Raw genomic sequence first — 57671 nt, forward strand, 5'->3', positions numbered from 1 at the left:
CGGGCCGCCTACGACCGCGGTTCGGCGCGCAAGCCGGGTCAGCTCAGCTGGGGCACCGGCTCGACGCCCACCTACTTCGGCCCTCGCACCGGCGAGGAATACCTCGCGCTGGTCGACAATGCCGACGAGCAGGTGAGCCTGATCATCCTGCGCTCCGGTTCGGGCGAGCGGGTGTGCTCGGTGCCGGTCCTCACCGAGGGCGGACCGGGCAGCGAGAACTCGCCCATCGGCATCGGGAACTCCGTCTTCGTGGCCAGCACCTACGGCTATCCCTATCCGGCCGTCCCCGACGGTGCCGGTCCCGCCGTGCCCGCCACCGCGCCGTTCCGTGGCGGCCTGACGCGCGTCGACATCACCCCGACCGGTTGTGCACAGGTATGGGACAGCCCGATCCGCAGCGCCGCCGTCCCCAAGCTCTCCCTCGCCGACGGCGGTATCCACACCCTGCGCCGCGTCGGCCCCGAGACCGCGACCCCGCTCGACGGCTACGAGTACGTGGTCATCGATCCCGCCACGGGCGCCGTGCGCGCGACGACGCCACTGCCAGGGACGGTGGCCCAGGACCCGCTGCAGATGGCGGCACTCACCACGCACGGCGGTGCTCTGCTACAGGGCACTGTCACCGGAGTCGTCCGGATCGGCTGAGCACCGCTCTGAACAGGCATTTTCGCCGCGACGGCGAGTTCGTCGCCGTGCCATGTCCCGAGCATGATCATGGGTATGCCCGGGCTGGTGAGGCGAAGATCACAGGGCCGTGATAACGCGGTTTCCGGGGGGTTTCCCCGGCCGTTTTCGAGCCCGTCGGCGCTCGATTCGCAACCGGTCATTCGACCGGTAATAGGTCTCTGTACATGCTCTTCGGCTTGATTGCTGAGTGCTGATCTTGTTTGCAGCCCTGTAAACAAACTTGAAGTCTCTTTTAATACATCCGACGTTCGGCAAACCGAAATTCCCTTGTCGAATCCGCAGGTGACCGGCTATGTGGACAGCCGGGGTCGGGCTCGAGCAACTTCGGCGATCGATCGCGCGGCGCGACGGCCGGGGGTCCGTGGCTCGTTGTCGGAGGTTTGCCGTAAGTGAATTCTTGGTGCCGGGCGATGCCCGCTCGGGGTGGCGCCGGAAGTTAGCTGGGGCTGTGAAAAACACGGTCTCCACAGCTGTTTGCTGGATCGTGATTCTTACGCCGGACCTGCGCGTCGGGGGTTGCGTGGGCATAACGATTGTGTACAGTTAACGGCAACGCTGGCCGCAGCTCGAGCCCGACTCGCTGCGGCCAGCGGAACTCAAATGGGGGAGTTCGACACCGTCTCGTAACCTCGCTTAGCTACCGATTGCCCAGTGCCGTCCAGGCCGGGTGTGCTCGGAGTTGCCTGCCGCTCAAATGCACGTGCAGATGCGTATTCATGCCCGGTCCAGCGCCTTTTCCGCGGGAGCCAGCCACTGTCGCGCCGGGTCGGGGAGCGCGAGGGGAGCGGCGGCCGCGGCGTCCTGTTCCGCGGCCACCCGGCTGCCGAGCCCGAAGACGTAGAACAGGAACGCCGCCTCGGCGGCGAAGCCGATCGCGATCCGCACCGCCGCGGGCAACGGGCTCGGTGTCACGAACCCCTCGATCAGCCCGGACACGAACAGCACCACCACCAGCCCGAGCGCCACCGTGGCGGTCACCTTGCCCTGCCGGGCCATCGCCGCGGCCCGGCTGCGCCGTCCCGGGTCGACCAGCGTCCAGCCCAGCTTCAGGCCACACCCACCCGCGACGAAGATGGCCGTGAGTTCGAGTGTGCCGTGCGGCAGGATGAAGCCGAAGAACGAGTCGAGCCGACCGGCGTCGGCCATCAATCCACCGGTTATCCCCAGATTCAGCGCATTCATGAACAGGACATACACAGCGGGCAGGATCAGCACGCCGGTGAACAGCGCGATGGCGGCGACCCAGGCGTTGTTCGTCCACACCTGTGCGGCGAAGGCGTCGTTGGGATGCTCGGAGTAGTAGGTCTCGAACTTGCCGCCGGGCGCGGTGATGTCGGAATGATCGCCGTCGGGGACCCCCAGCGCTCTGCGGGCACCCGGCGAATGATCGACAAGCGCGCCGAGCACGGTCGACACCGCGAGGAACAGCGCCGTCACGCTCACCCACCACGGCCACGCGCGATACACCGCCGCCGGGAAGTGCCGGGTGAAGAAGCGTCCCACCTCCTGCCACGGCTGTGAGCGCGCCCCGAGCACCCGGCCGCGGGCGCGCGCCAGCAGCGCGCTCAGCCCGGCGATCAGCTCGGGATCGGGATGATGCCCCTGCAGTTTCGCCAGCTGCTGGGAGGCGTCGCGGTAGAGCCGGACGAGTTCGTCGGCCTCGGCACCGGAGAGCTTGCGCTGACGAATCAGCTGATCGAGCCGATACCACGACCGTTGATGCGCCCAGCTGTAGGCATCGGTGTCCATATCGGGAATGCTAGCCACATGGCCGAATTCACCACCGGCGAAGCGGTGGCGCTCGAACTCCCGATCGCGCGTATCCCCAGCCGTGCGGGCGCGTTCCTGCTCGACCTGTTGATCCAGCTCACCCTCGCCGCCACCCTGATCTTCCTCGCGACGGCCCTGTTGACGGCCCTCGACGCCGACGAGGCCTGGTGGGCGGTCGCCGGCATCGTCACGCTGGTGTCGGTGCTCGTCGCCTACCCGGTGTTCAGCGAGACCGTCTCGCGCGGCCGGTCCATCGGCAAGGTCGCCTTCGGCCTGCGGGTGGTGCGGTCCGACGCGGGCCCGATCGACTTCCGGCACGCGCTCACCCGCGGCCTCACCGGCGCGATTGTGGATTTCTGGATGCTCGGCGCGTTCGGCGCGGTCGCGGTGATCACCTCGCTGTGCTCGCGCGAGGGCAGGCGGGTGGGTGACGTCCTGGCTGGAACAGTGGTTGTCCACACCCGGCAGGCTCTGCCGGTCCCCGCGCTGGTGATGGCGCCGCCGTGGCTGAGCGGCTGGTCGGCGCAGCTGGACACGAGCGTGATCTCCGACGAGCTCGCCGCCTCGATTCGCCAGTATCTGACCAGGATGCGGACCCTGTCACCGGCCGCGCAGCAGCAGCTCGGCGGCAGACTCGTCGAGGCGGCGTGCACCGCCATGCGCTGCCAGGTACCCGCCGGATATCCGCCGTATCACGTGCTCGGCGCGGTACTGGCGCGACGGCAGCAGCTCGCCCGGGTGTGAGCCTGTGGATGAATCAGCCCTGTGCACAAACCTGTTGGTCAGCGGTGGATGAACTGTGAGTGGCGGTGGATAACTCCACTTGTCCACAATTCACAGGGAGCCGGACTGCTTCAATTCCAGGTACTCGTCGGCCAGCGCCTCGGGCAGCCGGTCGGGCGAGGTGGCGACCACCGCGACACCGCGCCGTCGCAGCGATTCCTGCACCAGCGCCCGCTCGGCCAGCACGGTCTCGGCGGCCGCCGCGGTGTAGACGGCACCGGCCGTGCCCCGGTCACGCGCGGCCGCGGCGATCTCGGGATCGGTGACCGAGACGATCAGCACCCGATGCCGCTGGGTCAATGTCGGCAGCGCGGGCAGCACGTGCTCGGTGACGGTCGGCCCGTCCAGACTGGTGAACCAGACGATCAGCGCCCGCCTGCGGACCCGTGAGATCACCGTGCGGACCAGCCCGGTGGTATCGGTGTCGACCAGCTGGGGAGTGACCCCGGCAAGGGTGTGCATGAGTTTGAGCGGCAGCTGACGGCCACCGGCGCCCGTCGCCTCGGCGCGGATCTCGCGGTCGTAGGCCAGCAGGTCGACGGTGTCGCCTGCGGCGGCGGCCAGCCCACCGAGCAGCAGCGCCGCCTCGATGGCGGAATCGAGCCGGGTGCCTTCGCCGACACGCCCAGCGCTGGCCCGCCCGGTGTCGAGCACCATCAGCACGTGCCGGTTGCGTTCGGGCCGCCAGGTGCGCACCAGCACGTCGGTGGCGCGGGCGGTGGCCCGCCAGTCGATGCTGCGCACGTCGTCGCCCGCCACGTACTCGCGGAACGAATCGAACTCCGAGCCCTGCCCGCGCGTGTTCGCCACATTGCGGCCCTCGAGATGATGCAGCCGCTTCACCTTCGAACGCAGCAGCCGCTCGCTGCGGAACGGGGGCAGCGCGCGCACCCGGCCCGGCACCTCGACCCGGCGCTGGCGACCGGCGAGCCCCAGCGGACCGAGCAGCCGCAGGGTGACCGGACCGGCGACCCGGTCCCCGCGATAGGTGGGAGTCAGGCTGGTACGCAACCGGATTCGGGTGCGCGCGGCCAGGTCGAGCCGGTGCGTGCGATGGTCGGCGCGCGCACTGTCGGGCCAGCTGTCCCACAGGAAACCGCGCACGGCGGCCGTGCCGGTGTTGGTCACCACCAGCTCGACCTCGGCCTCGCGCCCGAGCCGCACGACGGTCAGCGGATCGCGGGTCAGCGTGAGCGCGCCCGCCCGCGGGGTGAGCGCGAGATCGGTGAGCAGCAGCGCCAGCAGTGCCGCGCACGCGCCGAGCGCGCCGATCCACGACGGCACGCCGAACGTCACCACCACGGCCGCGAGCGTGGTGAGCAGGGTGAACCGGCCTGTGACGACCACGTCGCTAGACCGGAACCGGCACCGAGACCAGCAGCGACGAGAGCACGCCCTCGGTGCTGACCCCGTCCAGCTCGGCTTCCGGCCGCAACTGCAGCCGGTGCCGGAGCACCGCCACCGCAACGGTTTTCACGTCGTCGGGCGTCACATACGTGCGGCCGTTGAGCCAAGCGAAGGCGCGGGCGGCGGCCAGCAGCGCCGTCGCGCCGCGGGTGGACGCGCCGTGCGCGACGGCGGGGGAGCTGCGGGTGGCCCGGCACAGGTCGACGATGTAGGCCAGCATCTCCGGGCTCACCGTCACCTGCGCGACCGCGGCGCGGGCCGCCGCGATGTGCTCGGGCCCGGCGACCGGCCGCAGCCCGGCGCCGCCGAGATCGCGCGGGTCGAAGCCGCTCGCGTGGCGCTGCAGGATGCGGAACTCGTCGTCGCGGTCGGGCAGCAGGATGTCGACCTTGAACAGGAACCGGTCCAGCTGCGCCTCGGGCAGCGGATAGGTGCCCTCCTGCTCGATCGGGTTCTGCGTCGCGACGACGACGAACGGATCGGGCAGCGGCCGCGGCTGACCGTCCACCGAGACCTGGCGCTCCTCCATCGATTCCAGCAGCGAGGCCTGCGTCTTCGGCGGGGTGCGGTTGATCTCGTCGGCCAGCAGCAGGTTGGTGAACACCGGGCCGTGCCGGAAGGTGAACTCCGCCGAGTGCGGATCGTAGATCTGCGATCCGGTGACATCACCGGGCATCAGGTCGGGCGTGAACTGCACGCGCGCGTGGTCGAGATCCAGCGAGGTGGCCAGCGCGCGCACCAGCAGCGTCTTCGCCACGCCGGGAACGCCTTCCAACAGCACATGGCCGCGGCACAGCAGCGCGAGCACCAGATACAGCACGGCCTGGTCGTTGCCGACCACCGCCTTGCCGATCTCGGTGCGCAACGCGGCCAGCGCCGCACCGGCTTCCGCCGCGCTCGGCGTCTTCTGCAGGACTGTGTCTTTCGCGGTATCGGTCATCCGAGCTCCGTCTCGATCCATTCGAGGTGTGCGGCAACGTAATAGAGGGTGTTCTCGTCCGGCACCGGGCCGAACAGGACCGTGCCGATCTGCTCGGCCGGTACCCCGAGCCGAGCCGAGGCGGCGGTGACGAGCCGATCGTCGGTGAGCCCGCCGCCGCCGATGCGCGGCCGGATCCGGCGCAGGGTCGCGGTGCGCAGGATCCGCGCGACATGCGCGACGTCACCGGAGCGGCGGTACAGCCCGGCCTGCCCGGCGAGCAGCTCGTTCGCGGCGACCTCGACCGGGCGCGGTTCGCCGACCAGCGCCCCGCGCCTGCGCGCGCGCCACCACACCAGTGCGGCGAAGGCCAGCAGGAACATCAGCCCGCCGTAGGCCAGCCAGCCGGGCAGGCGGCTGAAGATCGAGTCCTTGCCCTCGCCGAATTCGGGATCGAAGTCGCTGTCGGGCGGGTCCGGGTTGTCGGGCAGCGGCGGCGGCTTGGGCGCGTCGGGTGCGGTCCGCGCGCCCAGGCCCTGTAGCGCGGCGTAGAGCAGCAGGGCGATGGCGATGCCGCCCGCGACGGCGGCCCAGAACTTGGGGCTGCGCAGCAGTTCCGGCAGCGGCGGGAGTTCCCTGCGCCGCCGCGGCGCGCGCTCGGTGATCTCGACTTCGGTCGGATCGGGCACCGGCGGCGGTGCCGACTGCGAGTACCGGTCGGCGTATTCGAGCCTGCGGTATTCGTCCTCGGTGGCCGCGCGACCGCCGTAGACGACCTCGTCGAAACTGCGTGCGGCCGGATGCAATTCGGTGGACTGTTCCAGCGGCAGCGCGGTGGTGGCGTCGTCGGCGGTCTCCTGCGCGGTGCGCGAGCGGCGCACCGGCAGGCTGCCGTCCTGTTCGAGGGCGCGCAGCACCGCGCGGAAGCGTTCGCGCAGCGCGCGGTCGTAATCGCGGTGGGCCGCGGCGTTCTCGGCCGCGGCCCGGTGCTCGGCCGCGGCACCGAGCCGGGGCGGCGGTGGGGTGCCGTTCGGCTGGTCGGGGAAGTCGTTGTCGCTCATCGGCTCGCACCCGGAACCCGGATGTCCATGCCCTCGCGGGCGCAGCGCCGGTCGACGTAGCACACGGCCCGGCTGGCGGCCTCGACGATCTCGCTGACCGTCACCACCAGCAGCAGCCCACTGACCAGCAGGGTGATCACCGCCCATCGGTGCGTGCCGGAGAAGTCCGACAGATAGAACGGAATCCCGAACAGCGGCACCGCGAGCACCGCGAAGATCAGCCGCTGGGTGAGCCACAGCCCGCCGATGGTCCAGTCCGCGCCGAACACGAGATGCTTGGAACGGGCAACGGCCGCACCGAATCCCGCGTGCTCGCCGATGATCACCGGCTCGGTGACGAACCGGCGCGCCCGCACATGCGCCAGCCAGATCAGCGCGAGCGGATAGGTGATGATCAGCAGGCTGCCGATCACCAGCACGCCGATCCCGGTGAGCGAGAACATGACCTGCGCGAGCAGCAGCGGCCCCGCGTGTTTCGCCGCCCGCCGCAGCGCGGCGCCCGCACCGTAGGTGACGCCGCCGAAGTCGGCCAGCGTCAGCGCGACCGTCGCGCCTCGCAGCACCAGCCGCGACGACCACAGGCACACCGCCGTCGCCAGGACCACCGCCCACGCGGTGCCCGCGTCGGAACCGTCGGTGAGATGGGAGACCACGCCGGTCACCGCGAGTACCACGGCCACGGCCAGGACGAGCACGCTCGCGCCGAGGGCGGCCAGGGCCCGGATATGGGCCTGGATCAGGGCGAACGGCTCGTCGAGCAATTCGCGGAAACGCAGGGGCCGGATCGGGACCGTCGGCGCTCGTGCCGGATCGACTCCCGCCCCGACGGCGCCGTCCGCTTCGACGGCGGGACGCACGCGGCCGAGTCTAACCAATGCCGTCCGAAGTGCCCGATTGATCGTCGACGCGGGGCTTGGCCAGCTGGGTCTGCTTCAATCGGCCGCGCAAGGTGACGGTCTCCCCGAGCACCCAGTGCGCGGTCTCGGTGTCGGCGGCGCCGGCCAGGGTGGTCGCCGAACTGAGCAGCCGCTCGTCGTGTGCCTTCGACAGCTCGCACAGCCGGGCCGCCTCGTTCACCGCGTCACCGATGACGGTGAACTCGTAGCGATTGTGCGTGCCGACATTGCCCGCGACGACCCGCCCCGCGGCCACACCGATGCCCGCGTCCAGGTCGGAGGCCCCGCGCAGCCTGCGCTGGATCGCCCGCCCGCACGACAGCGCCGAACCCGCCGCGTCGTCGAGCGGGGCCGGGGTGCCGAACACGGCCAGCGCCGCGTCGCCCTCGAACTTGTTGAGCAGGCCGCCGTGCCGCTCCACCTCGTCGACGACGATGTCGAAGAACCGGTTGAGGATGCCGACGATCTCGGGGGCGGGCAGCGTCGCCGCCATCGTGGTCGAGCCGATGATGTCGATGAACAGGGCGGCGGCCTCGGTCTCGGAGCCGCCGAGCACCGGCTGGGAGGCGATGGCCGCCATCGCCACATCGTGGCCGACGTGCTTGCCGAACAGGTCCTCGATCATGGCCCGCTCGCGCAGGCCGTGCACCATGCCGTTGAAGCCGCTCTGCAGTTCGCCGAGCTCGGTCCCGTCGTAGAGGGTGATCTCGGCGCTGAGGTCGCCGTTCTCGACCCGGCGCAGCGCCTGGCGCACGCCCTTGATCGGCGCCACCGTCGCCGCGGAGACCTGCGCCATCAGCAGCATCCCGAACAGCAAGGCCGCACCGCCGAGGCTGAGCACGCACACCGCGAGCCTGGCCTTGCTCACCGCGGGATCGGCCAGCGCCCACACCGCGACCGTCATCGCCAAGGCCACCGGCACGCCGACCCCGACCAGCCACGACAGCATGGTCCGGCCGAACACGCCGATCCCGCGGCGGCGCTGCGGGTTCGCCTGCAACACGCGCGCGGTCACCGGGCGCAGCGCGAATTCCACGATCAGGTAGCTGTTGGCGCACACGACGATCGCCGCGGCGCCGATCGAGAGGAAGATCTTGGGGATCAGCGCCGGCTCGACCACCCCGTAGACGATGGTGAGCACGCCCAGCGCCAGCGACCACAGTGCCGCCTGCTGCAACACCATCCAGCGCGGCGCCGAGGCGGTGACGCGCTGCTCGGCCGCGTTCGGGACATGGTCGGGATCGGTCGCCCAGCGCATCGTGCGCAGCCCGGCGACGGTTCCCCACACCGTGCCGACGGCCAGCGCGGCGAGCGCGCACAGCGGCGTGAAGACGGCGTTGATCAGCAGCAGGTCCCTGGTGAACACGGTGGGACCAGGCAGCACGAAACCGGCGAGGACGATGGTCATCGCGATGCCGATCAGGTTCGCGATGAGCAGCGGGAGGGTCAGCAGCAACTGCACCCGCACACGCCGGATCGTCGACTTCTCGTCGGCGGGTCCGAGGAGTGGGGAGCCCCACGGCGCTGATCCGGTCGAGCCGGTCCGTACGTCGCTGTGGATCACCCTCGAACTGTAAACCGATCCGGTGACCCAGCGGCAATCTATTGTCCAGGTCACAGACCGGCGGATTGTGCTATATCACCAGACCGTGACGCATTTTCGGGTGTGCGAAAGCGGTGTTGCCGGGCGGGTCGGCGCGGTGTGGGTTCGGAGTACGGATGTCCACTGAATCAGTGGGTCAGCGCTCGAGCAGCCGGTCGACGACCTCGCGATAGCGGTCGGGATCGAGCGGCGGCAGGCCGAGCAGCGCGCGCAGGTACACGCCGTCGCCGACCAGGCGGATCGTATCGGCGCGGACCGGGTCGTCGATCTCGAGGTCGAGATTGTCCGACCAGGAGGTGAGCACGTCGCCGAGGGCCTGCTGGATCTCGTCGGGGGAGTTGGCGGTCGAGGCGTCGATGGTGCGCATGGTGGCCAGCATGGAGCGGTAGAGCGTCAGTTCGATCGCGTCGGCCGGTTCGGTGGGGTCGGGGGTTTGCAGGTACCACTCGGCGGTCGAGGCGCCGTCGGCCTTCGCGGCCGCGAGATGGGTGCGGGCGCGTTCACCGAGACGGTGGACGAGGCCGGCGAGCATCGCGTCCTTGCTCTTGAAGTGATAGAGCAGTCCGCCCTTGGAGACGCCGGCCGCGGCCGCGACGTTCTCGAGCGTGAGCTGGGACGCGCCACGTTCGAGCAGCAGGGTCTCCATGGCGTCGAGGATGCGATCGCGAGTGTCAGCTGCCACAGCGAATCACTGTACCGTCCGGACGGTAGGTTTGCTACTGTACCGTCTGGACGGTTTACCAACTACCCGACGGAAGTCGAGAATTCCGATGAACACCCCAGTCATCACCCCCGACCATGGGGTCGCCCCACCGCGCGCCACCGCACGCGACTGGGCAGGCCTGGCCGTACTCGCCCTCGCCCTGCTGCTGCTCGCGGTCGACGCCACCGTGCTCGACCTCGCGGTGCCCGCGATCAGCGCCGATCTGGCGCCCACCACCCCGCAGCTGCTCTGGATCATCGACGTCTACTCGTTCGTGCTCGCCGGGCTGCTCGTGGTGATGGGCAATCTCGGCGACCGCATCGGCCGCCGGAAACTGCTGCTGATCGGCGCCGCGGGCTTCGGCCTCGCCTCGGCCGTGGCCGCGTGGGCCGTCTCGCCGGAGATGCTGATCGCCGCGCGCGTGCTCCAGGGCATCGCGGGCGCCACCCTGATGCCGGCCACCCTCGGCCTGATCCGCTCGATGTTCCAGGACGCGCGCCAGCGCACCGTGGCCATCGGCGTGTGGAGCGCGATGGCGGGCGGTGGCGCCGCCGCTGGTCCGCTGGTGGGCGGCTGGCTGCTCGAGCACTTCTGGTGGGGTTCGGTGTTCCTGGTGAACCTGCCCGTCATGGCGGGGCTGCTGGTGCTCGCACCGGTGCTCATCCCGGAATCGCGTGACCCGAATCCCGGCCGGTTCGACGCGTTCAGCGCCGTGCTCGCCATGCTGGCGCTGGTTCCGGTGGTCTATGCGATCAAGGAGACCGCCGCGCACGGCCTCGACCTCGGCGTGCTGGTGATCGGCCTGTTCGGCATCGGCGCCGGTGTGGCATTCGTGCGCAGGCAGCGGCGCCTCGCCGACCCGATGCTCGACCTGCGGTTGTTCGCGCTGCCGCGGTTCCGGGTGGCCGTGCTCACCAACATGCTCGCGGTGTTCGCCCTGGCCGGCGTGCTGTTCTTCGGCTCGCAGTACCTGCAATTGGTGCTCGGCCGCTCGCCGCTGGACGCGGGCCTGCTGATGGTGCCCGGCCTGGTGGCCAGCGTGGTCGGTTCACTGGCGGCGGCGCTGCTGGTGCGCCGCTGGCGGCCGGTCGTGGTGCTCGGCGGCGCGCTCGCCATCGCCGCCCTCGGCTCGGCGGCCTTCTTCGCCGTCGACGCGAGCACCGGTGCCGGGGCATTCGTGCTCGGCTTCACCGGGATCGGTTTGGGCGCGGGCGTGGCGATGACCGTATCGGCCGACCTGGTCGTCGGTTCGGCGCCCGAGGAACGCGCCGGTGCCGCCGCGGCCATCTCGGAAACCGCCTACGAGGTCGGCCTCGCCCTCGGCGTCGCCGTACTCGGCAGCACCGTGATGGCCGTGTTCCGCCGCGGGCTCGACCTGCCCGCCGGAATGACCGCGTCCGCCTCGGACTCGCTCAGCAGCGCGGTCGACGCCGCCGACGCACTACCTCCGTCAACGGCCGGCGACTTCCTGTCGTCCGTCCACGAGGCGTTCGTCTCCGGCATCCACCTGACCGTCCTCGGCATGGTCGCGGTCCTGCTCTTCGCCGCGATCACAGCGATCCGCACGAAGACACCGCGCGACTGAGAAGCCACGGGGCGCCCAGGTCTTTCGACCCGGGCGCCCCGTGCACACGATCAGGACAACGCTCCCAGCGGCCGAGAACCGGCGTGACGCGGACGGCGCGATCCACCTCGGCTCGATCGCGAGGTATGTGGATTCGCGCGTTCCCGGCTCAGCCCGGTCTCGGTGTGTCCGCATCTCGCAGCTGGCGGTGACTCAGCGGACGGCTCGCGAACTCGCGGGCGATCACGGTCGCCCGCGGGCTCAGCGCGAGGGCGGGAGTTCGCGGGGTCCGCGGTGGCCGGGGAGTTCGGAGGTGCCGCGGCCGGGCAGTTCGGAGTGCTGATCCGCCTGGGGGAGTGGGGCGTTCGAGCCCGCCGGGAGGGCGGTGTGGGACGGGTAGCCGTACTGGCGGGGGTCCGGGTGGTAGCGGGTGTTGGGGGCGTCGACGACCGTCGAGGCGATCTGCTGGGCGTACGGGTTGTACTGGGCCGCATAGGGATCGGTCTGGGGTGCGCCGGGGGGCAGCTGGTATCCGGCGGGGTAGCCGGGCGGGAGTTGATAGCCGCCGGGGACCTGTTGCGGGGCAGCGGAATCCTGGGTGTCGACGGTGACCTTGCGACTGCGGCGCAGGGTGAAGGTCACCTCCTCGACCTCTTCGAAGGCCTGGCGCGCGGTGCGCAGCGGGTGGGTCGCCGAATCGATCGCGTTGGCGACGAAGGAGGGGACCAGCGGGCGGATCCAGCGGGCCGCGGTGTCGGTGAACGGCACCGTGCCGATGATCGGCAGCTCCAGCCCACCGCCGGTGTTCGGCGCGGGCGCCGTGGGGGCGGCCACCTGCGGCGCGGGGACGAGGGCACCCGCCTGCGCTCCCTGCGGCAGCGCGTTGGGCAGGTAGCCCGCGGGCAGCTGCGGTGTCACGTTCGGCTCCAGAGCCACGGAGTCGTCCTTTCGATGGGGCTCGGTGACCCCGAGCTCGAAGCCGCCGATCGCGGCGATGATCCTGGTGCGCTGACGTTCTCGATCGATCACGGTATCGGCTTCGATGGCCAGTCGCGCGGCGGTGAGCTCGTGCTCGGCGCGCAGCGTGGCCGTCTCGGTCCGCACCTCGGCGCGCTTCACCGCGATCGCGGCGTCGGCCTCGCGCTGGGCCCGGTCGGCCAGCTCGGCCGCCTCGACCGTGCGATCGAGCGAGGTCTCCCCGCGCCACCACCGCAGCAGCAGCGGGAGCAGGGCCAGCACGATTCCGGCGGCGAGGATCAGCAGGCGCAGGGCCGCCGCGCCCGCGTGCGAGCCGGTGTAGCTGTTCATGGCCAGCCAGCGCGCGCCCAGGCCGCGGTCGCCCTCGGCGAAGGCGCTCGCGCGGGCGGTGGCGAGCTCGGCGGTCTCGGTGCGCACCCGCTGGTCGAGCTCGGCGGTGCGCGACTGCGCGGTGGCGAGCTGAGCGCGGGCGTCGTCGAGCATGTCGTTGGCGGTCTGGGATTCCGGACCGCGGCCCGGGACGCCGGTGATCCGGGTCTGCGGGCACTCCGGTGTCGGGTTGTACTCGCAGCGCGCGATCACCAGCGCGGTGTCGATGTCGCCCTGCGCTTTGGTGATGCTCGCGTCCAGGGCCGCGCGGTCGGCGACGGCCAGGTCGTATTCGGTGCGGGCCGCGACGACGCCGGGAGCGTTCTCGGCGCCCGCCTGTGCGCGCACATCGAGCTCCCGGTCCACGGTCCCGCCGAGCACGACGGTGGCGGCGAGTTCGGCCACGAACACCCCGGCCAGCACGCCGACCCCGATCTTGGCCGCCGCGCCGAGCCGATCGCGCCGGACCGCGGCCGGGTCGCTGTCGCGCCCACCCGCACCGGGCCGGGTGGTGGCCAGCGCCCGGCCGAGCGCGCCCGCGACCACCGCGACGAGCAGGGCGAGGACGACGACGACCACCGCGCCGATACCGTCGGCGGCCAGCAGCGCGGCCGCGGTGACGATGCCCGCGATGACGGCGAACAGCAGCACGGCGGCGCCGGTGACGGCGTATCCGGCGCGTTCCTGATGCTCGGCAGGCTCGGCGCCCGTGCCGGGATCCCGGTGCCAGGGTGCGGCGAGGCCGCCACCGAGCCAGGCGAGTGTGCCGGTCATAGGTTCTCCCCGGGTCTCGAGCTCCACTCGGCAGGCGAAACTGTCATGGATTCGTTGTGTCAGCGTGACAGGCCCGGCGCCGACACACCGAGTAGCGAGGTAGCACTTGTGGTCAGCCTCACAATCGATCGGCGCCGATATCGCGCGGGTGACGACGCCGAGGCCCGATCGCGCCGGAAACTCGGCGTGTCGTTCCCGGCGAGCCTTCCCTGAGCGACCGCGAAGGCGATTCTGTGGCCAAAACCACTGCCGAAAAGTTAACTACGCGTGTGCTGTAGCGCACAGAAAGCAGTACAGACCGTACGGTCGGCTGACTGCCATGGCTCGTCGGGGCCGCTGTCGGGAAAATCTCATCGTTCACATCCGCCGTTAGCGGGCTCAACAGGTTTGACCAGGGCTTTGCCGGGGAAACCTGCTGCGGTGCAGGTGAGTTCAACTTTCGGCCCGGTGCCGACGGTTGTTTCCGGCCTGCTCGTCCACCGTGTTACCGCAGGTCGGCGTGGGTTGTTCGGGATCGATCCGCGACCCGCTCTGCTTTACACTGGACGACGCGCGCGACGAAGTGAGCGGCCGCTACAAACCCCAGCTAGACAAGGTTATTAGCACAACCTTAGTTGGTTGGGCCAGCGGTCTGACTTATCGTTTGCTCTTACGCCGAGCACACCCCTGTTCGGCACAACCACCTGTTCGGGGTCCGGTGAAACCGGGCCAAGAGTAGCGGGTGAAACCCGCGCGGAGGTAAGGAACACGTAAGCGTTCCGTTACCTCCGAGCACCCCACTACGTCAACGAAGCGGGTGGACAACTGGAGACGTGACTGCACGCCGCAAACCACCATCGCAGCTGGTTTCGGATCGTACGGACGCAGTCTTGACGGAGGCGAAACGACGAAGGGCCCTCGCTCAGCACTGGGCGGTGAGATCTCATCGACAGCCGACTTTCTTGAAGGCAGAGGCATGACGCAACTTCCTGGCCACAGGTCACCCGGTGTCACCGGGCTCTACGATCCGGCATACGAGCACGACGCCTGCGGCGTCGCGTTCGTCGCCGACATGCACGGACGACGCAGTCGAGACATCGTCGACAAGGCCATCACGGCCCTGCTGAACCTGGAGCACCGTGGTGCCGCGGGTGCCGAGCCGAACTCCGGTGACGGCGCGGGCATCCTCATCCAGCTCCCCGACCGGTTCTTCCGTGCCGCGATCGCGGAGAGCGCTGCCCCCTTCGAGTTGCCCGCCGCGGGCGCCTACGCCACCGGTATCGCCTTCCTGCCGCAGGCCCGTCGTGAGGCCGCCCGCGCCGCCTACGGCGTCGAGAAGATCGTCACCGAAGAGGGCCTGGCCGTGCTCGGCTGGCGCGAGGTGCCGATCGACGAGTCCTCGCTCGGCGCGCTGGCCCGCGACGCCATGCCGACCTTCCGCCAGATCTTCATCGCCTCGCCGAAGAACGCCACCGAGCAGCTCTCGGGTATGGCGCTCGAGCGTCGCGCCTACGTGATCCGCAAGCGGATCGAGCACGAGCTCGGCAAGTCCGGTCCCGGCGAGGGCACCGTCGGCAAGGAATCGGTGTACTTCCCGAGCCTGTCCGGCGAGACCTTCATCTACAAGGGCATGTTCACCACGCCGCAGCTGCGCGCGTTCTACCTCGACCTGCAGGACGACCGCGTCGAGTCGGCGCTTGGCATCGTGCACTCGCGCTTCTCCACCAACACCTTCCCCTCGTGGCCGCTGGCGCACCCGTTCCGCCGGGTCGCCCACAACGGTGAGATCAACACCGTCACCGGCAACGAGAACTGGATGCGCGCGCGGGAGGCGCTGCTGCGCTCGGACGTGTTCGGCAAGGACGAGGCGGGCAAGAACCGGCTCGAGAAGATCTTCCCCGTCTGTACGCCGGGTGCAAGTGATACCGCGCGCTTCGACGAGGTACTCGAGCTCCTGCACCTCGGCGGCCGTGACTTGCACCACGCGATCCTGATGATGATTCCCGAGGCCTGGGAACGCAACGAGAGCATGGACCCGCAGCTGCGGGCGTTCTACGAGTACCACTCGATGCTGATGGAGCCCTGGGACGGACCCGCCGCGGTCTGCTTCACCGACGGCACCAAGATCGGCGCCGTGCTCGACCGCAACGGCCTGCGCCCCGGCCGGATCTGGGTCACCGAGGACGGCCTGGTCGTGCTCGCCTCCGAGGTCGGCGTGCTCGACATCGACCCGGCCACCGTGGTCCAGAAGATCCGCCTGCAGCCGGGCAAGATGTTCCTGGTCGACACCGAGCAGGGCCGCATCCTCACCGACTCCGAGATCAAGGGCGAGCTGGCCGCCGCGCAGCCGTACCAGCAGTGGCTCGACGCCGGCGTGAGCCGCATGGCCGACCTGCCCGACCGCCCGCACGTGCACATGTCGCACGACCGCGTGCTGATCCGGCAGCAGATCTTCGGCTACACCACCGAGGACCTGAACCTGCTCATCTCGCCGATGGCCAAGACCGGCGGCGAGGCACTGGGCTCGATGGGTACCGACACCCCGATCGCGGTGCTGTCGAACCGCTCGCGCCTGCTGTTCGACTACTTCTCCCAGCTGTTCGCGCAGGTCACCAACCCGCCGCTGGACGCCATCCGGGAGAAGGTCGTCACCAGCCTCAAGCGCAACCTCGGCCCCGAGGCCGACCTGCTGCACCCCGGCCCCGAGTCGTGCCAGCAGATCGCGCTCGAGCAGCCGATCCTGGACAACGACGAGCTGGCCAAGCTCGTGCACATCAACGACGACGGCAGCCAGCCGGGCCTGCGCTCGGTGGTCGTGCGCGGCCTGTACCCGGTGAAGAAGGGTGGCAAAGGCCTGCGCAAGGCGCTGGAGGCCATCAACATCCAGGTCTCGGCCGCGATCGACGGCGGCGCGCGCATCATCGTGCTGTCCGACCGCGAGTCCAACGAGAAGCTGGCGCCGATCCCGTCGCTGCTGCTGACCTCCTCGGTGCACCACCACCTGGTGCGCGAGCGCACCCGCACCATGGTCGGCCTGGTCGTGGAGGCCGGTGACGCCCGCGAGGTGCACCACATGGCGGCGCTGGTCGGCTTCGGCGCGGCCGCGATCAACCCGTACATGGCCTTCGAGTCGATCGAGGACATGCTCGAGCGCGGTTCGCTGCAGATCCCCGGTTCCACCGGTGACCTGGCCGCCGATTTCCGCAAGGCCGTCGCGAACTACTGCACCGCGGCCAGCAACGGCGTGCTCAAGGTGATGTCGAAGATGGGCATCTCCACCCTCGCCTCCTACAACGGCGCCCAGCTGTACCAGGTCATCGGCCTGGCCCAGGACCTCGTCGACGAGTACTTCACCGGCCTGCGCTCCCCGCTGGGCGGCATCGGCCTGGACGAGATCGCCGAAGAGGTGGCCATCCGCCACACCACCGCGTACCTGGAGAACCGCAACGAGCGCGCGCACCGCGAGCTCGAGGTCGGCGGTGAGTACCAGTGGCGTCGCGAGGGCGAGTACCACCTGTTCAACCCCGACACCGTGTTCAAGCTGCAGCACGCGACCCGCACCGGTCAGTACTCGATCTTCAAGGAGTACACCAAGCTGGTCGACGATCAGTCCGAGCGCCTGGCCGCGCTGCGTGGCCTGTTCAAGTTCAAGAAGGGCCAGCGCGCGCCCATCTCGATCGACCAGGTCGAGCCCGCGAGCGAGATCGTCAAGCGCTTCTCCACCGGCGCGATGAGCTACGGCTCCATCTCGGCCGAGGCGCACGAGACCCTCGCGGTCGCGATGAACCGTCTCGGCGCCCGCTCGAACTCCGGTGAGGGCGGCGAGAGCCCCGCTCGCTTCGAGGTCGAGGAGAACGGCGACTGGCGTCGTTCGGCGATCAAGCAGGTGGCCTCGGGTCGCTTCGGCGTCACCGCGCACTACCTGACCAACGCCACCGACATCCAGATCAAGATGGCCCAGGGCGCCAAGCCGGGCGAGGGCGGCCAGCTGCCCGCGCACAAGGTGTACCCGTGGGTCGCCGAGGTGCGGCACTCCACGCCGGGCGTCGGCCTGATCTCCCCGCCCCCGCACCACGACATCTACTCGATCGAGGATCTGGCCCAGCTGATCCACGACCTGAAGAACGCGAACCCGCAGGCTCGGATTCACGTGAAACTTGTCGCGGAGCCGGGTGTCGGCACGGTCGCCACCGGTGTCTCGAAGGCGCACGCCGACGTCGTGCTCATCTCGGGCCACGACGGCGGCACCGGCGCCTCGCCGCTGACCTCGCTCAAGCACGCGGGTGGCCCCTGGGAGCTCGGCCTGGCCGAGACCCAGCAGACCCTGCTGCTCAACGGCCTGCGCGACCGCATCGTCGTCCAGGTCGACGGTCAGATGAAGACCGGCCGCGACGTGATGATCGCCGCGCTGCTCGGTGCCGAGGAGTTCGGTTTCGCGACCGCTCCGCTGGTGGTCTCGGGCTGCATCATGATGCGCGTGTGCCACCTCGACACCTGTCCGGTCGGCATCGCCACCCAGAACCCGGTGCTGCGCGAGCGGTTCACCGGCAAGGCCGAGTTCGTCGAGAACTTCATGCTGTTCATCGCCGAGGAGGTGCGTGAGCTGCTCGCCGAACTGGGCTTCCGCACCCTCGACGAGGCCGTCGGCCGGGTCGACCTGCTCGACACCGCCAAGGCCAAGCAGCACTTCAAGGCCGCCAAGCTGGACCTGTCGCCGATCCTGGACATGCCGGAGACGGCGTTCATGAACCAGGACACCCGCTGCACCGGCACCCAGGACCACGGTCTGGACAAGGCGCTGGACAACGAGCTGATCGCCAAGAGCGCCGACGCGCTCGAGCGCGGTCAGGCGGTGAAGATCGAAACCAAGATCACCAACGTCAACCGCACGGTCGGCACCATGCTCGGCCACGAGGTGACCAAGCTCTACGGTGGCGCGGGCCTGCCCGACGACACCATCGACATCACCTTCACCGGTTCGGCGGGCAACAGCTTCGGCGCGTTCGTCCCGGCCGGTATCACGCTGCGCGTGCACGGTGATGCCAACGACTACGTCGGCAAGGGTCTGTCCGGTGGCCACATCGTGGTGCGCCCGGCGATCAACGCGCCGAAGGGATTCGTCGCCGAGAACAACATCATCGCGGGCAACGTGATCATGTTCGGCGCCACCAGCGGCCGCATCCTGATCAACGGTGTCGCGGGCGAGCGCTTCGGTGTGCGCAACTCCGGTGCCACCGCGGTCGTCGAGGGTGTGGGCGACCACGCGCTCGAGTACATGACCGGTGGCCGGGTGGTCATCCTCGGTGGCACCGGCCGCAACCTCGGCGCCGGTATGTCCGGTGGTGTGGCGTTCGTCTACGACCCGGAGGGCACGCTCGCGCAGCGGGTCAACCCGGATCAGGCCGACGCGATCGAGCAGCTCTCCGGTGACGACTTCACCTGGCTGCGCGACATCATCGCGACCCACCGCGACGAGACGGGTTCGGCTGTGGCCGAACGCATCCTGAGCGACTGGTCCCAGCAGGTGAACCACTTCGTGAAGGTCATGCCTCGCGAATACAAGAAGGTTTTGCTCGCCATCTCCGAAGCCGAGAAGAGCGGCAAGGATGTCGACGCAGCGATCATGGAGGCGGCTCGTGGCTGACCCACAAGGCTTTTTGAAGAACACCTCGCGGGAACTGCCGACCCGCCGCCCCGTCGAACTGCGCCTGCTGGACTGGAAAGAGGTCTACGAGGACAAGTTCTCGCACGAGACCTTGCAGAAGCAGGCCAGCCGCTGCATGGACTGCGGTATCCCCTTCTGTCACAACGGCTGTCCGCTGGGGAACCTGATTCCCGAGTGGAACGACCTGGTGTACAAGGGCGCGTGGCGCGAGGGCATCGACCGTCTGCACGCCACCAACAACTTCCCGGAGTTCACCGGCCGGCTGTGCCCCGCGCCGTGTGAGGCGTCCTGCGTGCTGGGCATCAACCAGCAGCCGGTCACCATCAAGCAGGTCGAGGTCGAGCTCGTCGAGAACGCCTTCGACGAGGGCTGGGTCACCCCGGTGTACCCCACCCGCCTGACCGGCAAGAAGATCGCCGTCGTGGGTTCGGGCCCGGCCGGTCTGGCCGCCGCCCAGCAGCTCACCCGGGCCGGTCACACCGTGACCGTGTTCGAGCGCGAGGACCGCATCGGCGGCCTGATGCGCTACGGCATCCCGGAATTCAAGATGGAGAAGTCGGTCATCGACCGTCGCCTGGCGCAGATGGAGGCCGAGGGCACCATCTTCAAGACCAGCGTGAACGTCGGCGTCGACATCACCGCCGAGCAGCTGCGCGAGCAGTACGACGCGGTGGTCCTCGCCGGTGGCGCGACCATCGCCCGCGACCTGCCGATCCCCGGCCGCGAGCTCGACGGCATCCACCAGGCGATGGAGTTCCTGCCCTGGGCCAACCGCGCCCAGCTCGGTGACGACGTCCTCGACGAGAACGGCCTGCCGCCGATCCACGCCAAGGGCAAGAAGGTCGTCATCATCGGCGGTGGCGACACCGGCGCCGACTGCCTGGGCACCTCGCACCGCCACGGCGCCGAGTCGGTCCACCAGTTCGAGATCATGCCCCGTCCCCCGGAGGAGCGCGCGGGCTCCACCCCGTGGCCGACCTACCCCCTCGTGTACCGGGTCTCCTCGGCGCACGAAGAGGGCGGCGAGCGCGTGTTCTCCGTGAACACCGAGCGTTTCGTCGGCAAGGACGGCAAGGTCACCGGTCTGGAGGCGCACGAGGTCAAGATGGCCAACGGCCGCTTCGAGAAGGTCGAAGGCACCGACTTCACCCTCGAAGCCGACCTGGTCCTGCTGGCCATGGGCTTCGTCGGCCCGCAGAAGCCCGGCCTGCTGACCGACCTCGGCGTCGGCTACGACGGCCGCGGCAACGTCCAGCGCGACAAGAACTGGTCGACCAACATCCCCGGCGTCTTCGTCGCCGGCGACATGGGCCGCGGCCAGTCCCTCATCGTCTGGGCCATCGCCGAAGGCCGCGCCGCCGCCGCCGCGGTCGACAAGTACCTGGAAGGCGAGACCGCGCTCCCCGCGCCCATCCCGCCAACCGCCGTCGCCCAGCGGTAAACCCGCTCACGAAAGCGCCCGTGGACCCACCGGTCCACGGGCGCTTTCGTATGCCTGCGCCTAACCCGGCGAACCGGCGGGTGCCGTTGTCCGGCCGTGGTCGAGGGTGAGCAGTACCGCGACGGTCAGGTAGGCCGCGACGATGACGAGGTTCAGTGCGCCCTGTGCCGGTTGGCCCAGGTCGAAGCGTTCCAGGGCGGCGATGGTGATGACGCCGGAGCCGAAGTAGAAGCCGGTGATCAGAGTGGGGACGGCGAGGTGGCGGGGGAGGAAGGCCGCGACCAGTAGGAGCAGGGAGAAGGCGAAGTCGGGGACGGCGAAGATGTTGTCCGCGCGGTAGTCGGGGTTGAACGTCAGTGCGGCGATCAGCCAGACGCTGACCGGGACGGCGGTGATTCTCGCGATGGTGATCAACGGCATGGCCGCTCCTTAGGGGTGCTGGTCGGCGTGGTCGAGGATCGAGGCGACCAGGCCGGGGAATCGGGTGTCGAGTTCGGTGAGCCGCAGGGTGTTCATGCGCTGTCGGCCGCTGTCGAACTGGCGGATCAGGCCCGCGTTGCGCAGGGCCTTGAAGTGGTGGCTGAGGGTGGACGGGGCGACGCCGAGTCCGAAAGTGCCTGGCGATGTTGTCCGCGACACATCGCGGGCTGATAGCTGTCAGGTTGAAACATCAAGGTGCTCAACCTCTCTCGAGCGCTCGAGAAGCTGGTGGCTGATGTCCCTTGCGCCACATAGACTTCAAGACGTAGAGCAGAATCGGTGATCCGAGGGGGAGCTGTGCCGTTGCCGCCGGGAACATTGGCGACCCTGCGCCGCGCCGCCGAGCGCGGTGACGGTACCGCCATGCACAATCTCGCCCACTTCTACCACAACCACAGCGATTTCGAGGCAGCCGAGCACTGGTTCCGGCGGGCCGCGGCGGCGGGGCACACCCGTTCGATGAACAACCTCGCCGTCCTGCTCGACCAGTTCGGCGAACTCGACGAGGCCGAGTCCTGGTACCGCCGGGCCGCGGCCGGTGGCAACAGCAACGCCATGTACAACCTGGCCACCATGCTCTACCAGTGCGGCGATCGTGCCGATGCCGAGACCTGGTACCACCACGCCGCCATGGCGGGCCACGTCGACGCGATGTTCAATCTCGCTCGCCTGCTGGAGGATCAGCGCCGCCTCGACGACGCCGAGGCGTGGTACCGCGAGGCCGCCGACTGTGGCGACATCGACGCGATCAACAACCTCGGCATGCTCCTGCGCCGCCGCGGCAGCGTCACCGAGGCACGCCGCTGCTTCCGTCGCGCCGCCGATCTCGGCCATCCGCGCGCCATGGCCAATCTCGCCGCGCTGCTCGAATCCGAGGGCGCGCACCGCGAAGCCGAGACCTGGTACCGCCGCGCCGCCGGCTGACAATTGACGGGTATATCGGCGTGCGAAGTCTGTGAAGACGGTCGAATCGAATATTCGCGCGGAGATCGCTGGCTACCGAATAAGCGGTTGATCACCGGTTTCGCATTGCGGTAGCGAATAGGCCCCGAAGTTACCCAAAAGTATTGATACCGAGCGGTTTTCCAGCAAACCCCAGCAAACATTTTGCCGCGCAGCAATTTTCCCGCATTCGACATGCGGAAGTTTGCGGGTGGGTATAGCGTCTCGTTTCGATAACCGATCGATGACAGGGCCGGGGCGTGTGAATTCTCTCGACGGCTGCCTCAAACGCATCATGGATATTCCCGGTGCGCGCAGCGTGACACTGGTGGACGGGGCAAGTGGATTGGCGATCGCCGCGGCGGGCGGGCACGGCGACATCGACGAACACGAGGACGCGGCGAGCACCACCGAGGTGGTGCGGGCGGCACTGGGCTGTTCGGCGTTGACGAACGACCGGACCGACGACGTCACCGAGATCGTCGTCTGCCGCACCGGCGGATTCCACCTGTTGCACCTGGTCGACGGTGATTTCGACGGCAGACTGTTCATGCACGTCGCCTTCGACGGCGACACCGGCAATCTCGGTATGGCGCGCTATCAGCTCAGGAACGCACTCGACGAACTGGCGGGTGCGGATCGATGAGCGTCGCGTTGGCCGAGGAATTGCACCGGCTGGAGGACCAGGAGTCGACCGGTGTGCTGCGGGCCGGCGACGGCGAATTCCACCTCGTGCGTGGCGCGATCGCCTCGGCCGGTTGCCGTCGCACCATCGGATTGGACCGGCTCGTGGTGGAGGCGGGTGTTGCCACCGCCGAGGATTGGCGACGCGCCGGCGCGGGTGATCCCGGCCCGCTCCTGCACCGCCCCCGACTGGAAACTCTGGCGTTGCTGTCGGTCTTCGACGCCGCCTACTTTCTGCTCGCCTCGCCGGGCGAACCGGAATTCCGTCCGGCGCCGGAACATTGGTTGTCGCCGGTGTGCCGGGTGGCGCCACGCGCGGTGGTGCACGAATGCGCGCGCCGCGGTGATCGGGAATGGGGTCCGTGGCCCGCCGATCTGGTCGCGGCCGTGCCGGTGGTGCCCGCGCGCCGGGTGCGTCGAAATCGTGTGGTGCTCACCGGTGCTCAGGCCGAGGTGCTCGCCGCCGCCGATACCCGGCGCAGTGTCGCCGAGATCGCCCGCGACCTCGGCCGCACCACCTACGGCTGCCTCGTCGCGGTCCGGGACCTGACCGCAGCCGGGCTGATCGAGGCGCCGGACCCGATCGAGGTGCCCGAGACTGCGGAGGTGGTCGAGGCGGCGCCCACGCAGCGCACCGGCCGGCATCTCGCACTCGCCCCTGATCCGGTCGAAAGACCTGCCCGACACCGGCACTCGGCGCCGGAGTCCACCACCGTCCCCGTGCTGCCGAGGCGGATCCCCGCCGCCGGCACGGGTGTGATCCGTCCCCCACAGATCGGGGGACCCGGTCGGCACGCGGTCGACGAGGAAGCGACCGCGTCCGCCCGGCCCCGCGGAAACCGCGCTGTCGCGGCACCGTACGAGCCGGAGCGCTGGCAGCAGGTCGACCGCGAAGTACTCATCCGGCTCAGGGCGGCGTTGGAGGAGCTCGAGTGACCGTGCGCAAGAAGCTGCTCGGTGAATGGAGGGGAAGGTTGACCAAAGTGGCGATGACGGTGCCCGAACGGAACGCGGCCGTGCTGGCCGAACTGAAGTCGTTGCGCGAGCGCGTACCCCGGCTCACCGGGTCCGTGGTCGCCTCCAGCGACGGGCTGCTCATCGAACACGACCTGCCGCCGCAGGTCGAACCGACCGGGATGGCGGCACTGGCCGCGGCGCAGCTGTCGCTGTCGTACCGGCTGGCCAGCACCGCGCACGGTGGCGGTTTCAACGAGGTCGTCGTGCACGGCACCGAGGGGCAGGTGGTGATCTACGCCGCCGGTTACACCTCGCTGACCGTGCTCGCCGGACCCGAGGTGAACGTCGGCCGGCTCCACCTGGAGTCGCGCCCGGTAGCTCGTGCCATCGCCGAACACCTGGCGGCGGCGCACTCCTCTGGAAACAGCCAGGGGAAGCACAACAAATGAAAGGCACGACATGTCGAATATGGATCTGGCACTGAAGGACATGATGGTGATCGACGGTGCGATAGGCGCCGCGGTCGTCGACTACAGCAGCGGGATGGCGCTGGGCATGCTCAGCAGCACCAAGGCACTGGACCTGCAGGTCGCCGCGGCGGGCAACACCGAGGTGGTGCGCGCGAAGATGCGCACCATCGAACAGCTCGGCCTCAACGAGGACATCGAGGACGTCCTCATCACCCTCGGCACCCAGTACCACGTCATCCGCCCGATGACCGGCCGCAAGTCCAAGGGCCTGTTCCTCTACCTCGCCCTCGACCGCGGCCGCTCCAACCTCGCGATGGCCCGCCACCGCCTCAAGGGCATCGAGGAAGATCTGGAGGTGTGAGTTCTCCGCTGCGCTGGACGGGTATGTCGGCGACCGGCCGTGGCCGCCGACATCCGGCTCCGCTCGGCCCGTGTGTCGGCGCCGAATTCGAGAGGTCATGTGGCACCGAGGCGCTGCTACGCCTATTGTGATTCGCGGCGAGGTCTGGGTTGCCACAAGTCATCGGGGTTTGCTCTGCATCGGTGAGAGCAAGGGTTGAACTGGAGCGGTATGCAGTTGAGAAAAGTTGTCGCGGCTGTGGGAGCGTCCGCGGCGATGATGTCCGGCATCATGATCGGCAGCACGAGTGCCAACGCGGCGCCCGGCTGCCCGAGTCTTTATGTGGTCGCCATTCCCGGAACCTGGGAAACCGGCGTCGACAAGCCCCCCGGCCCCGGCATGCTGTCCGGCGTCACCAACGGGCTGCCCCGCAACACCCAAGTCGATTACGTCACCTATGCCGCGACCGCGTTCCCGTGGGAGGGCGATGTCTACGGCAACTCCAAGAAGCAGGCCGTCAACGCGGCCCGCGGGCTGATCAGTGACAAGCTCGCCGCCTGCGGCAACACCAGGGCCGCGCTCGTCGGCTACAGCCAGGGTGCCGACGCGGCAGGTGATCTCGCCGCCGAGATCGGCACCGGAATCAGCAAGATTCCCGCCGATCGTGTCGCCGCCGTCGGCCTGATCTCCGATCCGCGGCGCTCGCCCACCGATGTCCAGGTGGGCCCGATCGCGCAGGGCGCGGGCGGCGGTGGCGCGCGGCCGGGCGGCTTCGGCTGGCTCAGCGATCGCACCCGCACGATCTGCGCGGTCGACGATCTCTACTGCGCGACGGCCACCGACGACTTCGTCACCCGCTTCGCCGGCTTCCTGGCGCAGAGCTCGGATGCCAACCCGGCCAACCTGTGGCGGTACCAGATCGAAGCGGGCCAGATCATGAACGATCTGATGGCGCACGGTGGCGTGCCGACGTTGCAGGCGCAGCTGTCGGAGGCGGCCAATCAGCAGCGGGCCAAGGACCTGGAGCGGTTCTACCGGTCGCAGGCGCATACGTTGTACGGGAGCTACCAGGTGGGTGGTGGGAAGACCGCCATCACGTGGATGCGTGACTGGATCGGCTCGCACGCCTGAGTTGTTCTGTCGGGTGCCCGGTGTCGCGGTTGGCGGCGCCGGGCACTCTTGTTTGTGGCTGGGGTTTGGGGTTGACCGACCCGGGCTGTGAACGCTGTGTTTGTTGGAGCGCTGGCGCGCTCGAGTCGCGGCCCCTGATGGGCCGCCGGTTAGCGCTCGAGACTCGCGCCTTCGGCGCATGCGCTTCGAGCGCTAACCGGCGACCCGGCCGCGACCGGCCGACTTCGTCGGCCGCCGCTCCTCGAGGTCGCGGGTGCGGGGCTGGGTGAGGCGGTCATGGCGGACTTAAGTGGTGAGGTGTGGCTGGGAGTTCGGTAGGTGGCGGACTTTGGGTCTTGGGGTGTGGCTGGTAGTGCGGCAGGCTGTGGGCTTCGAGCTTGGGGTGTGGCTGGGTCGCGGGCGTCGGGTCCGGGGTGTGCTGGGGTGCGGTACGTGGCCGACTCAGTGGGCTGTCTTGGACAGGTTGCGGGGGAGCAGGTTCCAGACGTGGCCGTTTTCGTTGATGGTGGCGGCCGTTCGGGTTCCGGTGCGGGAGTAGAGGATTCGGGTGATGGAGCAGTAGTCGATGGGGAAGGTGAGGGGGCGGGGGAGGCCGAGGACGTCGGCGAGGAGGACGTTGATGACGCCGCCGTGGGCGAAGGCTACGACGGTGTCGGTGGGTGCGGTGTCGGCGACCAGGGTTTCGATGGCGGTCAGGACTCGGGTGGTGAAGGCCGGACCGTCGATCTGTTCGGGGAGCAGCCCGGCTTTTATGCGGGCGTAGGCATCCGCGAAGTCGGTCTTCGCGTCCTCGATGGGGATGTAGGCGGGCAGGTCGCGGTCGTATTCGGCCAGGTCGTCGATGATGTCGACGGGTAGTGCGCGAGCGGTCGCGGTGGGAACCGCGGTATCGCGCGCCCGACGCTGCGGGCTGCTGACGATGCGCGCGATCTCGTGCGCGGCCAGCGCGTCGGGGACGCGCGCGGCCTGACGCCTACCGACCTCGGTGAGCCCGGGGTCGGCGGCGACGGTGGCGCTCACGACACGGTCGGGCTGGGCATGACGCACGAGAATCAGCTGCACGCTCCACACTCTGCCGCATCGAGGTGAACCGCACGGGTTCAGCGCGGCTTCACCAGGGGGAACGGGAGGGTTTCGCGGATGCTGCGGCCGGTGATGAGCATGACGACGCGGTCGACGCCCATGCCCAGGCCGCCGGTGGGGGGCATGGCGTGTTCGAGAGCCTGGAGGAAGTCCTCGTCGAGTTCCATCGCCTCGGGGTCGCCGCCCGCGGCCAGCATCGACTGTTCGGTGAGGCGGCGGCGCTGCTCGACGGGGTCGGTGAGTTCGCTGTAGGCGGTGCCCAGTTCGACGCCCCAGGCGACCAGGTCCCAGCGTTCGGTGACGCCGGGGATGCTGCGGTGCGAGCGGGTCAGTGGGGCGACCGAGACGGGGAAGTCCAGGTAGAAGGTGGGTTCTGTGGTTTGGGATTCCACCAGGTGCTCGTACATCTCCAGCACCACCTGCCCGGCGTCCCAGCCGTGCTGATACGCCACCCCGGCGCCGTCGCACAGTTCGCGCAGCCGGGTGAGGTCGGTGCGCGCGGTGATCTCGGTGCCGATGGCCTCCGAGATCGCGCCGTGCACCGTCTTGACCCGCCACTCGCCGGAGATGTCGACGGCGTCGAAGCCGCCGGAGTCGTTGGGCCGCAACGCCACCTCGGCGCCGTTGGCCGCCATCGCCGCGTCCTGGATCAGCTGACGGCACAGGTGCATCATCCGCAGGTAGTCGCTGTGCGCCTCATAGGCTTCCAGGATCGTGAACTCGGGATTGTGGCTGAAGTCCACGCCCTCGTTGCGGAAGGTCCGCCCGATCTCGAACACCTTCTCCATGCCGCCGACGCACAGCCGCTTGAGATACAGCTCGGGCGCGATGCGCAGGTACAGGTCGAGGTCGTAGGCGTTGATGTGGGTGCGGAACGGGGTCGCGTTGGCGCCGCCGTGTACCTGCTGCAGGATCGGCGTCTCGACCTCGAGGAAGCCCCAGGTGAACAGCGAGTCGCGCAGCGAGTGCAGCACCGCGCTGCGCTTGGCCATCACCTCGCGGGTCTCGGGGTTGATCGCCATGTCGACGTAGCGCTGCCGCACCTTGGCCTCGGAATCGGCCAGCCCGCGCCACTTGTCGGGCAGCGGGTGCAGGCACTTGCCGTTCATCCGCCAGTCCTGCGCGAGCAGCGAGAGCTCACCACTGCGGCTCGTGCCGAGCTGACCGCTCACCTCGATCAGGTCGCCCAGGTCGAAGAACTCGGTGAACTCCGCGCTGCGATCGGCGCCGACCCGCTCGCGGTCGATCACCAGCTGGATCTCCTCGGTCCAGTCGCGTACCACCGCGAAGATCACCCCGCCGTAGTCGCGGATGCGCAGCAGCCTGCCCGCCACCCGCACCGTGGTGCCCTTGGGCGTGCGCCGGGCCGCGGCGATGGTGTGCGTGGGCGGGTAGGAGATCGGGTAGGCGTCGACGCCGGCGGCGGTGAGCCGGGCCAGCTTGTCCATCCGCACCCGCACCTGCTCGGGCCTGCGCGGACCCTGCTCGGTGTCCTCGCCCTCGGGCGCGTCGGGCGGGCTGCCGTCGGCGTGCAGGCCGGTGATCGCCGCGGGGACAGCCGGATTCGTCCCGGTGTGCACCGAGGCGTCGGGCGCCTTGCCCAGCCGCGGCAGGAAGCCTTCGGCCAGCCCGCTCGCCGTCGCGACCCGGGGCAGTTGCCTGCGCTCCTCGAACAGGAAGAACCGTGGCACCCAGCGCGGGTGGTACTTCACATTCGACCGGTACAGCGCCTCGAGCTGCCACCAGCGCGAGAAGAACAGCAGCACCCCGCGCCAGGCCCGCAGCACCGGTCCGGCGCCGATCCGGCCACCCTCCTCGAACACCGAGCGGAACACCGCGAAGTTCAGCGAGACCTTGGTGATGCCGTACTGGTCGGAGTTCAGCGCGAGCTGCGAGATCATCAGCTCCATCACGCCATTGGGACTGTGCGGGTCGCGGCGCATCAATTCCAGCGAGGCACCGGTACGGCCCCACGGGACCAGCGAGAGCATGGCGTGCACCCGGTCGTCGTGATCGACGGCCTCCACCAGCAGGCAGTCACCGTCGAGCGGATCGCCGAGACGGCCCAGCGCCATCGAGAAGCCGCGTTCGGTCTCGGTGTCGCGCCAGGCGTCGGCGCGCGCGATGATCTCGGCGAACTCCGTGGCGGGGATCTCGCGGTGCCTGCGCACCCGCACGCCGATACCGTGTTTGCGCAGCCGGTTGGCGGCCTGGCGCACCTGCTTCATCTCCGGACCGGCCAGCGAGAACGTGCGGGTGTCGAGGATCGCCTCGTCGCCCAGCCGCAGCGCCGCGAGCCCGGCCTGGCGATACGCGGTCGCGCCGATCTCGCTCGCGCCCATCACCGCGGGCGCCCAGCCGAACCGGTCCGCCTGCTCCAGCCAGGCCGTGATGGCCTGCGGCCAGCTCTGTTTCGGCCCGATCGGATCGCCACTGGCCAGGCACACGCCCAGCTCGACGCGATAGGTGATGGCCGCCTTGCCGTTCGGCGCGAACACCACCGCCTTGTCCCGGCGGGTCGCGAAGTAGCCCAGCGAGTCCTCGACATCGCTGCTCGCCAGCAGACCGCGGATCGCCGACTCGTCCAGCCCGGTCATGGCGTTGTCGGCGCGCTGGGAGCGCAGCAGCACGATCACCGCGGCCAGCAGCGCGATCGCGCCGAACAGGCCGAGCACGAAGTTCACCCACGCGCGGGGATGGCCGTCGAAGTGCTCGTTGTTCACCAGTACCGCCGCGGTGACCCGGTACACCGCCCACAGCGGCCGCTGCACGCCGCCCGGCAGCGAGCCGGGGAACAGCTCCACCAGCCCCCAGCCGAGCAGACAGCCCGCCGCCAACCCGGCGACGAGCACCCCGAGCGCCTTCCACAGCGCACCCGGCCTGACCCGCGTGTAGAACTCCTTGCGCGCCGCGAGCAGCACGCCGAGCACCACCAGGTGCACGAGGAAGGCCACCAGCGCGGCCACGTCGTCATCGGCGACGAAGGCCACGATGTTCGACACCGCGTAGAGCACGAGATAGCCGAACAACAGCCACCAGGCGACGCGTTTTCGGCTGGCGATCGCCCCCGCCAGGAGTCCGACGACCAGCGCCCACACCAGACTGTCGGGCGCGTCGAAGTAGTAGGTGTCGACGAAGTGGCGTGGTGTCTGCGTCAGATGCCGCAACGTCGGGGAGAGGCTCCACAGCAGGCACAGCACCGCGAAGACGCCCAGGATCATCCCCGTGACGTGCGGTACCTCGGACAACCTGCCGTGCGCGCGATGCGGAACCGGCGATCTGTCCGGTGCCGCCTCGACGATGGGGTGCTGCTCGGCCTGCGTGGGGGTCACTGATCCAGTGTGAGCGCTCCCGGGCCGGATGCGGGTCGCCCTCGGCGCGGCGTGTTCGTCACCAGGGCCGGTGGCGCGCCCCTTTTCGCGGGGGAGTAAGTATTAGCGCATGTCGGAACCAGTCGATGTGCCCATCGATGACGATGTCATCAAGCTCGGGCAGTTCTTGAAACTGGCCAACCTGATCGATTCGGGCTCCGAGGCCAAGACGGTGATCGCCCAGGGTCTCGTCCGGGTCAACGACGAGGTCGAGCTGCGCCGCGGTAGGCAACTACAGGTGGGCGACGTCGTCGTCCTGGCCGGACACAAGGTGCGGGTGTCCGGGAACTAGCCCGAACACCCGCGACCTGAGATCTCAGTCCTCGGCACGGACCACGACGCCGTCGTGGTCGCTGTAGAGCATCTCGCCCGGGACGAAGGTGATCCCGCCGAACTCCACCTGCACATCGCGCTCGCCGCTACCGGTCTGGGTGCTCTTGCGCGGGTTGGTGCCCAGCGCCTTCACCCCGATGTCGAGGGTGCGCAGGATCGCGGAGTCGCGCACGGCGCCGTTGACGATCACCCCGGCCCAGCCGTTGTCCACGCCACGCCCGGCGATGATGTCGCCGACCAGCGCGGTGTGCACGCTCGCGCCGCCGTCGACGACGAGCACCTTGCCCTCGCCCGGCTCGCCCAGGGTCTGCTTGACCAGCAGATTGTCCTGGAAGCAGCGGATCGTGGTGATCCGTCCGGCGAACGCGGCCCGGCCACCGAACTGGATGAACTGGGTGTCGCAGCTGCGGATCTCGGGGCCGATCTCATCGGCCAGATCGGCGGTGGCCACAACATTCACTGATTCGGTCATGCGCTGATTGTGTCAGGCGCTCTCGCTGTGCGCTTTCACGATCTCCCGGACCAGGCTGTCGGTGGTGTGCTTGACCGCGATCTTGATGAAGGGCTCGATGGTCTTGCCGAGCATCTTGCCCGCGATGCCGCCGCCGACCGAGAAGTCGATGGTCGCGTCGACCGTGCACAGGTCATCGCCCTTGGGCAGGTAGCGGAAGGTCGCGACGATCTCGAAGCCCTTGATCGACCGGGTGGCGATCAGCCTGCCCTCTTCCCAGCCGACGACCTCGATGCGGGAGGTCAGCGAGGCGGGGCCCAGCTTCATCTTGCCGTCGAACTTCGCGCCGAGGCCGTCGGTCTGCTCGGTGACAGGGGTGAAGGTCTCGATGCCGTACCAGAACTTCGGCAGGTTGCGGTAGTCGTTCATGAAGGCGAACGCCGTCTCGGCCGACGCAGCGCAGTCTTCGACAATCCTCACTTCGGTCATGCGGGTTACTGTAATCGGTTCGTACACCGTCCAACGGCACCGGACGCGAACGTGACGGAGCTGACTACGCGGTGACCGCCAGGACGGCGGCCAGCCCGAACGCCAGCGCCATCACCACCACTTCGACGATGGCATTGCGCAGCGACACCGCCGCGGTGACCCGGTGATCGGCGGCCCGCGCCACCCAGGTGCGCCGCCACCACCAGCCCAGACCCGCCAGCACGCACAGCAGCGTGAACTTGGCCAGCAGGATCCGCCCGTACCCGCTCGACCACAGCGGCTCGATCCCGCCCAGGCGCACCAGCCCGTCGATCACTCCGGTGGCGGCGACCGCGAGCACCAGCGGCGCGGCCAGCGCCGAATAGCGGGGCAGCGTGGCCGCCCATTCGCCGCGGGTGCGCAGGACCAGCGCCATCGCGAGCAACAGGCCGAGCCAGCCCGCGGCGGCCAGCGCGTGCACCGCGGCGAGCACCGAGCCGAACATCTGCTGGGACATGTGCCCGGTGATCGGACGCAACGCCAGCGCGACGGCGGCGAACACCAGCACCAGATCCGGCGATGCCGCCTCGGGCCGCCGGAAGGCCACCGCCGCGTAGCAGGCGATCGCGCCGGTACAGAACAGGATCGCGATCCCGATCTGCCCGGCACTGAGCCGTCCGAGGAAGGTACCGAACTCGTCGGCCCCGAGATCGCGCACCGGCACGCCGACGATCTCGGCCGCCTCGCCCACCAGCACCGCGAACTCGGCGGCGAACCAGACCCCGGCCAGCACCGCGACCGGTCGCCAGGTGACCCGCAGCCGCTCGTTGAGCCGGGGCAGCGCCGCCAGCCCGAGCACCGTCGCGCCCGCGCCGTCGGCGAGGACGCGCGCGCAGGCCACCACGGGAAAACCGTCGAAGCCACGCAGCACCCAGGCCAGCACCACACCGGCCATGGCCGCGGCGACGACCGGCCCCAGCAGCCGCCACGGCCGCGGCGTGGCGCCGGGAACCCGGCGACCGGTCGTCATCGCGAGCTACTTCTTGCGACCGGACCGGCCACCGAGCAGCGCGACCGCCAGGCCCGCACCGAACAGCACCACACCACCGGCGACGAACACCCACACGGGCACCCCACCGGAATCGCTGTCGCCGTCGGCCCGGTCCTCGCCCGGCTTGGCGCCCGGCGTGCCGGTGCCTTCCTTGCTGAGCGTGAAATGCCGTGTCCCGCTGACGGGATGGCCGTCGGCCGAGGTCACCCGGAACGCGAGCGTGTACTCACCGACCGGTCCCAGCTCACCGACTTCCACACTCACCGTGCGACCTTCGACGAGCACGTCGCCCTTGGACCACAGCCGCCCGTCCGGGCCGACCACGGTCAGCGACGGAAAGGTCTGCTGCAGTTCCTCGTTGAAGGTGATGCTGGCCCGCGCCGGTCCCACCTCGACGGTCGAGCCGTCCTCGGGCACGCTGCTCACCGCGCCGGAGTGCGCGCTCGCCGTACCCGCCGCCGCGAAGGCCGCGGCGAACAGCACTGCGAGCAGTGCCACGAGTATCGCGGGACGCCGGCGTGCGCTGGTCGCCGGGGACGTGCCGGCGCGCATCAGGAGGCCCGCCGCGAGCGGAAGACCAGGCCGAGGCCGAGGGCCGCGCCGAACAGGCCGAGAGCGAGGCCGAGGCCGCCGAGCCAGCGGGCCACGTTGTCCTGGCCGGATTCGCTGGTCTCGCCCGAGGCGACCTGGTGATCGCCGTGCCCGCCGCCGTTCGCGGTCAGGGTGACGCTCGGTGCCGGGCGCTCGGGTTCGGCGCCGTCGGTGCTCGGCTGATCCCAGGCGACGACCTTGCCGTCGCTGTAGGTCTGCTCGGTGGGGAAGGTCACCGTGTCCTGATCGGGCAGCGGGCCGAGCGAGAGCACGAAGCGCTGGAACTGGCCGGGGCCGACGCCGGGGTTGCCCGGTTCGGCGGTCCAGGCGACGGCGACGGTCTCGCCCTTGTCGTTGCGTTCGACGTTCGCGGTCCAGCCCGGGAGCGGCTCGGTGCGCACGCTCTTCAGGTTCGGCACGGCGACGCGCAGCCCGGTGGTGGCCGCGGTGTCGGATTCGGTGGGCACCTTGAAGGTGGCGACGGTGTAACCGCCCTTGGCCGCGCCGGGGGCGTCGACGGTCACGTGGGCGGCCGCCGAACCGCAGGCGGCGAGCACGAGACCCGCCGCGATCGCGACGGTCCCGGTGCCACGGGTGGTGAAGTTGTGCATGGAATGCCTTCTGTCCGAAGAGAAATCTGAAGTCGTCTGGATCAGGCGAACAGCGGCGGTGCGCGCGGACATCGCGCACCCTTCGGACGTGTGCCGCGCGCGGCGAGGGTGGAGAACCAGCGGACAGCGAGCCGGGTGACGGTCGCCGAGGGCACGCCGAGCACTGCCCGAACAACGCTCGACGCAACGAGATACAGCCGCTCGGCAACGAGAATCAGTGCGGCACAGACGATTGCCGCGAGGAAGTGCGCCGCGGTCATCGACGCGCTCGGCAGATGCAGCAGTTCGCTGTGATGGTCGAGCGTGCCGGTCAGGGCGAAATGCCCAGCCCACTGCCCGCCGATCAGCGCCGACGCCGTGCGCATCGCCGATGCGCGACCACCCCGAGCGGCGAACATCCCCGCCCCCAGCGAAACCAGCAGCAGCAGCGCGATTTCCGCCGATCGCGGCACCCCGCCACCGGCCATCCCATGCGCGGCGATGGCGAGCCCGCCCACGAGTACGCCGCAGCCACCACCGCGCAGGCGGGAGGTGAGCTGCGGCGTGGTCACGACGGGATCAGCGCACGCCCAGGCGGGCCAGTGCGTCGTTCTCCAGCACGGACAGCTCGGCCGAGATGGAGGTGTGCACGGCCTTGCGGCGCGCGGCGGGCATCTGCTCGGCGGTGTTCACCGCGACGGTGAGATCGGTCAGCCGCGAGCGGGCCGCGTCGACGTACTTCTTGGTGTCGGCGTCGCCCGGCGCGTCGGCGGTGATCTTGTCCAGCGCGGATTCGGTGTTGGTGATGCGGGCCTGCAGGCGCGCGCCGTGGCCGCTGAACTCGCCGAGCTGGTCGAGCCCGATGCCGAGCTGCTGTGCCTTGCGCGCGTCGAGCTGACCGCGCACGAAGGTCGCGCCGCGGTAGGCCAGGGGCGCGAGGACCGGGATCAGCACCCTGGCCACGCCGATGTACTTGCGGATCTGGGCCGCGCTGAACAGTTCACGGTCGGCCTTGGCCGCGAGCTTCTGGGCGGCCTTCTCCTCGGCCTGCAGGGTCGCGATCTGCGCCTTGGCCACCTTGGCCTCGGTACGGGCCGCCGACTTCGCCGCGCGCCGGTTGGTGCGCTCGCCCGCCTTGGCCGCCTTGCGCTCGTTCTTCGCGCCGAGCTTCGCCTCGACGGCCGCCTTGTGCTTGAGTGCCTTCGCCTCAGCGCGTCGGCTCGGTCGCCGCTTGCGCTTGCTGAACAACCCCATGAGATCAGGCCCTCCGTCATGCTCGCCAAGTCATGAGGCAGAGCCGGGGATAGCGGCCTGCCGTACTTCGTAGCGTAGTGGGATGAGGGTAGCGATTGGGCATTGTGTCGGGGGGAAGGACCATACTGCTTGCGTGCGCGCAGCCGAGGACGACTTCGACGGCGGGCCGGTGCATCGCCCGGCCCGGGCTTCCGCTGCCCTCGATCGAGGGGCCGAGATCGGGCTCGTGACCACGCCGGAGCACGGCGAACCCGGCCCGCGCGCCGCCTTTCTCGACGCGCGCTCGCTGATCGGCTGCCGCCATCGCCTCCACCTCGATGCCACCTACCCGGCCGCCCTCGTCGAGGTTCGTGAGGACCCGGGCGTGCAGCAGCGGCGCGAGGCCGCGAGCGCGCACCGCACCAAGGTCCGCGACGAGCTGGTCGCCGCCGCCCCCGCCGACTGGGTGGTGATCGACCCGCGGCTGCGCGCCGGTGACAAGGCCGCCGCGACCATGGCCGCGATGGCGGCGCGCGCGCCCCGCATCTGGGGCGGGTTGCTGCCCCAGGAGGCCGATACCGGCCGCCGCGGCGGTGCCGAGTTCCTGCTGCGCGACGACGACCGCGGCGGCTACATCCCGATCATCGTGGTCAACCACAAGGTCACCGACCCGCGCCGCCCCGACCCGGCCGATTTCCACCCGCTGACCTCGGACCTGTTCCGCTGGCAGCCGCGCCGCGACAAGCACGTGAAGCTGCGCCCGCAACCGCGCGACCAGCAGCGCCTCGCCCACCTGTACCGGATGCTGCAACGGCACGGCATGGCCAGCCCCGCCCTGGTCGGCGGCGCGATCGGCCTGGCCTTCGACCGCATCCTCGTCCACGATCTGACCAGCGTTCTCGCCGACTACGACCAGCGCTACGCCGACCGCATCGCGGTGGTGCGCGGCGAACTGCCGACCCAGCCGTCGAAAGTCCCGGAGTGCAGGCAGTGCCCGTGGTGGGTGCGTGCGCCCGGCGCGGAGGAGGAACACAGTTGCGAGGGGCGGCTGGTGCAGATGCGCGATGTGAGTCTGGTCGCGCCCGGCTCACGCGCCGAGGTGCTGCGGCTGCACGACGTGCAGACCATCGACGAGCTGGCCGCGTGGGAGGGCGCCGAGCCCGAGGACTGGCAGCACGGCCCGTTCGACGAGACCGTGGTCACCGCCCGCGCCTGGATCGCCGGCGCGCCGCTGGTGCGCCGGTTCGACCAGGTCAGCGTGCAGCGCGCCGATGTGGAGGTCGACGTCGACCTGGAGAGCTACCAGGAGGACGGCGCCTACCTGTGGGGCACCCTGCTCGACGACGTCTACCGCCCGTTCTTCACCTGGGTACCGCTGCCCACCGAGGACGAGGGCCGCTCGTTCGGCGAGTTCTGGACCTGGCTCATGGGAGTGCGCGCCGACGCACACGCGGCAGGCAAAACCTTTGCCGCCTACTGCTATTCGCGCACCGCCGAGGACAAGTGGCTCTACGAGTCGGCCCACCGGTTCGCCGGGATGCCCGGCGTGCCCACCCGAGAGCAGGTGCGCGCGTTCGTCGATTCCCCCGAGTGGGTCGACATGTTCCAGGCGGTCACCGACCAGTTCATCTGCCCCAACGGCAAGGGTTTGAAGAAGATCGCCCCGGTCGCCGGCTTCGGCTGGCGCGATCCGGAGGCAGGCGGCGAGGCGTCGATGGGCTGGTATCGCCGCGCGGTCGGCTACGACGCCGACAGCGACCTGTCCCAGCGCACCCGCCTGCTCGAGTACAACGAAGACGACGTCCGAGCCACCCAGGTCCTGCGCGATTGGATGACGAGGAAGGCCGTCGCCGAGGTTCCCTCGATCGCCGACTTCGGGCGGTAATAACATCGGTCCTGTGACTGAGCACGTCGAAACTCTCGAGTTCCAGGCCGAGACCCACCAGCTCCTCGAGCTGATGATCCACTCGGTCTACTCCAACAAAGACACGTTCCTGCGGGAGCTGATCTCGAACGCGTCCGACGCACTGGACAAGCTCAAGCTGGCCGCGTTCCAGGACAAGGATCTGGTCGCCGACACCGCCGACCTGCACATCGAGCTGGATGTCGACAGCGACAAGCGTGTCCTGACCGTGCGCGACAACGGCATCGGCATGTCCCGCGCCGAGGTGATCGATCTGATCGGCACCCTCGCCAAGTCCGGCACCGCCGAGCTGCGCCGCAAGCTCACCGAGGCCAAGTCCGATGCCGCCGCCGAGGAGCTGATCGGCCAGTTCGGCATCGGCTTCTATTCCACCTTCATGGTCGCCGACAAGGTCGTGCTGACCACCCGCAAGGCGGGCGAGGGCGAGGGCACCCGCTGGGAGGCCGCCGCGGGCAGCTCCTCCTATTCCATCGACACCGTGGCCGACGCGCCGCAGGGCACCTCGGTGACCCTCGAGCTCAAGACCCCGGACGAGGACGATCACCTCTTCGATTACACGCAGGAATGGAAGCTGCGCGAGATCGTCCGCAAGTACTCCGACTTCATCGCCTGGCCGATTCGCATGCAGGTCGAGCGCACGGTGACCGAGGGCGAGGGCGAGGAGAAGGTCGAGAAGACCATCGTCGAGGACCAGGTCCTCAACTCGCAGAAGGCCCTGTGGACCCGGCCGCGCGGGGAGGTGACCGACGAGGAGTACAAGGAGTTCTACCACCACGTCAGCCACGCCTGGGACGAGCCGCTCGAGATCATCCCGATGAAGGCCGAGGGCACCTTCGAGTACCAGGCCCTGCTGTTCATCCCGTCCACCGCGCCGTTCGACCTGTTCACCCGCGAGCACAAGCGCGGCGTGCAGCTGTATGTGCGCCGGGTGTTCATCATGGACAACTGCGAAGAGCTGATGCCGGAGTACCTGCGCTTCGTCAAGGGTGTGGTCGACGCGCAGGACCTCTCGCTCAACGTCTCCCGCGAGATCCTGCAGCAGGATCGTCAGATCCAGATGATCCGCAAGCGTCTGGTGAAGAAGGTGCTGTCCACGGTCAAGGACCTGCAGGGCGCCGAGGATCAGACCAAGTACCAGACCTTCTGGGCGCAGTTCGGCCGAGTTCTCAAGGAGGGCTTGCTCTCCGACACCGACAACCGCGAAACCCTGCTCACCGTCTCGTCTTTCGCCTCCACCGCCTCGGAGTCCGAGCTCACCACGCTCGCGCAGTACGTCGAGCGGATGAAGGACGGCCAGGACGCGATCTACTTCATGACCGGCGAAAGCCGTGCGCAGGTGGAGAACTCACCGCACCTGGAAGCCTTCAAGGCCAAGGGCCTCGAGGTGCTCGTGCTGACCGATCCCGTCGACGAGATGTGGGTCGGCTCGGTGCCGGAGTTCGACGGCAAGAAGTTCCAGTCCATCGCCAAGGGCGAGGTGGATCTCGAGACCGAGGACGAGAAGAAGGAGACCGAGGCGCTGCGCGAGCAGCAGGACAAGGACTTCGCCGACCTGCTCACCTGGCTCGGCAAGACCCTCGACGAGGTCGCCAAGGAGGTGCGCCTCACCAACCGGCTCACCACCTCCCCGGCCTGCCTGGTCGGTGACGTCTACGACTTCACCCCCATGCTCGAGCGCATGTACCGCGCCTCGGGCCAGGCGCTGCCCGAGTCCAAGCGCATCCTCGAGCTCAACCCCACCCACCCGCTGGTCACCGGCCTGCGCGACGCCTACGACGCCCGCAAGTCCGATGCCGACGAGGGCAAGGTCCCCGAACTCGCCGAAACCGCCGAACTGCTCTACGGCACCGCGGTTCTCGCCGAGGGCGGCGAACTCAAGGACCCGGCCCACTTCGCCCAGCTCCTCACCGAGCGCCTGACCCGAACGGTCTGAGTGTGCGACGGTCCGGTCGGCCTCGACGAGGTCGGCCGGACCGCGGAACTGGATTCGTGATGCGGAATACCCGTGCTGACCGGGCAGATTCGCGGCACCATTGAGCTATGAGCGCGGGGTACGAGATCCGTCGACCCGGGTCCGACGACGGTGATCTCCCGGCCGGGCATGTGATCCGGCGGGCACGCCCCGACGACTACGACACCCTGATCGCCGTGGTCGACAACTGGTGGGGCAGAACGGTGGTGCACAACCTGCCGCGCATGTTCCTCGACCACTTCCACCGCACCAGCCTGATCGCCACCGACGCGGACGGAATCTCGGGATTCCTGGTGGGTTTCGGCTCACCCTCGGACCCCGACACCGCCTACATCCACTTCGTCGCCGTCCGCCCCGACGCCCGCAAGGTCGGCCTCGGCCGCACTCTCTACGACGAGTTCTTCACCCTCGCCCGCGCCGACGGCCGCACGGTGGTCACCGCCGTCACCTCACCGGCCAACTTCACCTCGATCGACTTCCACCGGAGTCTCGGGTTCACGGTGACCGGCCCGATCCCGGACTACAACGGGCCAGGGCGCTCGTTGATCACATTCGAGCGCAAGCTCGACCCGGTCTGAGCGCGTATTGATCGTCGAAAACCGCGCCCCGGCGTGGATCACCTCCGAGCCTGCGCCGGGCACGGATCAGCGCGCGTCGGGTTCCCTCGCATCGGAATCGGAACGAGCGCCGGCACCGATCACTCCGCCGGATAGAACACCCCGGTCCCACGCACCTCGACCACTACCGCGTCGCCGGGACGCACCGCGACGGGGGAGAGGACTCGTGCGGTGAGCTCGACTTCGCCCGCACGCAGCGTGAGCACGGCGTCGTGGCCGTGAAAACTCGACCGCTCCACCAAGACCGAGTCGCCGCCCGGCTCGACGCGCAACTGCTCGGGCCGCAGCAGAACGACGCCCGAACCGTGCGCGGACGCGGTGAGCGGCACCGGACCGAGAACGGTCGCGGCGGTGTCGCCGTTCGCGGTGGCGGGCAATCGCACTGCCTCGCCGAGGAATCCGGCCAGCGCGAGGTCGACCGGGGTGCGATAGAGCTGTTCAGGAGTGCCGACCTGGGCCACCCGCCCATCACGCAGCACGGCCACCTGATCGGCCATCGACAGCGCCTCGTCCTGATCGTGGGTGACCAGGATGGCAGTGGTGCCGAGTCCGGTGAGAATCTCGCGAACCTGATCGCGCACCGAGGCGCGCAGTCCGGCATCGAGCGCGGAGAACGGCTCGTCGAGCAGCACCGCCGCCGGCGCGGGCGCGAGCGCCCTCGCCAAGGCGACCCGCTGCTGCTGACCGCCGGACAGCTGCTGCGGCCGATGCCGCTCGTACCCTTCGAGCCCGACCACCTCGAGCAGCTCACCCACCCGCGCCCGCCGCGCCCGCCGAGTCGCCGCCCGCCAGCCCGGCAGCCCATAGCCGATGTTCGCCGCCACCGTCAGATGCGGAAACAGCGCCGCCTCCTGCGGAACGATCGTCACCCGCCTGCGCTCGGGCGCCACACTCCGCTTCGCACTGGCAACCACCTCGTCCCCGACCCGGATCTCCCCGGCGGTCGGCTGCAAGAACCCCGCGACGGTCCGCAACAGCGTCGTCTTCCCGCCTCCGGAAGCTCCGAGCACAGCGGTCAGACTGCTGGCCGGAACCCGCAGATCCACCCCGCGCAACACCTCCCGCCCCGGATAACCCGCCCCGAGCCCCGAGATCACCAACTCACTCACCCGAGCCACCCTTCACTCACCGAGCCACCCTTCTCGCGGCACACGCCACCCTTCTCGCGGCGCGCCACCAGTTGCGCAGATGTCGATCGCCACCGCGCCGAGACCGTCACCACCGCGCCGAGACCGTTGGCGCCGACTCCGCGCCGTCGCTCCGGCACTGCGGCCCACCACCGGCATCGAGCCGACTACTCGGCGCTGTGTCACCGGCTCCGCTACGGCTCGATTCCGCGCCGAGTAGCCGGCGGATTCGATGTCGTTCACGTGCGTCGACGCGCTGGTCACTGATCCGGCCCGCGATGCTCGTAGCGAACTCATCGCGCCACCTCACTGTCCGCCCGCACCACCGCGACCGGCGTGCCGCCGACGATGCGCTGCAACGCGATGGTCGGCAGCACCGCGACGACCACCAGGATCAGCCCGTACCAGGCGGCCTGGGTGTACTGCACGACCTCGGTGTGCTTCCACAATTCCAGCGCGAGGGTGTTCTGACCGGCGGGTTGCAGGATCAGGGTGGCCGGGAGTTCCTTGGCGCAGCTCACGAAAACCAGTGCGGCACCGGCCAGGATGCCCGGCGCGGCCAGCGGCACGGTCACCCTGGTCGTCGCGGTGAAACCGGTGCTGCCCAGTGAGCGGGCCACCTCTTCGAACTGCGGTCCCGACGCGGCGACAGCGGCCCTGGTCGCGCCGATGGCGATCGGCAGGAACAGCGCGATGTAGGCCAGCACCACCAGCTGTCCGCGCCCGTACCAGGCGGGCATCGTGTTGATGCCGAAGTACACCAGCGCGAGGCCGACCGAGATGCCGGGCAGCGCGTATCCGGCGTAGGCGGCCAGTTCGACCGATCGCGCGAACGGTCCGCGGGAGCGGGCGGCCATGATGCCGACCGGCAGGGCGACGAGCACCGTCAGCAGCGCGGCCGCGCCCGAGAAGGTCACGGTATTACCCAGGGCGGCAAGCATTTCGGGAATGTCGAGGGAACCGGTGGTGCGCCCGGTCAGCCACGGCAGCAAGCCGCCGAGCGGCATCAGCACCGACACCGCGACGAGTGCCGAGAGCGCGAGCGCCGCGGGCACGCGCGCGCCGCCGAGCCGCATCGGGCTCGCCGGACGGGCGGTGCCGCCGCCGACCCTGGTCGCGGTCCTACCCCTGGTCAGCGACTCCCCGGCGGCGAAGACGAGCGCGATCACCACCAGCACCAGACTGATCACATTGGCCGCGGTCCGGTCGAAACTGGCGTTGTAGGCGTAATGGATGCCCTTGGTGAAGGTTTCGTAGCGCATCATGGCGACCGCGCCGTAGTCGTTGAGCACGTACAGCGCCCCGAGCAGCGCCCCGGCCAGCAGCGGCAGCCGGATCTGGGCCACGGTGACGGTGGCGAAGGTGCGCAGCGGCCCGGCACCGAGCGAGCGCGCCACCTCCGCGGGGCCGGAATCCGCGGCGCGCAGGGCCGCGTACACCGGCAGCAGCACCAGCGGTGTGTTGCTCGCGGTCAGCACCAACCAGGATCCGGCGAACCCGGCCAGCCCGGGGAAGTGGGTGAGCCAGGAGAACGCGGCCACATACGACGGAATCGCCAGCGGCATCGCCAGCAGGGGCAGGAACACCCGCGGCAGCGGAACATCGGTGCGCGCCAACAGGAATGCCGCACCGGTGCCGAGCACGATCGAGGCCGCCGTGACCGCGAAGAGCAGGGCGAAGGTGTTGCCCGCCAGTTCGGCGGTACGCGCGGAGGTGGCATAGCGCCACACCGCCGCCCACCCCCGGTCGGTGCCGCGCAACACCGTGTACACCAGGGGCAGTGCGGCGATCACCACCGCGGGCAGCACGACGAGCGGCAGGACCGCCCGTCGTGCCGGAAGGAAAACCCGGGTCATCGGGTCACTTGAGCAGCCCGGTTTCCCGCAGCAGCGCCTCGGTGGCCTCCAGCGACTCGAGCTGGTTGAGATCGATGGTCGGCGGGTCGAGTTCGGTCAGCGCGGGCAGCGCGTGCTTGGACTGCACGCCCTCGATCACCGGGTACTCACCGGTCTCGTCGGCGAAGTACTGCTGGGCCTTCTCCGAGAGCAGGAACTGCACGAGCTTGCCCGCGGCCTCGGTGCTGTTGGCGCAGTTCAGGATTCCGGCGGCCGCGATGTTGACCAGCGCGCCCGGCTCGGTGTCGCCCTTGAAGTAGTGGATGTTCGCGTTCACGTTCTCCGCGCCCACCGAGGCGGTCCGCTGGAACCAGTAGTAGTGGTTGATCAGGCCGAACTTCACCTGTCCCTGATCGACGGCGTCGAGCACCGCGCCGTTGTTGGCGAACTCCGTCGGCTGCGCGTCCTTGAACTTGGTCAGCCACTCGCGGGCGCCGTCCTCGCCGCGCAGCACGCGCAGGGCGGTGACGAAGCTCTTCCAGGAGGCGTTGGTCGGGGCGTAGCCGATCGTGCCCGGCTCCGCGTTCTCGACGAGTGCGTCGATGCCGCCGGGCAATTCGGCCTCGGGGACCTGTGCCGGGTCGTAGGCGAGCACGCGCGAACGCAGGGTGGTCGCGGTCCAGCGCTTGTCGGGGTCGACGTAGGTGGCCGGGACGAGGCCGGTCACGCTGTCGGGGAGTTCGCCGAGGTAGCCGTGCTTGGCGAGGGCGCCGAGTTCGCCCGCGTCCTGGCCGTACCAGACATCGGCGGGGCTGCGCGAGCCCTCTTCGAGGATCTTCACCGGCTTCTGGTCGTAGAAGGCCTCGATGCGGATTCCGGGGCCGAGGATGCTCTCGTCGACCTGGTCCAGCAGCGGCTTGACCAGCTTCTCGGCGCGGCCCGAGTACACGGTGACGACGTTCGGATCACCGATGTTGTCGCATTCGGCGGCAACCTTCGCCGCGGGATCGCTGGCAGCGGTGTCGTCGGAGTCGCTGGAACAGGCGGCGCCGCCGAGGGCGACTACCGCGCCGATGGCAGCGAGACGGATAAGTGCACGATTCATGGGGCATACCTCGGCTCGGTAGGACAGGCGAGGCTAACCTAGCACCCTTTTTGTCCGATTTGTTCAGGTATTGCCAGGAATTAACACAACGAAGGCCACCGCGCGACCGGACGCCGCGGGTGGCCTTCGAAAGCCGTTGTGGCCCAGTGACTACCGCGGCGCCATGCGCAGCGCGCCGTCCATGCGGATGGTCTCGCCGTTGAGGTAATCGTGCGCCGCGATGTACTCCACCAGCTGCGCGTACTCGTCCGGACGGCCCAGGCGCGACGGGAACGGAACGCCCGCCTCGAGGCCCTTGCGGTACTCCTCGGTGACACCGGCCAGCATCGGGGTGTCGATGATGCCGGGGGCGATGGTGTTCACGCGGATGCCGAACTGCGCGAGGTCGCGCGCGGCGGGCACGGTCATGCCGTGCACGCCACCCTTGGACGCCGAGTAGGCGATCTGGCCGACCTGACCCTCGAACGCCGCGACCGAGGCGGTGTTGATCACCACGCCACGCTGGCCGAACTCGTCGACCGGCTCGGTCTTGGCGATCGCGTCGGCGGCCAGGCGCATCACGTTGAACGTGCCCAGCAGGTTCACGGTGATGACCGTGCGGAACAGCTCCAGATCGTGCGGGCCGTTCTTGGAGAGGATGCGGCCTGCCCAGCCGACACCGGCGCAGTTGACCACGATACGCAGCGGGGCGGGGCCCTCGGTGATCGTGGCGATCGCGGCCGCGACCTCGTCGCCGCTGGTCACATCGGCCGCGATCAGGGTGACCCCGGCGGGGACGTTGTCGCCCGCGCGCTCGATGGACTGGGGCACGTCGAGGCCGAAGACGGTGGCGCCCGCGTCGGCGAGGCGCTTGGCGGTGGCGGCACCGAGGCCGGACGCGCCTCCGGTGACGATGGCAGCAGAACCCGAAATCTCCACGAATACTCCTTGTCATTGGCGGCTGGCGCCGCGGTTCTCGGCCCGCCGGGACTTCGTTGTCGATAGCTGGCCAACCGTCAACAACGCACACTAGCGCGTTTCGGTGTGGGCTGGAACACCCCTCCCGACCGGCGAGTAGAAGCCCGTGAACGGGGCTGTTCGGCGGTGGTAGCGTGCCGTCATGAGTTCGATCTCCGGTCCTTCGGTGGCCGGACGCAAGATCTTGATCACCGGGGCGGCACGCGGAATCGGGGCCGCGCTGGCGCGCCGACTGGCCGCGCACGGGGCCGAGGTGGCCCTGCTCGGACTCGAACCGGAACTCCTGGCCGAGGTGGCCGCCGAATGTGGCGACGCGCCGTGGCGCTACTGCGATGTGGCCGATCGCGCCCAGGTCGACCGGGTGGTCGCGGCGCTGGTCGGCGAACTGGGTGGCCTCGATGTGCTGGTGGCCAACGCGGGGATCGCCAAGCAGATGGCGATGGTCGGCGGCGATCCGTCGGTGCTGGAGGAGACGCTCGCGGTCAATGTCCTCGGTGTCGCCTACGCCGTGCACGCGGCGGGCCCGCATGTCGCGCACGCGAGTGGGTACGTGCTGATGATGTCGTCGATCTCCACGGCCGTCCACCTGCCGCTCGCGGGCGCCTACAGCGCCTCGGCCGCGGCGGTGGAAGCGCTCGCCGCCACGCTGCGCTACGAACTGCGCCACACCGGTGCCAAGGTGGGCGTCAGCTTCTTCGCCGAGATCGATACCGAGATGACGAGTCGCGGTTTCGGCACGGCGGCCGCGCGCAGCGGACTGGACGGCACCAGCCTCACCGGTGTCTCGCCGATCGGGCCCGCGGTCGCCGCGCTGCACCGCGCGATCGCGCGCAGGCGCAAGACCGTCGTCTCGCCGTGGTGGGTGGCGCTGGTCCTCCCGGTGCGCCCGGTGGCACAAATGCTGGTACAACGGTTGCTCGGGGCCAGGGTCGCCCGCGCGGTCGAGATCGCCCGCACCGAGGATGCCCCGTTCACCACCCCGCAGCCGGCCCGACCACGCAGAATGGAACGACGATGAGTGATTCGGCAGCCATCCGGCGTCAACTCCCCCGCGGGCGTCACCATCTCACGCGCGAAGAAGTGGTCGCCTCCCAGCGGGAGCGCATTCTGGTCGCGATGGGCGAGGCGATGACCGAGGGTGGCTATGTCAACACCCCGGTCGCGGCAGTGCTCAAGCGCGCGGGCGTCTCCCGCGAGACCTTCTACGAGCTGTTCCGTTCCAAGGAGGACTGCTTCGCCGCCGCCTTCGACCGGGCCTCCCGGCTGCTGGCCGAGCGCCTGCAGGCCGCGATCACCGACGACGTCGACGCCCTGACCAGGATGGACAACATCCTCACCGCCTACTTCGGCCACCTGATCGACGACCCGGCGTCGGCGCGGCTGTTCCTGGTGGAGGTCTACGCGGCCGGGCCGTCGGCGATCAAGGCGCGGATGGATCTGCAACACCGCTTCGTCGCCGTCGTCGCCACCATGCTCGGCGCCCAGACCCCAGAACAGCAGTTCGCCTGCTCGACCCTGGCCGCCGCGATCGGCGCGATGGTCACCGGCAAGATCGCCGCCGACGACCTGGACAGCCTCTGGGACCTCAAGGACCAGCTGATCGCCCTGGCCCGCCGCTCCGGCACGGTCTACGGCAACGCTTTCGCCGGCTGATCGGCCCGGAGCCGCGCCGGGTCAGGCAAGTGTGGATTCCGGAACCCGCTTCGCTCGGGAGAGCTTCCACGCGCCGATGCCCGCGCCGGCCAGCACGGGGACCAGCAGCGCGAGGCCCGCCGACGCCCAGCCGCCGAGGCCGGTGGCGAACGCGTCGAGCAGGGTCTTGGTGGCGAAGAACAGGAACAGCAGGCCCGAGGCGATGGCGATGCCGCGTTCGGGCAGGTGCTTGCCCGCGAACTTGCCGACCGCGATCGCGAGCGCGCCCGCGGCGACCATGCCCGCCACCGCGCCGATCCACACCGCGAGCCAGTTGTTGTTGGAGGCCAGCGCGGCGGCGGCGAACATGGTGCGATCGCCCAGCTCGGCGAGCATGAACGCCGAGATCACGACGAGGAAGGCGTTGCGGGTGCTCGGCGCGGGCGTCTCGCCGGACTCGTCGGCGCTGCTCAGCGCGTCGCGCAGGGTCCACAGGCCGACGGTGAGCAGGGTGAGCGCGGTGACGACGGCGATGACGTTCGCGGGCAGCGCGGCGCCGAGGAAATGGCCCACCCCGGCGGCGATGAGATTCACCGCGACGCTGGCGACGCTGATCCCGGCCAGCACCACCCACCAGCGATAGCGCAGCGAGAAGGTCAGCGCCATCAGCTGCGATTTGTCGCCGAGCTCGGCGAGGAACAACACGCCGAAGCTCAGCAGGATCGTGGCGATCATGAATTCAGCTCCCAGGTGACAACTCCGGCCTGTGGCTGACAGACGGGTGCGCCCTCAGCCACACCGGTCTACGGATCGGTTCGTGGCCGAAGGTCTCGCCCACCGGTGATGACCGGTTCGCGCAGCCGGACCGCGCCGAATGTGGCGCCGATCAGTATGTCGACTGGGCGATTGCGGGCTACTCCCCTTCGCTGTAGCCCACCCTAGCGCGATTGCTCGGGATATGCCAATACCGTGTAGTCGAAATCGCAATGGGCGCAATAAGTTTGGCTGAGCGGCGGGGATAGTTCGGTTTCCCGCATTCGAGGGGTCCGGCGGACCGTTGCCAGCCGTTCGCCAACCCGGTGGCGTGAAAGTCTCAGGCCGCCAGCAACATCGCGAGCACCGCGGTGTCGGGATCGCTGATCAGATCCATCCCGACCCGGCTCACCAGCGAGGTGACCGTCCCGTCCAGCTCCGCCTCCGCCCAGGCGGCCCGATGCTCCAGGCCCAGATGTGGCACGCCCGGCAACAGCACACACCCCGACGCCGCGCCCACGCACTCGGGCAGCGACGGCCGCGTCTCCGACGGCGGATGCAGCATCAGCAGCGCGGGCGGCACATGCGCGGCGAAGCGACCCGGTTCGATCGCCTCCTCACCCAGCACCGGCCCCTCGGCCAGCACCAGCCCGACCGTCCCCGGCTGCGGATCGTCGGGCAGCTCCTCGCGCACCCCGAACACCGTCGAGGTCAGCAGCAGCCCCGGCATCGACGCCACCCGCACCGCCAGGACCAGCACCTGCGCCCATTCCTTGGTGGTATCGGGCCAGCGCCCCGACACCACGAACCCGCACAGCTGACCGCGCGCCTGGAACGGAGTGATCCCGATCGGACCCTGAGTCGTCATGATGGCCTCCTGATGCCAGGGGGCGGCGCTGCCCGGTGTATGTCAGGAATAACCCCAAACCCATCTGGCACACAAGTACCAATGAGTGCTAACCGGGCAAAACGACAACGGGCCCGGGTGCGATGAACGCACCCGGGCCCGTCGAAAAAGGCTCTTACCCGAAGATGAGGCCCTTGCCCTGCGAGACTGCGCGGGCGAAGCGGTCCTGCACGTCGGCCCAGTTGACGACGTTCCAGAACGCGGTCACGTAGTCGGCCTTGACGTTCTTGTACTGCAGGTAGAAGGCGTGCTCCCACATGTCGACCTGCAGCAGCGGGATGATGCCGATCGGCACGTTGGCCTGCTGGTCGTACAGCTGGAAGGTCAGCAGGTTCTGGCCAAGGGTGTCGTAACCCAGGACGGCCCAGCCGGAGCCCTGCAGGCCGTTGGCGGCCGCGGTGAACTGGGCGCGGAACTTGTCGAACGAACCGAACTGGTCGTCGATCGCGGCGGCCAGGTCGCCCTCGGGCTTGTCGCCACCGTTGGGGGAGAGGTTCTTCCACCAGATGGAGTGGTTGGTGTGGCCACCGAGGTGGAACGCCAGGTTCTTCTCGTTGAGGAAGATGGCGGCGTGGTCGCCGGCCTCGCGGGCGGCTTCCAGCTTCTCCAGTGCGGCGTTGGCGCCCGCGACGTAGGCGGCGTGATGCTTGGAGTGGTGGATCTCGTTGATCTGCCCCGAGATGTGGGGCTCCAGTGCGCTGTAGTCGTAATCCAGATCCGGCAGCGTGTACTCGGCCACGTTGTCCCTTTCCTGTGTCGGGCTGTGTGCGCCCATCCGATCGAGCACACCAACCATCATTCGTACACCCGCCCGGTGCAACTGACCACAGCCGCCCACGCATTCCCGTTGAACTCACCGAGACGGAAATCCGGCGGTGCGCGCCACGAAACTCATCGCGGTGGTGCCACGCCGGCACTCACAGGGGCGGCGCCACATCGGCTTTGGACGCCCGCGCGTCGCCGGAGTCGTGCGCGGCCCACCAGCGCCGGCCACCCTCGATGAACTCCGCCATCGGGATCTCCTGCCCGGCCAGGTCGGTCACCGTGATCTTGTCGAACCACACGCGCACGTCGAGTTCGCGCGGGTCGATGCCCTCCTCCTGGGAGAACTCGATGACGTGGGCGGCGATGCGCTGGTCGAGCACCGTGTCGAAGCTGAGCAGCTCGCTCCACAGGGTCCAGCCGCTGTCGTCGAGGTCGATGAACTCCCAGCCGTGCAGCCCGCCGCCGCCGAAGCTCTCGATGGCCTCGTCGAGCTGGTCGAGGGTGAGGGGGAGTACGCGGGGGTCGATGTCGTCCCAGCGCTGGATGCGCAGGGAGGCGGCCACCCGGGTGACTCCGGTGAAGGTGAGCAGGACTTTGGTGTCGGTGGGTGCGGGTCCGTCGGTGGGTAGCGTCAGCACCTCCAGCGCGAGTTGCAGCCGTCCGGCCGCGGTGTCCACTTCTACCCCGAGACAGGTGGATTCGGACAAAGCGGTGTTCAGGCCGTTGATGTCGAAACTGTCGAGTAGCCCCCTGCTCGTGTTCATGCGCCCAGGCTACCGATCCGACCGCCCAGATCCCAGGATTTAGGATTTTCACTAGTGATGTCGTTTTTATGGAACCGAAACGGGTCGGCTCGCGTCCAAGTAGATGTCGGGACCGATGCAACCGCGGAATCCCGACGTCAGCGGCGAACGACCGCTCCGGGATGACATGGAGGGGAGTCCCGGATCGGTCGTTTCCCGGCTGGCTCTCCCGGTGCGACCTCCCGTGATAGCCCTTGCCTCACGATTGTGTGCTGACTGATAGCTGAGACCTGTGGATCAAGTTGTGGATTCTGTGGATAACCGGGATCAGGCCACCGAGCTCGCCCAGCCCAGCCCCGCGTCGTCGGCGGCATGGCAGGATCGAGGCGTGACGAGCTCCGATGTCCCCACGGTGCCGGTGGGTGAGGTACCCGCCGCGTTCGACCACGCGGAACCGGCCCCCGGCGCCCAGCTGCTCGACGTGCGCGAACCCGACGAATGGGAGCTCGGGCACGCGCCCGGCGCGATCCACATCCCGATGGTCGACGTGCCCGCCCGCCTCGACGAGCTCGACATCGATGCCGAGCTCTACATCGTCTGCAGGCAGGGCGGCCGCTCGATCGAGGTGGTCAAGTACCTGGCCCACATCGGGTACGAGGCCGTGAACGTGGCCGGTGGCATGGTCGCCTGGCAGCAGACCGGTCGTCCCGTGGTCGCCGACGGCGAGCACGAAGCCAAGATCTACTAGTCCGGAACGGGGTGCGCGGGTGAGTTCGGTGGTGCAACCATGTGCCCGCTGTGGCGCGCGATGGGCCGTGCAGGGTGCGCCGATGCACTGGTGCCCGCGCTGCCGCGGCGTGCTGCTCTCGCCCGGCCGGGTCGACGCGCCCGCCACCCAGCGCAACTACCGCTGGGTCGCCCGCAGGCCCGACCACCGCACCCGCCGCGCCGCGCCGACCACCACACCGGCCCCGCTCGGCCCGACCCCGCACTACACCCAGACCCCGCGCTGGGGCCTGCTCGATCCGCCGCCCGCCCCCGCCGGGACGAAACCACGTCCACTGCGCGGCATCGCGGCCGCGCGCGATCTGCTGCTCGCCTCGACCGCGCTGGCCTTCGTGCTCGCCGGCTTCGCCGAGTACGGCCGGTACCTGATCCTGTTGCAGAACCGCACCCGGCTCATCCCCGGCTGGCTGCTGTGGATCTCCGATGCCACCGTGCTCGTCTTCGGCATCCTGGCCCCGCTCCTCGCGCTGGCGACGGCGCTGGCCCTGGTCGCCTGGCTGATCGAAGCGCGCGCGGCCGCGTTCGCCGCGCACGGCGGGCGTGATCCACGACGGCGCTGGAGCCTGATCCTGGGCTGTCTGGTGCCGGGGGCCAATCTGCTCTGGCCAGGGGTGTTCCTCACCGAACTGCTCGGCCCCGACCCGGACCCGCGAGCCCTGCGCGCGGTGCGTATCTGGTGGGCCGCTTGGGTATTCAGTGGAGTGCTGCTGGTCATCGCGACCGTGTGGCGCGACGCGGGCACGCTGCAGGCCGAGGCCGACGGCGTCTCCTTCACCGCCTTCACCGACCTGTGCGCCGCGGCGTTCGCGGTGCTCACGCTGTGGACGGTCCGGCTGCTCGAAGGCCGCGATCTGCGGGGCGCGCCGCGCTCGGCGCACCGCTGGGTGCTGGCGTCGGATCCCGCCGAGGTGGTGATCGCCCCGGTCGCGCCCGCGGCGCCGGTGACCGGGCAGGATGAGCCGGAGCGCGCGGATTCCGCCGCACCGGGCGAGAATACGCAGGAGGAGGTTGTGGCCAAGTGACCCAGGGCAATCGCGCGCCGTTCGTGGTCGCGCACCGTGGTGCGTCGGCGGCGCGCCCCGAGCACACCCTCGCCGCCTACGAGCTGGCGCTCACCGAGGGCGCCGACGGCGTCGAATGCGACGTCCGGCTGACCCGCGACGGGCACCTGGTGTGCGTGCACGACCGCACCGTCGACCGCACCTCCGACGCCACCGGCCTGGTCAGCGAACTGACCCTGGACGAGCTGCGCGAGATGAACTTCGGCACCGCCGACGCGCCATCGGGTGTGCTCGCCCTCAGCGACCTGATCGGCCTGGTCCTCGACTGGCGCAGCAGGCCGACCAAACTGTTCATCGAGACCAAGCACCCGGTGCGCTACGGCGCGCTGGTGGAGAACAAGGTGCTCGCCGAACTCCAGCGCTTCGGCATCGCCACCCCCGCCTCGGCCGACCATTCCCGCGCGGTGGTGATGTCGTTCGCCGCGACCGCGGTCTGGCGGATCCGGCGCGCCGCGCCACTGCTGCCGACCGTGTTGCTCGGCGAGTCCTCCCGCTTCCTCGGCGGATCCGCCGCGACGACCGTCGGCGCGACCGCCGTCGGCCCGTCGGTGAAAACCCTGCGCGAACACCCCGAACTGGTCGACAAGGCCGCCGCCGCGGGCCGGGCCACCTATTGCTGGACCGTCGACGATCCCGAGGACGTGAAACTGTGCGCCGACCTCGGCGTCAGCTGGGTCGCGACGAACCACCCCGGCCGCACGAAGGCCCTGCTGGCAGGGGTGTGAGGCGGCGCACCATAAACTCCGGTGCGTGGGTAAAAGCAAGCGGAACAGTCCGAAGCCCGACAGTAATCGGGCTCAGCGTCTCGCCGAGCGGCGTGCGGCGCAGGAGCAGGCATCCGCGGCCGTGACGCGGCCGTTCGAGGGGCTTGCCGCCGAATGTGATCTGGTGGCGCTGCGGGAGTTCGTGCCGTCGGCGACCGCGACCTTGAAGCTGGTGCCCGGCGTGGCCGCGCAGCGCGAGGTCACCCTGGCGACGGTGCTGCCCGGCGCGGTGGCCGCGCTGGTGCGCGCCGGTGACGAGCCGGTCGGCTTCGTCGGCACGCAGATGCAGTTCCAGGGCACTGACCCGTCCACCGACATCGCCGCGGCGATCCTGTGGACCCAGTCGGCCGAGCCCGGCGAGTCGCTGGAGTCCGCCGACTCCGCCGAGGGCGGGCCGCGCCTGGCCGATGTCATCGATCCCGGTGCCGACCTGGAACTGACCGTGCACCAGGACTTCGACTGGTGGGTGCCCGAGGGCGTGACCCCGGACGCGCAGGTGGCGGCGACGATCGAGCAGGCCAAGCAGGCCATCATGCCCTCGGCGCGCCTGGATCTGGGCCCGGATGCCGTCGGCGCGGCCTGGTGGGTCGACGCGGGCGAGAAGGCGCACGTGCGCTGGGTGCGCCCCGAGGACGAGGACGCGCTGATGCTGGCGCTGGCCCGCCTGCACGCGGCCGGTGGCCTGCACCTGGGCGAGGGCTCGCGCTTCGCGGGTTCGTTCCGGACACACGGCCTGCTGGTCCCGGTGTTCGACCTCGATCCCGAACTGCACCCGACCGAATGGGAAGGACCGGCCCGCGAATTCGGGACGCGCCTTGCCGAGGCACTCGCCTCGGACGCGCCGATGACCGGCGAGGAACGCCGCTCGCGCGACGGCCTGCGGTCGCGCCAGGTCACCCTGCGCTGAACTTTATGAAATGCGCCTCTTTCACTGATCTGTTCGGCTAGCTTTCGAGCCAGCCGAACAATCGGTCATGAGGAAAGTAAGAGGGCATCGTGGAATTTCTCGGGTCTGTCGCCGGTCTCGCCCAGATCGTGATCGGCACCATTCTTGCCAACACCGGCTCGGGTGGCTCCGGCTCCGGCTGGTGAGCACACGCCGGATGCGGCTCGCTGCCCGCGAGCCGCATCCTGGTGTGACCGTTAGATGCTGCCGCCTGCGGCCGACGGCGCGCCCGAGGCGTCCTTCGGTGTGCTCAGCTCGCGCCACATGAAGGCCTCGAGGTCGAACAGGTTCGCACCGGCCCGGTCGGCGATGTTGAGCAGCGTGGTCATGCTCGCGACTTCCTCGACCTGCTCCTTGAGGAACCACTGCATGAACTGCTCGCCGAGGTAATCGCCCTCTTCGCGGGCGGTGCTCGCCAGCTGGATGATCTGGTCGGTGACCGTCTTCTCCTGGGCGAGCGCCAGGGCGATCGGCTCCCTGGCGTTCTCGAACTGCGACTTGGCCGCGTCGATGCCGGAGACGTCGACGGTGATATCGCGGTCGAGGAAATACTGAATGATCATCATCGCGTGATTGCGCTCTTCCACCGACTGCGCGTAGAAGCGCTTGGCAAGCTGCGGCAGATCGGCGTTGTCGAACCACACCGCGATGGCGATGTACTGATGCTCGGCATTGAACTCATGCCGGATCTGATCTTGGAGCAACGTATGGAATTTGCTGCGCGGGGCTTCCGGATGAATCGACATGTTGGCCACATTAGCCCTGGTCACAAGGGGTTGTCATCCAAGTGCAGCCTTATTGAGGACAGTATTCCCTAACCAAGTATTTCCTAAGTCGCACCGGCAATTCGGGGTGCGGTGCTGTCCGTTGTCGCTGCTCCGGACAGTTCCCGGCGAATGAATTCCTCGACATCGAACAGGTTTCCCTGCCGGTCGAGCACGGCGAGCAGTGTGGTGATCTCGGCGACATCGGCGACCTGCTCGGCCAGGAACCACTGCATGAATTGTTCGCCGAGGAAATCGTTCGCGGCGCGCGCGGTCGCGGCCAGCGCGCTGATCTGCGCGGTGGTGGCCTGTTCGCGATCGAGCAGAAAGGCGATCGCGTCCCGCGGGGAATCGAATTCCGAGCGCACCTCGTCGAGCCCGCCGATCGCGACCGCGACGTCGCGATCGAGCAGGTACTGCACCATGCGCAGCGCGTGCCCGCGGTTCTCGGCCGAGCGGGCATAGGTCTGTTCGGCCAGCTGCGGCAGGCGCCTGCCGTCGAAATAGACGGCCGCGGACAGATATTGCTGCGCGGTGGTCAAACCGTGCCGGATCTGGTCGCGCAGCAGCTCGGTGAACGAACGGTCCTCGGCCATGCCATCGACGTTACCGGGTCAGCAGTTCCTCGGGGATGGGTTGATCCTTGGCGATCGCGTCGAAGAAATCCGAGGCCCGCGCCTTGTCCCACAGCAGCACGCTGCCCACATCGGTCTCGTCGAAGCCGGCGATCGGCACGGTCGTGGTGACGGTGTCGGCACGCATCGCCCAGCCGAGCGCGGCCAGGTTCCATATGTGGTCACCCTCGTCGACCTTCAGCGAACCGGCCACCCCGGTGGCCATCGGCCACAGCGCGAACGGATTGACCAGGGTGGAGGTGCTCGTCGCCTTCTTCAGCAGCGCCGACATGAACATGCGCTGGTTGTTCATCCGGTCCACATCGGCGCGTGGCGTCGCGCGGGTGCGCACGAACCCGAGCGCCTGCGGGCCGGACAGCTCCTGGCAGCCCGCGGGCAGATCCAGCCCGGCCAGCGGGTCGACGATCGGTTCGTCCAGGCACATCTCGATCCCGCCCAGCGCGTCGACGACACCGGAGAACCCGCCGAAGCCGATCTGCGCGTAGTGGTCGATGCGCACCCCGGTCGCCTGTTCGACGGTCTGGACCAGCAGCGGTGCGCCGCCGAAGGCGAAGGAGGCGTTGAGCTTGTCCTTGCCGTAGCCGGGAATGCTCACATAGGAGTCACGCGGCAGGCTCACCATCGTGGTGGGCCCGGACTTGGGGATGTGCACCAGCATGATCGTGTCGGTGCGTTCGGGCCCGGTGTCGCCACCGGTCGCCAGTTCCTGTTCCTGCTCGGAGGACAGATCGCCGCGCCCGTCGGAGCCGACGAGCAGCCAGTTGGTGCCGGGGGTGTTGCCGACCCGGTCGGTGTAGGAGGTGAGCGCGTCGATCCGGGTGAGCGCGCCGTCCAGGTGCACGATCCCGGCCACCAGCCCGACGATCACCAGCACCACGACCAGCATGAACCACCGGAACGGATGACGTCTGCGGCGTCGCCGCGGCATGGGCTGACGGCCTGCGTCGCCGGGCGGCGGGGTGCGCCGGGGCGGCAGGCTGTCGTGATGGGGAACCGGCCGCTGGGTCGGCGCGTGCCGGACCGGTTCGCGATGGGGCACCGGACGTTGCGGCGGTGCGTGCTGCTGCCGGGGTTTCACGTGCTCGCGCGGCATCTGCGAGTAGGCCAGCGGCTGATCGCCCGATCCGTCGCGGCGCAGGACCTGGGTGGGTTCGATGTGCGAGGCCGGACGCGCGGGCGGCTGGCCGTGCCGCACGGTCGGACCGTCCGGGGGCAGGGGTCGACGCGGCGGCGGATTCCCGTTGCGGGGGTAGGCGCCCTCGGGCGGGAGCGGCCGACGCGGTGGGGGACCGCCGTGGCGGACGGTCGGATCGTTGCCCGGCGGCAGCGGGCGGCCCGGGCGCGGCGCGGGAGCACGACCCGGCGGCAGGGGAGGCTCGCCGGGGCGGCCCGAGGGCGGCGGCACCCGGCGCCTGGAAGCATCCCCGCGGGGGTCGTCGCCGTTCATCACCAGAAAACTCTACTGATCGTGGGGTGCGCGATCCGTGGATGCGCGCTGGGTCACTACTGGATACCCCGCGCGAGCCCCCGCGTTAGCGTGAAACGCGGTGGTGTGGCGAAACTCGCCGCGACACGCCGTGTCTATGGCAGCCAGCCGACCCGTCCGCGCAGCACGTTGTAGCCCAGATACGCGACCGCGTCGATGAGCACGTGCGCGAAGATCAGCGGCCAGAGACGGTTGGTGCGCTGCCAGTATCGGCCGAAGATCAGCCCCATCACGATGTTGCCGAGACCACCACCGAGGCCCTGATAGAGGTGATAGCTGCCGCGCAGCAGCGCCGAGGCGAGCAGCGAACCGTTCTCCGACCAACCGAGTTTGCGCAACCGCGTGATCAGATAGGCCACCACCACCACTTCCTCGGCCACCGAATTCGCGCACGCCGACAGGATCAGCACCGGCAACCGCCACCAGTGTTCCGACAGCGAACTCGGCACGATGGTGACGCTCACCCCCATCGCGTGCGCGATCAGATACAGCGCGAGTCCCGGCAGTCCGATCACCGCGGCCAGGACGAGGCCGGGCAGCACATCCGCGCGCCGGATCCGCGCGAGCCCGATCAGCCGCGGCCCGATTCCGCTGCGCCACAACAGGTACAACCCCAGCGCTGCCCAGGCCAGCAGTCGCGTGATCCCGACGAGCTGGAACAGCAGATCGATGAACGAGTTGTTCGACCGGGAAGCGTTGAGCGCCACCGTCCGCCCGCCGAGCCCGCCCGGCGAGATCGCCGAATCCAGCAGGGACAGACCGGCACTGATCCCGCTCAACCCGAAGGTCACGAACAGTACGACCGCGATCTCGACTCGAAGACCGAACCTGTCCCGCTCGCTCAGCTGGGTGTCCGGAGGATCGACGCGCATGCCGCGCAGTGTAAGCAGCGATCGTGGCCGGGACCGGTTCGTGGGCCGGTACCCGCCGGAGATCAGATGCGGCGCAGGCCGTTCAGGAAGGGGCAACCGGCCAGGATGCGCACGGCCTTGCTCAGCGATTCGATGTCATCGGCGGGCGTGGCGAAGGGCAGGCGCACGTCGTGATCGCCCTCGGGGCCCTCGACCCGCAGGGTCAGGCCGTAGCGGTCGATGGCCAGCGGATGCACCATGCCGCCGCGCAGCCGGGTGGGCAGGTGGCGCGACAGCTGGGCGACGACATCGGCGTGGTCTTCGGCCATGTGCTGCAACCAGGCGCCCTCCATCTCGCAGAAGGGGTCGGCGGTGGCCGCGCGCAGGTCGGCGTGGTCGACCGATTCGGCGCCGGAGGTGTCGGCCAGCACCGCCGAGTTCACCACCACCCGCAGCAGCGTGACCCCGTGGCCGACGTCGAGCAGGCCCGGATGCGGGTATTCCTTGGCGATCTCGACCGCGAGCGCGCGCTGGGCCTGCATCGGCACCTGGCGCACCCAGCCGCGCAGCCACACCAGCGCCCTGACCGGTTCGCGCAGCGGCAGCGGCGCGTGATCGGTCAGTTCCAGCACCGCCGAGGTCTCGTTCGCCGTCGCCGCGAGGGCGGCCGCGAGCGAGGTGGCGGGGACGGCGACGACCGCGTCACCGCACCGGCGCAGGTGGTGCAGCGTGGTCGGCACCGGGTCGATGCCGGGGAGCGCGAGCACCGCCGTTTCCGCGTGCGAGCACGCACTGCGAACACGCTCGGCGGTGGTCGGCGCGAGAATCGTGGTGGGGCTCGACATGAAAACCTCCGCGAACTGTCGATTAGGTAAACCTAAGCTAAGTTACAAACCCGCTCTACGCAAGAGGACACCGCGGCGAATCACGTGACGATGTGGATCTACGGTGGTCCGATGACGCACGACGACCACGGCGACGACCACCGCACCCCCACCGCCGAGCCCGTCCTGGTCAGTCTGTCGGCCCCCGCCCGCCGCAGCCTGGTGGCCGGACTGGTCCGCCCCACCGGCGGCACACCCGACCCGGTCGAGCGCGTCGACGTCGACATCCCCGACCCCGACCTCGCCGCCTACCTCGCCGGAATCGCCCACGCCGACCACGGCTTCGTAGCCGTCACCACCAGCGGCCCCCGCGCCCTCGCCGTCGTAGCCGCCACCGTAGCCGCCCTCTGCGGAGAAGACATCCCGAATGCCCTGACCACCCC

The 57671-nt window shown here is 69.4% G+C and carries 54 protein-coding genes (2 of these 54 cut by a window edge); 22 read left to right on the top strand and 32 right to left on the bottom strand.

The genetic code is table 11. From position 1 onward, the window contains the following. Window positions 1-645 carry the 3' end of a hypothetical protein gene (locus ACFVVM_RS21630; protein WP_387621045.1) on the top strand. 804 nt of this gene lie to the left of the window's left edge, so only the last 645 of its 1449 coding nucleotides appear in the window; the start codon falls outside the window, past its left edge; its stop codon occupies window positions 643-645. A 756-nt stretch (window positions 646-1401) separates the two neighbouring features. Here the strand turns inward: ACFVVM_RS21630 and ACFVVM_RS21635 are convergent. Continuing rightward, window positions 1402-2436, bottom strand: a complete 1035-nt coding sequence (locus ACFVVM_RS21635; protein WP_387621047.1) for a stage II sporulation protein M — start codon at window positions 2434-2436, stop codon at window positions 1402-1404. A gap of 18 nt (window positions 2437-2454) precedes the next feature. On the opposite strand from ACFVVM_RS21635, the gene ACFVVM_RS21640 reads away from it, so the two are divergent. After that, the gene (locus ACFVVM_RS21640; RefSeq protein ID WP_387621050.1) at window positions 2455-3201 is read left to right on the top strand and encodes an RDD family protein; all 747 of its coding nucleotides are present in this window, start codon (window positions 2455-2457) and stop codon (window positions 3199-3201) included. A gap of 90 nt (window positions 3202-3291) precedes the next feature. On the opposite strand, the gene ACFVVM_RS21645 is transcribed toward ACFVVM_RS21640, so the two are convergent. The 6 genes from ACFVVM_RS21645 to ACFVVM_RS21670 form a co-directional block, all read right to left on the bottom strand. Then, a complete protein-coding gene (locus tag ACFVVM_RS21645; RefSeq protein WP_387621053.1) occupies window positions 3292-4587 on the bottom strand; it encodes a DUF58 domain-containing protein in 1296 nt (431 codons plus the stop codon). Between the two features lie 4 nt (window positions 4588-4591). Further along, window positions 4592-5587 (bottom strand): AAA family ATPase, encoded by a 996-nt coding sequence (locus ACFVVM_RS21650; protein ID WP_387621056.1) that lies wholly within the window; start codon window positions 5585-5587, stop codon window positions 4592-4594. After that, a complete protein-coding gene (locus ACFVVM_RS21655; protein ID WP_387621058.1) occupies window positions 5584-6627 on the bottom strand; it encodes a DUF4129 domain-containing protein in 1044 nt (347 codons plus the stop codon). Before ACFVVM_RS21655 ends, ACFVVM_RS21650 begins: the two co-directional genes overlap by 4 nt. Next, complete coding sequence (locus ACFVVM_RS21660; RefSeq protein WP_387621060.1) at window positions 6624-7484, bottom strand: hypothetical protein; 861 nt, start codon at window positions 7482-7484, stop codon at window positions 6624-6626. Before ACFVVM_RS21660 ends, ACFVVM_RS21655 begins: the two co-directional genes overlap by 4 nt. A gap of 10 nt (window positions 7485-7494) precedes the next feature. After that, the gene (locus tag ACFVVM_RS21665) at window positions 7495-9087 is read right to left on the bottom strand and encodes an adenylate/guanylate cyclase domain-containing protein (RefSeq protein WP_387621062.1); all 1593 of its coding nucleotides are present in this window, start codon (window positions 9085-9087) and stop codon (window positions 7495-7497) included. A 175-nt stretch (window positions 9088-9262) separates the two neighbouring features. After that, on the bottom strand, window positions 9263-9808 hold the full coding sequence (locus ACFVVM_RS21670; protein ID WP_387621065.1) for a TetR/AcrR family transcriptional regulator: 546 nt from the start codon (window positions 9806-9808) through the stop codon (window positions 9263-9265). An 88-nt stretch (window positions 9809-9896) separates the two neighbouring features. On the opposite strand from ACFVVM_RS21670, the gene ACFVVM_RS21675 reads away from it, so the two are divergent. Next, entirely contained in the window at window positions 9897-11414 is a 1518-nt protein-coding gene (locus ACFVVM_RS21675; RefSeq protein ID WP_387621068.1) for an MFS transporter, read from the top strand. A 240-nt stretch (window positions 11415-11654) separates the two neighbouring features. Here ACFVVM_RS21675 and ACFVVM_RS21680 read toward each other — a convergent pair whose 3' ends face one another. Beyond that, window positions 11655-13514, bottom strand: coding sequence for a DUF4407 domain-containing protein (locus ACFVVM_RS21680; protein WP_387621071.1), 1860 nt, complete (start codon window positions 13512-13514; stop codon window positions 11655-11657). 955 nt (window positions 13515-14469) lie between these two features. Here ACFVVM_RS21680 and gltB point away from each other — a divergent pair. Then, window positions 14470-19137, top strand: a complete 4668-nt coding sequence (gltB, locus tag ACFVVM_RS21685; RefSeq protein WP_387621074.1) for a glutamate synthase large subunit — start codon at window positions 14470-14472, stop codon at window positions 19135-19137. Further along, window positions 19130-20599, top strand: a complete 1470-nt coding sequence (locus ACFVVM_RS21690) for a glutamate synthase subunit beta (RefSeq protein ID WP_387621077.1) — start codon at window positions 19130-19132, stop codon at window positions 20597-20599. The genes gltB and ACFVVM_RS21690 overlap by 8 nt, the downstream gene beginning before the upstream one ends. Before the next feature lie 60 nt (window positions 20600-20659). On the opposite strand, the gene ACFVVM_RS21695 is transcribed toward ACFVVM_RS21690, so the two are convergent. Then, a complete protein-coding gene (locus tag ACFVVM_RS21695) occupies window positions 20660-21019 on the bottom strand; it encodes a hypothetical protein (protein ID WP_387621079.1) in 360 nt (119 codons plus the stop codon). Between the two features lie 9 nt (window positions 21020-21028). Next, entirely contained in the window at window positions 21029-21238 is a 210-nt protein-coding gene (locus ACFVVM_RS21700; RefSeq protein WP_387621082.1) for an ArsR/SmtB family transcription factor, read from the bottom strand. 138 nt (window positions 21239-21376) lie between these two features. Between ACFVVM_RS21700 and ACFVVM_RS21705 the strand changes: the two genes are divergently transcribed. The 6 genes from ACFVVM_RS21705 to ACFVVM_RS21730 all read left to right on the top strand — a co-directional run bounded on the left by ACFVVM_RS21705 (window position 21377) and on the right by ACFVVM_RS21730 (window position 25603). After that, window positions 21377-22003: a tetratricopeptide repeat protein gene (locus ACFVVM_RS21705; protein ID WP_387621084.1), complete on the top strand. Its 627-nt coding sequence runs from the start codon at window positions 21377-21379 to the stop codon at window positions 22001-22003. Between the two features lie 337 nt (window positions 22004-22340). Beyond that, window positions 22341-22667 carry a hypothetical protein gene (locus ACFVVM_RS21710; protein ID WP_387621087.1) on the top strand — a complete coding sequence of 109 codons (327 nt, stop codon included), beginning with the start codon at window positions 22341-22343 and terminating at the stop codon, window positions 22665-22667. Further along, window positions 22664-23641 (top strand): hypothetical protein, encoded by a 978-nt coding sequence (locus ACFVVM_RS21715; RefSeq protein ID WP_387621090.1) that lies wholly within the window; start codon window positions 22664-22666, stop codon window positions 23639-23641. Before ACFVVM_RS21710 ends, ACFVVM_RS21715 begins: the two co-directional genes overlap by 4 nt. Beyond that, a complete protein-coding gene (locus ACFVVM_RS21720) occupies window positions 23638-24111 on the top strand; it encodes a roadblock/LC7 domain-containing protein (RefSeq protein ID WP_387621093.1) in 474 nt (157 codons plus the stop codon). Before ACFVVM_RS21715 ends, ACFVVM_RS21720 begins: the two co-directional genes overlap by 4 nt. Before the next feature lie 10 nt (window positions 24112-24121). Continuing rightward, entirely contained in the window at window positions 24122-24493 is a 372-nt protein-coding gene (locus tag ACFVVM_RS21725) for a hypothetical protein (protein ID WP_387621096.1), read from the top strand. Between the two features lie 210 nt (window positions 24494-24703). Continuing rightward, a complete protein-coding gene (locus ACFVVM_RS21730; protein ID WP_387621098.1) occupies window positions 24704-25603 on the top strand; it encodes a cutinase family protein in 900 nt (299 codons plus the stop codon). Between the two features lie 441 nt (window positions 25604-26044). Here ACFVVM_RS21730 and ACFVVM_RS21735 read toward each other — a convergent pair whose 3' ends face one another. Beyond that, the gene (locus ACFVVM_RS21735; RefSeq protein ID WP_387621101.1) at window positions 26045-26665 is read right to left on the bottom strand and encodes a histidine phosphatase family protein; all 621 of its coding nucleotides are present in this window, start codon (window positions 26663-26665) and stop codon (window positions 26045-26047) included. 38 nt (window positions 26666-26703) lie between these two features. Then, window positions 26704-30018, bottom strand: a complete 3315-nt coding sequence (lysX, locus tag ACFVVM_RS21740; protein ID WP_387621104.1) for a bifunctional lysylphosphatidylglycerol synthetase/lysine--tRNA ligase LysX — start codon at window positions 30016-30018, stop codon at window positions 26704-26706. 109 nt (window positions 30019-30127) lie between these two features. Between lysX and ACFVVM_RS21745 the strand changes: the two genes are divergently transcribed. After that, complete coding sequence (locus ACFVVM_RS21745; protein ID WP_022566561.1) at window positions 30128-30349, top strand: RNA-binding S4 domain-containing protein; 222 nt, start codon at window positions 30128-30130, stop codon at window positions 30347-30349. 24 nt (window positions 30350-30373) lie between these two features. Here the strand turns inward: ACFVVM_RS21745 and rraA are convergent, their stop codons facing one another. From rraA to ACFVVM_RS21780, 7 genes are all read right to left on the bottom strand, one after another. Continuing rightward, complete coding sequence (gene rraA, locus ACFVVM_RS21750; RefSeq protein WP_387621107.1) at window positions 30374-30862, bottom strand: ribonuclease E activity regulator RraA; 489 nt, start codon at window positions 30860-30862, stop codon at window positions 30374-30376. Between the two features lie 12 nt (window positions 30863-30874). After that, entirely contained in the window at window positions 30875-31330 is a 456-nt protein-coding gene (locus tag ACFVVM_RS21755; RefSeq protein ID WP_387621110.1) for an SRPBCC family protein, read from the bottom strand. Window positions 31331-31394: 64 nt separating this feature from the next. Beyond that, window positions 31395-32339 (bottom strand): CopD family protein, encoded by a 945-nt coding sequence (locus tag ACFVVM_RS21760; protein WP_387621113.1) that lies wholly within the window; start codon window positions 32337-32339, stop codon window positions 31395-31397. 6 nt (window positions 32340-32345) lie between these two features. Further along, entirely contained in the window at window positions 32346-32912 is a 567-nt protein-coding gene (locus tag ACFVVM_RS21765; protein WP_387621116.1) for a copper resistance protein CopC, read from the bottom strand. Beyond that, the gene (locus ACFVVM_RS21770) at window positions 32912-33562 is read right to left on the bottom strand and encodes a YcnI family protein (RefSeq protein WP_387621119.1); all 651 of its coding nucleotides are present in this window, start codon (window positions 33560-33562) and stop codon (window positions 32912-32914) included. The genes ACFVVM_RS21765 and ACFVVM_RS21770 overlap by 1 nt, the downstream gene beginning before the upstream one ends. Window positions 33563-33603: 41 nt before the next feature. Then, window positions 33604-34113, bottom strand: coding sequence for a hypothetical protein (locus ACFVVM_RS21775; RefSeq protein ID WP_387621122.1), 510 nt, complete (start codon window positions 34111-34113; stop codon window positions 33604-33606). Between the two features lie 7 nt (window positions 34114-34120). Next, entirely contained in the window at window positions 34121-34795 is a 675-nt protein-coding gene (locus ACFVVM_RS21780; protein WP_387621125.1) for a DUF6474 family protein, read from the bottom strand. 133 nt (window positions 34796-34928) lie between these two features. On the opposite strand from ACFVVM_RS21780, the gene ACFVVM_RS21785 reads away from it, so the two are divergent. The 3 genes from ACFVVM_RS21785 (at window position 34929) to ACFVVM_RS21795 (ending at window position 39248) form a co-directional block, all read left to right on the top strand. Further along, entirely contained in the window at window positions 34929-36659 is a 1731-nt protein-coding gene (locus tag ACFVVM_RS21785; protein WP_387621128.1) for a TM0106 family RecB-like putative nuclease, read from the top strand. A gap of 13 nt (window positions 36660-36672) precedes the next feature. After that, entirely contained in the window at window positions 36673-38631 is a 1959-nt protein-coding gene (htpG, locus tag ACFVVM_RS21790; RefSeq protein WP_387621131.1) for a molecular chaperone HtpG, read from the top strand. 107 nt (window positions 38632-38738) lie between these two features. Then, window positions 38739-39248, top strand: coding sequence for a GNAT family N-acetyltransferase (locus tag ACFVVM_RS21795; protein WP_387621133.1), 510 nt, complete (start codon window positions 38739-38741; stop codon window positions 39246-39248). A 119-nt stretch (window positions 39249-39367) separates the two neighbouring features. Here ACFVVM_RS21795 and ACFVVM_RS21800 read toward each other — a convergent pair whose 3' ends face one another. From ACFVVM_RS21800 to ACFVVM_RS21815, 4 genes are all read right to left on the bottom strand, one after another. After that, window positions 39368-40396, bottom strand: coding sequence for an ABC transporter ATP-binding protein (locus ACFVVM_RS21800; protein WP_387621136.1), 1029 nt, complete (start codon window positions 40394-40396; stop codon window positions 39368-39370). Window positions 40397-40707: 311 nt separating this feature from the next. Next, the gene (locus ACFVVM_RS21805; RefSeq protein ID WP_387621138.1) at window positions 40708-42270 is read right to left on the bottom strand and encodes an ABC transporter permease; all 1563 of its coding nucleotides are present in this window, start codon (window positions 42268-42270) and stop codon (window positions 40708-40710) included. Window positions 42271-42274: 4 nt separating this feature from the next. Then, window positions 42275-43354: an extracellular solute-binding protein gene (locus tag ACFVVM_RS21810; protein ID WP_387621140.1), complete on the bottom strand. Its 1080-nt coding sequence runs from the start codon at window positions 43352-43354 to the stop codon at window positions 42275-42277. A gap of 150 nt (window positions 43355-43504) precedes the next feature. Further along, window positions 43505-44272: an SDR family NAD(P)-dependent oxidoreductase gene (locus ACFVVM_RS21815; RefSeq protein WP_387621142.1), complete on the bottom strand. Its 768-nt coding sequence runs from the start codon at window positions 44270-44272 to the stop codon at window positions 43505-43507. A 181-nt stretch (window positions 44273-44453) separates the two neighbouring features. Between ACFVVM_RS21815 and ACFVVM_RS21820 the strand changes: the two genes are divergently transcribed. Beyond that, window positions 44454-45329, top strand: coding sequence for an SDR family NAD(P)-dependent oxidoreductase (locus tag ACFVVM_RS21820; protein WP_387621145.1), 876 nt, complete (start codon window positions 44454-44456; stop codon window positions 45327-45329). Continuing rightward, window positions 45326-45964 (top strand): TetR/AcrR family transcriptional regulator, encoded by a 639-nt coding sequence (locus tag ACFVVM_RS21825; RefSeq protein ID WP_387621146.1) that lies wholly within the window; start codon window positions 45326-45328, stop codon window positions 45962-45964. The genes ACFVVM_RS21820 and ACFVVM_RS21825 overlap by 4 nt, the downstream gene beginning before the upstream one ends. A gap of 21 nt (window positions 45965-45985) precedes the next feature. Here the strand turns inward: ACFVVM_RS21825 and ACFVVM_RS21830 are convergent, their stop codons facing one another. The 4 genes from ACFVVM_RS21830 to ACFVVM_RS21845 all read right to left on the bottom strand — a co-directional run bounded on the left by ACFVVM_RS21830 (window position 45986) and on the right by ACFVVM_RS21845 (window position 49132). Further along, window positions 45986-46678: a TMEM165/GDT1 family protein gene (locus ACFVVM_RS21830; RefSeq protein WP_387621149.1), complete on the bottom strand. Its 693-nt coding sequence runs from the start codon at window positions 46676-46678 to the stop codon at window positions 45986-45988. A 358-nt stretch (window positions 46679-47036) separates the two neighbouring features. Further along, window positions 47037-47564, bottom strand: coding sequence for a peptidase (locus tag ACFVVM_RS21835; protein WP_387621152.1), 528 nt, complete (start codon window positions 47562-47564; stop codon window positions 47037-47039). Between the two features lie 154 nt (window positions 47565-47718). Next, window positions 47719-48342, bottom strand: a complete 624-nt coding sequence (locus ACFVVM_RS21840; protein WP_387621155.1) for a superoxide dismutase — start codon at window positions 48340-48342, stop codon at window positions 47719-47721. Window positions 48343-48520: 178 nt separating this feature from the next. Further along, window positions 48521-49132 (bottom strand): hypothetical protein, encoded by a 612-nt coding sequence (locus ACFVVM_RS21845; protein ID WP_387621157.1) that lies wholly within the window; start codon window positions 49130-49132, stop codon window positions 48521-48523. 367 nt (window positions 49133-49499) lie between these two features. On the opposite strand from ACFVVM_RS21845, the gene ACFVVM_RS21850 reads away from it, so the two are divergent. From ACFVVM_RS21850 to ACFVVM_RS21865, 4 genes are all read left to right on the top strand, one after another. Next, window positions 49500-49859 (top strand): rhodanese-like domain-containing protein, encoded by a 360-nt coding sequence (locus ACFVVM_RS21850; protein ID WP_387622306.1) that lies wholly within the window; start codon window positions 49500-49502, stop codon window positions 49857-49859. An 82-nt stretch (window positions 49860-49941) separates the two neighbouring features. Next, the gene (locus ACFVVM_RS21855; protein WP_387621159.1) at window positions 49942-50919 is read left to right on the top strand and encodes a DUF4328 domain-containing protein; all 978 of its coding nucleotides are present in this window, start codon (window positions 49942-49944) and stop codon (window positions 50917-50919) included. Further along, complete coding sequence (locus ACFVVM_RS21860) at window positions 50916-51683, top strand: glycerophosphodiester phosphodiesterase (RefSeq protein ID WP_387621161.1); 768 nt, start codon at window positions 50916-50918, stop codon at window positions 51681-51683. The genes ACFVVM_RS21855 and ACFVVM_RS21860 overlap by 4 nt, the downstream gene beginning before the upstream one ends. A gap of 25 nt (window positions 51684-51708) precedes the next feature. Further along, complete coding sequence (locus ACFVVM_RS21865) at window positions 51709-52629, top strand: DUF5926 family protein (RefSeq protein WP_387621164.1); 921 nt, start codon at window positions 51709-51711, stop codon at window positions 52627-52629. Window positions 52630-52865: 236 nt separating this feature from the next. Here the strand turns inward: ACFVVM_RS21865 and ACFVVM_RS21870 are convergent, their stop codons facing one another. From ACFVVM_RS21870 to ACFVVM_RS21890, 5 genes are all read right to left on the bottom strand, one after another. Beyond that, complete coding sequence (locus tag ACFVVM_RS21870) at window positions 52866-53414, bottom strand: ferritin (protein ID WP_387621167.1); 549 nt, start codon at window positions 53412-53414, stop codon at window positions 52866-52868. 83 nt (window positions 53415-53497) lie between these two features. Then, window positions 53498-54028: a ferritin gene (locus ACFVVM_RS21875; protein WP_387621169.1), complete on the bottom strand. Its 531-nt coding sequence runs from the start codon at window positions 54026-54028 to the stop codon at window positions 53498-53500. Window positions 54029-54038: 10 nt separating this feature from the next. Further along, window positions 54039-55514, bottom strand: coding sequence for an LCP family protein (locus ACFVVM_RS21880; protein ID WP_387621172.1), 1476 nt, complete (start codon window positions 55512-55514; stop codon window positions 54039-54041). A 134-nt stretch (window positions 55515-55648) separates the two neighbouring features. Further along, the gene (locus ACFVVM_RS21885) at window positions 55649-56425 is read right to left on the bottom strand and encodes a type II CAAX prenyl endopeptidase Rce1 family protein (protein ID WP_387621175.1); all 777 of its coding nucleotides are present in this window, start codon (window positions 56423-56425) and stop codon (window positions 55649-55651) included. Between the two features lie 62 nt (window positions 56426-56487). Continuing rightward, complete coding sequence (locus tag ACFVVM_RS21890; protein WP_387621177.1) at window positions 56488-57249, bottom strand: DUF2470 domain-containing protein; 762 nt, start codon at window positions 57247-57249, stop codon at window positions 56488-56490. 111 nt (window positions 57250-57360) lie between these two features. On the opposite strand from ACFVVM_RS21890, the gene ACFVVM_RS21895 reads away from it, so the two are divergent. Then, a protein-coding gene (locus ACFVVM_RS21895; RefSeq protein ID WP_387621180.1) for a hypothetical protein crosses the window boundary here: on the top strand, window positions 57361-57671 show its 5' portion. Its footprint extends 124 nt past the window's final position; 311 of the gene's 435 nt are visible here — the first part of the coding sequence; its start codon is at window positions 57361-57363; its stop codon lies off the right edge, out of view.

The organism is Nocardia sp. NPDC058176, from assembly GCF_042883805.1.
Classification (GTDB): Bacteria; Actinomycetota; Actinomycetes; order Mycobacteriales; family Mycobacteriaceae; genus Nocardia.

Bases quoted from the DNA above. Each gene is read 5' to 3' on its own strand.
- ACFVVM_RS21650 (WP_387621056.1), bottom strand. From the start codon at position 5,587: ATGACCGATACCGCGAAAGACACAGTCCTGCAGAAGACGCCGAGCGCG.
- ACFVVM_RS21880 (WP_387621172.1), bottom strand. From the start codon at position 55,514: ATGAACGGCGACGACCCCCGCGGGGATGCTTCCAGGCGCCGGGTGCCG.
- ACFVVM_RS21890 (WP_387621177.1), bottom strand. From the start codon at position 57,249: ATGTCGAGCCCCACCACGATTCTCGCGCCGACCACCGCCGAGCGTGTT.
- ACFVVM_RS21835 (WP_387621152.1), bottom strand. From the start codon at position 47,564: ATGACGACTCAGGGTCCGATCGGGATCACTCCGTTCCAGGCGCGCGGT.
- ACFVVM_RS21885 (WP_387621175.1), bottom strand. From the start codon at position 56,425: ATGCGCGTCGATCCTCCGGACACCCAGCTGAGCGAGCGGGACAGGTTC.
- ACFVVM_RS21640 (WP_387621050.1), top strand. From the start codon at position 2,455: ATGGCCGAATTCACCACCGGCGAAGCGGTGGCGCTCGAACTCCCGATC.
- ACFVVM_RS21845 (WP_387621157.1), bottom strand. From the start codon at position 49,132: ATGAACACGAGCAGGGGGCTACTCGACAGTTTCGACATCAACGGCCTG.
- ACFVVM_RS21675 (WP_387621068.1), top strand. From the start codon at position 9,897: ATGAACACCCCAGTCATCACCCCCGACCATGGGGTCGCCCCACCGCGC.
- ACFVVM_RS21730 (WP_387621098.1), top strand. From the start codon at position 24,704: ATGCAGTTGAGAAAAGTTGTCGCGGCTGTGGGAGCGTCCGCGGCGATG.
- ACFVVM_RS21825 (WP_387621146.1), top strand. From the start codon at position 45,326: ATGAGTGATTCGGCAGCCATCCGGCGTCAACTCCCCCGCGGGCGTCAC.
- ACFVVM_RS21805 (WP_387621138.1), bottom strand. From the start codon at position 42,270: ATGACCCGGGTTTTCCTTCCGGCACGACGGGCGGTCCTGCCGCTCGTC.
- ACFVVM_RS21765 (WP_387621116.1), bottom strand. From the start codon at position 32,912: ATGCGCGCCGGCACGTCCCCGGCGACCAGCGCACGCCGGCGTCCCGCG.
- ACFVVM_RS21725 (WP_387621096.1), top strand. From the start codon at position 24,122: ATGTCGAATATGGATCTGGCACTGAAGGACATGATGGTGATCGACGGT.
- ACFVVM_RS21770 (WP_387621119.1), bottom strand. From the start codon at position 33,562: ATGCACAACTTCACCACCCGTGGCACCGGGACCGTCGCGATCGCGGCG.
- ACFVVM_RS21635 (WP_387621047.1), bottom strand. From the start codon at position 2,436: ATGGACACCGATGCCTACAGCTGGGCGCATCAACGGTCGTGGTATCGG.
- gltB (WP_387621074.1), top strand. From the start codon at position 14,470: ATGACGCAACTTCCTGGCCACAGGTCACCCGGTGTCACCGGGCTCTAC.
- ACFVVM_RS21810 (WP_387621140.1), bottom strand. From the start codon at position 43,354: ATGAATCGTGCACTTATCCGTCTCGCTGCCATCGGCGCGGTAGTCGCC.
- ACFVVM_RS21680 (WP_387621071.1), bottom strand. From the start codon at position 13,514: ATGACCGGCACACTCGCCTGGCTCGGTGGCGGCCTCGCCGCACCCTGG.
- ACFVVM_RS21870 (WP_387621167.1), bottom strand. From the start codon at position 53,414: ATGTCGATTCATCCGGAAGCCCCGCGCAGCAAATTCCATACGTTGCTC.
- ACFVVM_RS21830 (WP_387621149.1), bottom strand. From the start codon at position 46,678: ATGATCGCCACGATCCTGCTGAGCTTCGGCGTGTTGTTCCTCGCCGAG.
- ACFVVM_RS21755 (WP_387621110.1), bottom strand. From the start codon at position 31,330: ATGACCGAAGTGAGGATTGTCGAAGACTGCGCTGCGTCGGCCGAGACG.
- ACFVVM_RS21760 (WP_387621113.1), bottom strand. From the start codon at position 32,339: ATGACGACCGGTCGCCGGGTTCCCGGCGCCACGCCGCGGCCGTGGCGG.
- ACFVVM_RS21655 (WP_387621058.1), bottom strand. From the start codon at position 6,627: ATGAGCGACAACGACTTCCCCGACCAGCCGAACGGCACCCCACCGCCG.
- ACFVVM_RS21745 (WP_022566561.1), top strand. From the start codon at position 30,128: ATGTCGGAACCAGTCGATGTGCCCATCGATGACGATGTCATCAAGCTC.
- ACFVVM_RS21795 (WP_387621133.1), top strand. From the start codon at position 38,739: ATGAGCGCGGGGTACGAGATCCGTCGACCCGGGTCCGACGACGGTGAT.
- ACFVVM_RS21715 (WP_387621090.1), top strand. From the start codon at position 22,664: ATGAGCGTCGCGTTGGCCGAGGAATTGCACCGGCTGGAGGACCAGGAG.
- ACFVVM_RS21855 (WP_387621159.1), top strand. From the start codon at position 49,942: ATGCACTGGTGCCCGCGCTGCCGCGGCGTGCTGCTCTCGCCCGGCCGG.
- ACFVVM_RS21820 (WP_387621145.1), top strand. From the start codon at position 44,454: ATGAGTTCGATCTCCGGTCCTTCGGTGGCCGGACGCAAGATCTTGATC.
- ACFVVM_RS21780 (WP_387621125.1), bottom strand. From the start codon at position 34,795: ATGGGGTTGTTCAGCAAGCGCAAGCGGCGACCGAGCCGACGCGCTGAG.
- rraA (WP_387621107.1), bottom strand. From the start codon at position 30,862: ATGACCGAATCAGTGAATGTTGTGGCCACCGCCGATCTGGCCGATGAG.
- ACFVVM_RS21875 (WP_387621169.1), bottom strand. From the start codon at position 54,028: ATGGCCGAGGACCGTTCGTTCACCGAGCTGCTGCGCGACCAGATCCGG.
- ACFVVM_RS21695 (WP_387621079.1), bottom strand. From the start codon at position 21,019: ATGCCGTTGATCACCATCGCGAGAATCACCGCCGTCCCGGTCAGCGTC.